The organism is Methylobacterium sp. WSM2598, assembly GCF_000379105.1.
Taxonomy (GTDB): domain Bacteria; phylum Pseudomonadota; class Alphaproteobacteria; order Rhizobiales; family Beijerinckiaceae; genus Methylobacterium.
In genome coordinates this window covers 5,784,106-5,839,902 of sequence record NZ_KB900609.1, presented here as the reverse complement: position 1 = coordinate 5,839,902, position 55,797 = coordinate 5,784,106, and the positions used below count along the sequence as shown (strand labels likewise).

Here is a 55,797-nt window from a genome sequence, read left to right as displayed (position 1 = left end):
CGGTGAACAGGCCGGCGAAGACGTTGGTGGTCTCGAGCGCGTTGCGGTTCTCGAAGATGTACCAGCCGAGCCCGCCCGAGCCCGAGGAGACGCCGAAGACCAGTTCGGCCGCGATCAGGGTGCGCCACGCGAAGGCCCAGCCGACCTTCAGGCCGGTGAGGATCGACGGGAAGGCCGCCGGGATCAGGATCGCGCGCACCAGCGAGAGGTTGCGCAGCCCGTAATTCAGCCCGACCATGCGCAGGGTGTTCGACACCGAGCGGAAGCCCGCATGGGTGTTGAGCGCGATCGCCCACAGCACCGAGTGGACGAGGACGAAGACCACGCTCCCCTGCCCCAGGCCGAACCAGATCAGCGCCAGCGGCAGGAGCGCGATCGCCGGCAGCGGGTTGAACATCGCGGTCAGCGTCTCGAGCAGGTCGGTGCCGATGCGCGAGCCGATGGCGATCGTGGTGAGGAGGGCGGCGAGCCCGATCCCGATCCCGTAGCCGATCGCCAGGGTTTCGAGCGAGATCAGCGCCTTGCGGGGGATCTCGCCGCTCAGGATCGCGCTCCCGAAGGCCTCGACCGTGGCCCCGAAGGTCGGGAACAGGAGCGGGTTGTCGAGCCAGCGGCCGTAGACTTCCCAGAGGATGGCCAGGGCGGCGAGGACCGCGCATTTGCGCAGCCAGCCCTGGCGGTAGAGGAGTTCGGGCAGCGACAGGCGCTGCTCGACCGCGACGGCGCCGGAGGCGGAGGTCTCGCGGACGATGTCCGGCCGCTGATCGAGGCCGAGGGTGCTGACTGTGCTCATGGCGTCTCTCCCGGGCGGTCCGTCGTTCAGGCGAACAGCATGTCGTTGATGCGCGCTTCGAGGGCCCCCTGCGCGGCGGTGCCGAGCTCGGCCGGCGCGAGGCTGTTGAGTTCGGCCTTCACCTGCCCCGGATGGGGCGAGAGCAGCAGGATGCGGGTGCCGACCTTGATCGCCTCCTCGATCGAGTGGGTGACGAACAGCACGGTGAAGCGGGTATCCTCCCACAGGCGCAGCAGCTCGTCCTGCATCTTGCGGCGGGTGAGCGCGTCGAGGGCCGCGAAGGGCTCGTCCATCAGCAGGATGTCGGGCTCCATCGCCATGCCGCGGGCGATGGCGACCCGCTGCTTCATGCCCCCTGACAGCATGTGCGGGTAGGAATCGGCGAATTTCGCCAGGCCGACCTTCTCGATATAGGCCATCGCGCGGTCGTTCGCCTCCGCCCCGGCGGCGCGGCCGCTCGCGGTGAGCGCGAAGGCGACGTTCTGCCGGACGGTCTTCCAGGGCAGGAGCTGGTCGAATTCCTGGAACACCATCATCCGGTCGGGGCCGGGCTCGGTGACCTTTCGGCCCTTGAGCCGGATCTCGCCCTCGACGGGGGTCAGGTAGCCGCCGATCGCCTTGAGCAGGGTCGACTTCCCGCAGCCGGACGGGCCGAGCAGGATGTAGCGGTCGCCGGGCAGCACCTCGAAATCGACCCGGTAGGTCGCCGTGACGAGATGATCGGTCGTCTTGTACTGAAGCGTGACGCCCTGGACCGTGAGCAGCGGCTCCGGAACGAGGCTGGGGCGTACGTTCATCACGGTCCCTCCCTGGATGTTCGAGGGCCCGCTTGGCCGGGCCTTGAGGGATGCTGTAGGCTCGCAACCTGACGCCAACCTGACAGAAGAGGGGCGGGAGGGAGCGCCGGCCGGATGCGGATCCTGCTCGTCGAGGACACGCGGGACCTGGGCGAGGCCATCGCGACGCGGCTGCGGGCGCTCGGCCACGCGGTCGATTGGGAGCGGGACGGCGCGGACGGCGACGCGGCCCTGCAGGTGCAGGCCTACGACCTCGTCATCCTGGACGTGAACCTGCCCGGCCTCGACGGTTTCTCGGTGCTCAGGCGCCTGCGCGCCCGGCGCGGGCGCAGCCCCGTCCTGGTGCTGACCGCCCGCTCCGAGGTGGACGACCGGGTCGGCGCCCTCGATCTCGGGGCGGACGACTACCTCGTGAAGCCCTTCGACTTCCGCGAGCTGGAGGCGCGGGTGCGGGCGCTGCTGCGGCGCCATTCGGGCCACGCCGACAACGCCATCGCGGTGGGCAACCTCGTCCTCGACCGGGCGGCCCGCAGCGCCCGGGTCGCCGGCCAGCCCCTCGACCTCACCCGCCGGGAATGGACCCTGATGGAGATCCTGGCGGCCCGGCCCGGCCGGATCTTCGGCAAGGCGGAACTGCTCGAGCGGGTGACGAGCTTCGAGGAGGATGCGAGCGAGAACGCCGTCGAGCAGATCGTCGCCCGGCTGCGCCGCAAGCTCGCCCAGGCCGGCGCCGAGCCCGAGATCCGCACCCTGCGCGGGCTCGGCTACCAGGTCGTGTGGCCGCAGACGTGATCGCCCGCACCCCGTCCCTGTTCCTGCGCCTCGTCGGGGTGCTCGGGCTGGTGCTGGCCGTCGGGGCGGCCCTGCTGCTCGCCGCCGCCTGGACCTCGGCGCGGCTCGCCGCCGACGAGGCCTACGACCGGCTGCTCGTCGGCGCCGCCCTGCAGATCGCCGAGACCATCGCCAGCGACGGGCGCGAGGTCAGCGTCGATCCGCCCTTCTCGGCCTTCGAGACCCTCGGCCTCGCCCCCCGCGACCGGATCTTCTACAAGGTGCTCGACCCGTCCGACCGCCTGCTCACCGGCAATGCCGACCTCGCCGTGACGGTCGATCGCGGCCGGCTCGGCGAGGGGCCGATCCTGCTCGACGGGACCCATCGCGGCGAGCCCGTCCGGGTCGTGGTGGCGGGCCGCTACGTGCCGGACGCCGCGCGGGCGGGCTTCGCCGCCGTGGTGGTGGCCCAGACCCGCGAGGCGCGCTCGGCGCTCGCCGCCGAACTGACCGCCAAGGCGAGCCTCCTCGTCGTCGCCATGAGCGCGCTCGCGCTCGGTGCCGTGATCGTGGCGGTGCGGGCGGCGCTGCGGCCGCTCGCGGCGATCGAGGGCGTGCTGGCGGGGCGCGGCCCCAACGACCTCGACCCGCTCGACGTGGCGGTGCCGCGCGAGATCCACCTCCTCGTCGGCTCGATCAACCACTTCATGGGCCGGCTCTCCGGCCACATGGCGATCATGCGCCGCTTCATCGCCGACGCCGCCCACCAGATCCGCACGCCCCTCGCGGCCCTGTCCGCGCAGGTCGACCTGCTCTCGGCCGAGGACGACCCGAAGCGCCGCCGGGCCCAGGTCTCCCGCGTCCAGGCGCGCACGGCCGAGCTCGGGCGGCTGACGAACCAGCTCCTCAACCACGCCATGGTGATCCACCGGGCCCGGGCCGTGCCCCTCGCGCCGGTCGATCTCGCGGGGATCGCGCGCCAGACCCTGATCGACGCGATCCCGCTCTCGGGCGGGCGCCTGGTCGATATCGGCTACGATGGCCCGGACGAGGCGCTCCCGATCCGCGGCGACCCGATCGCCCTGCGCGAGGCGCTCGCGAACCTGATCCACAACGCCCTCAAGCACGGCGCCCCCCACCGCCTGACCGTGCGCACCCGGCGCGAGCCGGGCCGGGTCTCGGTCGAGGTGGTGGACGACGGGGCCGGCATCCCGGCCGCCGAGTGGGGGCGGGTGCGCGAGCCCTTCCAGGCCGCGACGGGAGGCGGGATCGGCTCGGGCCTCGGCCTCGCCATCGCGGCCGAGGTCGCGGCGGCCCATGGCGGCGAGATGCGCTTCGAATCGCGCTCCGACGAGGGATTCGCCGTGGTCCTGAGCTTTCCCGCCGCCGAGGAGGCGCCGCGGTGAGGCGCTCCCGCGGGCTCCCCGCCGGTCTCTCCGCTGCTCTCTCGGCCGCTTTCCTGGGCCTCGCCCCGGCCGCCGGCCACGAGGTGACGCGCTTTCCCGCCCCGGAATGGCCGCGCGTCGAGCTGACCATCCGCGCCGCCGCCGACCTCGACGTGATGGAGCCGCTGATCCGCGACTTCCAGGCGCTCTCCCCGGACGTGACGGTGATCTACGTCGAGTACGAGACGGCGGAGCTCTACGGCGAGGCCGCGGCGGCCTGCGGCGCGGGCCGCGCCTCGGGCTTCTCCGCCGACCTCGTGATCTCCTCCTCGGTCGATCACCTGGTGAAGCTCGCCAATGACGGCTGCGCCCGGGCCTACCGCTCCGCCGAGACGGCGCGCCTGCCGCCCTACGCGGTGTGGCGCGACGAGGTCTTCGGCTTCACGACCGAGCCCGCGGTGATCGCCTACCGGGTGGACCTCGTCCCGCCCGAGGACGTGCCCCGCAGCCGCCTCGAACTCGTCGACCTCCTGCGCGACAAGGCCGCCGCCTATGCGGGGCGGATCGGCTCCTACGACATCGCCGCCTCCGGGATCGGCTACCTGTTCGCGACCTACGACGCCCGCAGCGCCGCCACCTACGGCCGCCTCGTCGAGGCCTTCGGGCGGGCGCATCTCCGGGTCGCCTGCTGCACCAGCACCCTCATCGCGGATCTCGAGGCCGGCCGCCTCGCCATCGGCTACAACCTGCTCGGCTCCTACGTCTACGCGGCGATGCGCCGGGGGGCGAAGCTCGGGCTCGTGGTGCCGCGCGACTACGCGCTGGTGCTGGTCCGCGGCGCGCTGATCCCGGTGAGCGCGGTCCACGCCGCCGAGGGCTTCGCCTTCCTCGACTACCTGCTCTCGGCGCGCGGGCAGCGCCTCAGCCGAGAGAAGGCCTTCTTCTTCGGGCTCGACGGTCCGTTGCCGCCGGGCGTCGACGGCCCGCCGAGCCTCGCCGCGACGGGGGCCTTCCGGCCGATCGCGCTCGGCCCGGCCCTGCTCGCCGTGCAGGACCGGGCGCGTCGCGCCCGGTTCCTGGCGGAGTGGCGCCACTCGATCGGCCTCGACCGGGCGGCGCCCGCGCGCGGAGGACCCTGAGCATCATTCGCCGCAATGGTCACCGGTTTGGCGGCAAAAATGATTCGAAAACAAGAGTCCAAGCAGAATTGCGCCATGCAATTCTGCTTCGTTGTTCGGGTGGGCGCTCCCGATCAGGCCGCCTGAATCCGGCGGAGGGTCGCCTTCGTCTCCTGCATGCCGGAGACGGGGTCGAAGCCGAAGGTCGTGACCGTGTTGACGCTCTCGCCCAGCACCACCGGATCCGTGTCGCGCGGGTAGTAGCCCCGCATGTCCCTGCCCTGGTACCAGCCCGAGAAGTGGAACGGCATGAAGGCCACGCCCTTCGCCACCCGGTCGGTCACCAGCGCCTTCACCTTGGTCCTGGCGCCGTTCTCCGGGCCGTAGACCCAGACGAACTGCCCGTCCCTGATGCCGCGCTCGGCCGCGTCCTGCGTGTTCACCTCCACGAACACGTCCTGCTGCAACTCGGCGAGCCAGGGGTTCGAGCGCGTCTCCTCGCCGCCGCCCTCGTACTCGACGAGGCGGCCCGACGACAGGATGATCGGGAAGTCCCTGGCGATGGCCCGGTCCACGGCCGCCTTCTGGACCGAGAAGCCGAGGTTCGGCACGCGGAACTGGCGCTCGTCGGGCCGGGTCGGGTACTTGGCGACGAGGTCGGGCCGGGGCGAGTCGATCGGCTCCCGGTGCACCGGCACCGGGTCGGGCAGGAGGATTCCTGGCCGACCCAGACCCCGTTCACCACCTCGACCGTCACCGTGCAGCCGACCGAACAATGCGTGCAGATGTTCTTGCGGATCGTCACCTCGGGCCCGCTCACCGCCGAGCCGGCGGCCCGGGCGGCCCGGGCGGCGCGCAGGGCGCCGGGCCGCAGCGCGCCGAGGGCGGCGAGCCCGCCCGCGGTCAGCCCGGAGCGGCGCAGGAAGGCGCGCGGTCGAGGCGGGCGGCCTCGTCCCGGGGCGCCGCCGTTCCCCCGCCCCCGCCGGTGTCCCTGCGCGTGGTCAGCATGCGGCCTGCTCCCGGTGGTGCCCCGCCCGGCCGAGCGTCCCTGTGCCGAGCGTTCCTGCACCAACCATCCCGGTTCGGGCCGCGGGCGCGTTCACCGGCGTTGAGCGGGGCGGGAGAATTCCGCGCCGCGCCCGGATCCCCGCCGGCTCAGCGGCCGCTCCCCGAACCGGCGCCGGCCCCGGTCCCGCCGGGCGGCACGGCGGCCGCGCCCGTGGTGCCCGTCGACAGGCTGCTGTGGCCCGCGCCCGGGGCTCATGCGCGTCTCCCTCCGTCGCTCCGGTCCGGGGCGGGCGTGATCGGCGCGCGATCCGGTGCCGCCGCGTCTCAGGCGGAATCCGATGGAATGCGTCGCCACGCGGATGTCGGCCTCGCTCACGCGCCGCGCGGGCGTGTCAGACGCGGTCCGGACGTGATCGTCCCGACAGCGTCTCACCTCCGGAAGGTGGCGGTGAGTTCGGCCTCGCTGAGGATGTTCTCCCGGGCCACGTCCCAGACCTGCGCCGCCGAGGGCTGCCCGTCGAGGCCGAGATGCGCGATGCCGAGCGCCAGCAGCCGGAAGCGGTAGGTGTGGGGCGGGTCGCCGGGCGGCGGCGCCGGGCCGTCGTAATGGGCGTTGCGGAAACCGTTGACCGCGTGGGGCAGGCCCTCGACCGCCGCGCCCGAACTGCCGCCCTCGGGCAGGTGGCGCCGCTCGTGCGGGATGTCGTAGATCACCCAGTGCCGGAAGGACGGGGCCGGCGCGTCCGGATCCTCCAGGATCAGGACGAAGCTGCGCGTGTCCGGCGGCGGATTGCTCCAGGCGAGCGGCGGCGACAGGTTCTCGCCGTGCCGGGCGTAGCGGGACGGGAGCAGCGCCCCGTTCGCGAAGGCCGGGCTCGTCAGGGTGAAGGCCATCGGGTCCTCCTCTGCATGCGGTCCTGAGCAGGCTTCACAAATGCGGCCGCCGGTCCTGCGACGAAAACCTTGGGCCTATCGACGATCTAGAGCGTCCTCCGACGAAGTGGATACCGGAACGTCGAAGAAAACGCGGCAAAATCAATGACCTAGAGTAGGATCCGAGTGCAGCGTGATCGGGCGCTGCGCGTCGCGGACGACGCGCCGGGCTGCCAAAGCAGGCCCGCTCAGAGGCCGCTCGGGTAGGTCTCGCTCTCGCCCCGCCGGGGCGGGGCGCGGTCGAGCGGCGTCACGGCCGCCGTCTCCTCGAACCACAGGACGGCGTCGAACTGGTCGGGCAGCACGGCCTCGAAATAGTGGCTCTGCAACTCCGTGCGGGGCCGGTAGACGACGCCGATCGCCCGCTCGCGCCGGGGCGCCGCCCAGGCCTCGCGCAGGGCGGCGGCCCTCGGCTCGCGCAGGTCCAGGACGGCGCGGGGGAGGCCCGCCGCCCGGAACAGCGCCTCGTGGCTGTCCTCGCGCACCGGCCGCACGGTCATCACTTCCATGGGCTCGTCCCAGTCGTGGGCGGCCGCCACGGTCCCGCGATCGGTGGCGAAGCCGACCAGCACCGCGTCCTCGCCGTAGGCGGTCTTGGCGAGTTCGCCGATGTTGAACTCGCCCTCCCAGCCCATCGCGGTCGCGCCCGCATGGCCGATATGCGAGTTGTGCGCCCAGACCACCGCCTTGGCGTGCCGCCCCATCAGGTGCTGGAGCGTGTCGAACATGTGACGGTCGCGGATGTTCCACGACTCGACCGAGCCGCGATACATGATGCGGTAATACTGCTCGGCCGCCCGCACGATGCGGGCGTTCTGGGCCGCGTCCAGGTAGGAATCCGGGTCGTCGGCCGCGTAGGCGGCGCGCTTCTCCTGCAGGTCCCGCAGGATCGCGGCGACCGCGTCCTCGCAGGGATGCTTGGCGCCGAACATCACCTCGCGCCCGTAGCGCTCGGGCTTGGCGTGCCAGGGCGAGAGGCAGCCGTAGCGCTCGCGGGCCTGCCGGGCGGCGGCGGGGTCGACCCGGTCGAGGTAGTCGAGCACCGCCGCCATCGAGGCCCCGAGGCTGTAGACGTCGAGGCCGCGCACGCGCACCTGATCCCCCGGCGGGCGCCCGGCATTGACGCTGCGCAGGCCCTCCGCGAGGGCGAGGACCTCGCGGTTGCGCCACATCCAGGTCGGGAAGCGCGCGAAGCCGCCGTCCGGGAACGGCGTCTCGGCCGCGCCGCGCAGGTAGCGGTCGATCCCGGCCGCGTCCGGCCAGTCGGCCTCGAACGCGATGATGCGGAAGCCGTGCTCCGCCACCAGCCGCAGCGTCAGGGCGGCGCGCGCCTCGTAGAACTCGCGCGTGCCGTGCGTGGCCTCGCCGAGCAGCACCACCCGCGCCGCCGCGAAGCGGTCCGCGAGGGCACCGAACCCGGGCTCGCTCGGCGGCGGCAGCGGCACCAGACGCTCCCGCAGGAGCCTGACAAGGTCCGCCTCGGCGGCTGGATCGGCCATGCTTTAACCTCCGGTTGTATCGCGTGGCCGCGCGGGCTCAGGCGAGGAAGCGCCGGAACGCCTCCGCGACGAGCGGGCTCGGCACCGCGTGGCCGCCGCTGAACGGCCGATAGGCGACGTCGTAGCCGTCCCGCGCCAGCGCGCCCGCCACCCGGTCGCCGCAGCGCGCGAAGGGCAGGACCGGGTCCTCCCGCCCGTGCGAGAGGAAGATCCGCGGCGTTCCCTCCCGGCGCGCGGGAGCGCAGAAGCCCGGCGAGAAGGCGAGGACGTCCCCGAACAGGGATCCGTTCGCGAGGCCGAGGGAGAGGGCGTAGGAGGCCCCGTCCGAGAAGCCCGCGACGGCGATGCGGGCGGGGTCGACGGCCTGGCGCGCGAAGAGCCGCCCGAGGGCCGCGTCCAGGAAGGCCACGTCCGGCCCGTAGCCGCGCTGGATCAGGTCCCAGGTCGCCCCCCGCGAATCCGGGACGAGGACCACGACCGCGTGCTGCTCCGCGCAGGACGCGACCATCGGCAGGACGTCCGCGGATGAGGCGCCCGCCCCGTGCAGCATGACGAGGAGCGGCGGTCGCCGCCCCGGCGGCGCGACGCCCGGCACCTGGACGAGCCCGTCGCGGGTGCCGCCGAGGCCGATCGCATTCGTCCCGGCCGGGAGCCCGGGTCCCGCCGCCGCGTCGGGCCTCGCCATCAGGATGCCCTGCGCATGGGCGGCCGCCTCGGGCATGGTCGCGCTCCCGCTCGTCCCGCTGCCGCGATCCCGGCGCACGCGCCCGATCGCATGTCATCAAAGCAAGATCGGCGGCCGCTGTTCCTGGATTTTTGGCGTGAAGGGTGATCCGGACCGCGATTGATCTGCGTGAATTGCCGGCGGAACGGCCGCAACGGCGCGGCGCGTGGAGGATGGACTGTGGCTCTGCTGATCCGGAACAGGAGGCCGGGTGACCCGTTGGTCAGGGCGGGTGCCGCGGGCCGCGACGGCCGGGGACCCGGCCCGCTCCTTCCCTCAGGCGAGAGTGTCATGACGCAGACGAAACCGGAGCCGCGGCCCAACCTGAAGAGCTTCGACGCCTACGCGGACCGCAACGGCCAGGATTTCGGCCAGGACAGCCCGCTCGACGTGGCGAACCCGGAGGACCTGCAGCGGCGCATGAACGAGGAGCCCGACTGGGAGGCGGAGGTGGTCCGCATCGCCTCCGACCGGGCGCGCCTCGACGCGGTGTCGGGCGGCAGCGTCGGGACGGTCGAGGCGACCGAGGCGGAGACGCCGCCGGAAAATCTGAGGAAGCTCTCCGACCCCAGCTCGCGCGGCTGAGGCGGAAGCGGCCCTCGGCGCCCGGGCGCCGAGGGCCTCTCGCGTGGTGGAGGGCCGAGGCGCGGCCTCAGCGGCGGCGCCCGAGGCCGCTCGCCTTGGCGAGCTCGGAGCGCTGCGCCGCGTAGTTCGCCGCCACCATCGGGTAGTCGGGCGGGAGGCCCCACTTGTCCCGGTACTGCTCGGGCGTGAGCCCCCGCGTGCTCAGGTGACGCTTCAGGGACTTGTAGGGCCGGCCGTCCTCCAGCGAGATGATCGCGTCCGGCGTCACCGTCTTCTTGATCGGGATCGGCGGGACCGGCCGCTCGGGCTCGGGAGCCGGCGGCTGCCCGAGCCGCCCGAGCTGGTCGTAGACGGCCTGGATCAGGGCCGGCAGTTCGGCCACCGGGACACTGTTGTGGGAGACGTAGGCCGCGATGATATCCGCCGCCATCGTAATCGGATCGAGCTCGGTTGCGTACTCGTCACTCATCGAACGTACCGGGGGTTGCAAACCTCGGCTGTCTGTGACCGGGCCACCGGTGTGTCAACTGGATTTCACCAGATAACGGCTAAACGTTGCTCGGGCGATGATCGCGGCGGGTGCGGTTCATTCAGACGAGAGGTGGTGCGGGCGGGCGCTCGCCGGGTCCGCGGGGTCGTGCGCCGATGCGGAGGCCGATGCGGAGGATGGGGGCTGCGCGCGACCGGCCACCAGCGGCCACTCGGCCATGCGGGCGATCGGAATGCGGACTTCGAGCAGCAGGTCGTCGTCGAGGAGCCCCGGGGCGAGGGCGATCTGCGCCTCCGGGAAGGTGGCGAGGATGGCGGCCACCGCCGCGTCGATCTCGGCGTCGCGGTCGGGGCCGAACTCGATCAGCACGTGCTTCAGCAGACGGATCATCGCGCCTCTGTCGCATGCCGGGCGCGCCGCCCGCCAGTGCGGCGCGGGCACGCTCGCGCCCGGCTCGGAGGCCGATCATGAACCGTCCGATCCCGTCTCGGGCGTGCCGCGGGCCGGCACGGGCTTTGCGCGCGCCGCACCCGACCGGGTCAGCGCCCGCGGTCGAGGAGCGGCCAGGCGAGGAGGAGCAGCGCCGAGACCGGGAGCGCCACCGTCGCGGGGGCCAGCATCAGGAGCCCCAGCGCCAGGATGGTCAGCAGAGCGGCGGCGAGGCGCATCTGGGCGGACCTCCCCCTGGCGGCGCGCAGGACCAACGCGCCGGGCGCCCGGGCGCTCCGCCCGGCCGCCCCGGGGCGGGCGGCGTCATCCGACATCCGACGGATTGCTTCGCCATCTCCCATTTCGGCCATGCGGATGTCGGCTTCCCTCAGGCGCCGCGCTCAGGCGCCGCGCAGGCGCGTGATCCGGGATCCGCTGCGATCACGCGGATCCCGGATCACTCGAGCGTGGGCCGCAGCACCTGCGCCTCGCGCTTGGTGGCGAGGATCAGGCTCGACTCGTCGGGCCGGTACCGGTAGCCGATGCCGAAGCCGAGCGGACGCGGCGGCTGCCGCCGGAACAGCTCGGCCAAGCGCGGCTGGTAGCGGCCGGCGAACAGGCCGATCGGGCCGGTGTAGCGGCCGTAGGGCCGCAGCTCCCACTCGGGCCCGAACATCGCCGCCGGCACGCCGGTATCGTCCTGCAGCAGCGTCGAGGTCTGCCGCAGCAGGAAGCGGCGCACCTCCGAGAAATGGCCGTCGTGCATCAGGTAGGAGGCGCTCTTCACGAGCCCGTCGCCGATCCCGAGCCGCTCGCAGAAGGGCGCGAGCCCGCTCTTGGGGAAGCCGTCATTGTCCAGGTTGGCGCTGAAATAGTAGAGCGTCTGGTCGGGCCCGCCGGGGCGCGCGAAGGTGATGCGGACCCCAGGCGTCCCCGCCCCGGCGGCGGCCGCTCCCGCATTCAGGGTTCCCTGCGGGTCGAGGTGCACGAACTCGACGCCGCGGATCGTCTTCCCGGCGCGGGCGAGGAAGACGTAGAGCACCGGCAGCGTCCCGGTCGCGGGGCTCGCCCGCAGGTCGTCGCGCATGCTGAGCGTGCGGAAGAAGCTGAAGTTCAGCACGGTGTGCAGCGAGGTCCTCAGGCTGCGCGTCACCGAAGCGAGGCTGCCGCGCGGCAGCTTCGCCGGGTCGGGCACGCTGCCGACCGGCTCGAGCCCGGCCAGCACGTAGGTCGAGGCGTCCGGGAAGAAGCTGTCCGCGTAGAGGAAGTCCGGCCCGCTGAACAGGTAGTAGACGGTGCCGCGGCGGGCCGTGAGGTTGGCCTGCGACCACGCCCGGATCTTCCCGAGCTGGCGCGTCTCGACCGTCCGGAAGGCGGCCGTGAAGGCGCCCGCGTGCTGCTTCCAGGCCGGGTCGGTTTCCAGCCGGGCGAGCATCGCGCCGGGCGGGGCCGGCATCCCGGCGAGGAAGCGCGCGGTCGCGTCCGGGCTCGGCGCCTCCGCGGCGGCGACGCCGAGGGGCAGGACCAGCAGGCTTGCGAGGAGGATCTGTCTCATTGCGAGAGCGCCTTGCGTGCGTCGCCCTGCGGCTGCGCGGCGGCGAGCCCGAAGAGCAGGAGGCCGGCGAGCATCATCAGCAGGCCCGCGAGGGATTCGAGCGGCCGGACCGCGAGCAGGTGGATGATCATGAACAGGGTCACGCCGAGGAAGATCGCCGGCGTGACCGGGTAGCCCCAGGCCCGGTAGGGCCGCGTCAGGTCGGGCCGCACGATCCGCAGCCGCACCAGCCCGAGCACGGTGAGGAAGGAGCAGAGCAGCAGGCAGACCTGGACGAAGTCGAGGACGGCCTCGAAGCTCCGGGTCAGGAGGAGCAGGCTGGCGATGCCCGCCTGCAGCACGATCGCCGCCCGGGGCACGCCGCCGGCGGAGCGCCGCGCCAGCGGCGCGAGGGGCGCGAAATCCTCCCCCATGGCGACGGTGACCCGCGGCCCGATCCAGGTCATGGCGCCGATGGTCGGGATCAGGCCGGCGCAGATCAGCGCCCCGACGACCCGCCCGCCCTCCTCCCCGAAGATGTGCCGGCCCGCGATCAGCGCGACGTCGATCTGTCCCGCGAGCTCCGCGACCGGCGTCGTGGAGAGGAAGACGGCGTTGAGCGCGACGTAGAGCAGGATCACCGTCCCGGTGCCGAGGAGGAGCGCCCGCGGCAGGCTGCGCTGCGGCTCCCGGATCTCGCCCACGATGTAGGTGGCGGCGTTCCAGCCCGAATAGGCGTACATCACGAAGACGAGGCTGACCGCGAAGGACGCGCTCAGCACCTCGGCGGGATCGAGCTGGCTCGGCGCGAAGCTGATCGGCTGCCCGCCGCCCCGCGCGAAGCCGGCCAGGATGAAGGCCAGGATGAGCGCGAGCTTGAGGAGCGTGAAGCCGACCTGGAAGGCCGTGCTGTGCCGCGCCCCGCGCAGGTGCACCGCCGCGACCGCCCAGACGACGCCGAGGCCGAGGAGGAGCGGCGGGGCCTCGGGCAGGATCGCGCGGGCGTACTGGCCGAAGGCCATGGCCGCGAGCGCGACCGGTGCCGAGAAGCCGACCGTCGCCGACAGCCAGCCCGCCTGGAACCCCAGGGCCGGGCCGTAGCAGCGGGTGAGGAAATTGTACTCCCCGCTCGAGCGCGGGAACATCGCGGCGAGTTCGGCGTAGCAGAACGCCCCGCACAGGGCGACGGCGCCCCCGATCACCCAGAGGAGGAGAAGGCCGAAGCCGGACGAGATGTCCTTGACCTGAAAGCCCAGGCTGGTGAACACGCCGACGCCGACCATGTCGGCGACCACGATGCTCGTGGCGGCCAGGGTGGTGATCGTCGCGGCCGGCCGGGATGCTGTGGGAGGCTCAGTCATGACTGGTGTCCACGCCGGCCTCGAAAAAGCCACAGCCGCTATTCTTAAAGGATGAGCAGTTTACAAGCCGTATCCGCGCGCGGTTTTCGAATGAACACGGCCGCGTGCGGAGGAGAAGAGCGGGTCCGGTAAGACATCATTAACCATGTTCCGGCCATCGTCCGGCGGTCGGTGACGCGTCCGGGCGGGGCGGGACGGCGAGCGATGGGCGGGCAGATGGGCAGCGGGACCGGTCGGCGCCTCCCCGGCGAAGCGGGGCCTGAGACCCTCGTCGGGGCCTGGCTCCGGGCGGGCCACCGCGCCACCTCCCTGCGCGGCGCCGTCGCGGTGTGCGGCCCGGTGCCGTGGCCGGACGCGCCGGGCGACGCCGTCCCGTCGCCCGGCGCGGGCCTCCTGCCCTTCCGCCGCCCCACGACCCCGGCGGCCCGCTGGCGGCGCCGGAACCGCCACGTCGCCGCCGCGGCGCTGCTCGCCTTCCTGGGCGAGACGGCGGCCTGCCGGTCCCTCGTCGAGCCGCCGGCCGCGCCCGCCCCGCTCGCCGCCGCGCCCGCGCCCCCTGAGCGCTCCGCGGTCCTGGAGCGCTCCGCGACCCGGGAGCGCGCCGCGGTCGAGTCCCCCTCCGCGCCGGAGGAGCGCCCCGCCCGCGCGGGCGAGGTCGCGACGCCCGCGCCCGCGCGCCGGCCCGGCTTCGCCGGCACGACCGAACTCGTCGCCTTCGCGACGGCTCCGTTCCCGTACGACGGCGCGGTGCCCGAGCGCGGTCCCTTCCTCGACGTGGTCCGGGACGGGGCGCGCGGCCACCGCACCGCCCGCGGCCAGGTGCTGTGGGAGAGCGAGACCTTCAACGACAGCCGGGTGCTGATACATGTTCCGGCGGGGTTCGACCCGAACCGGCCGGCGGTGCTCGTCCTGTACTATCACGGGCACGGGGCGATCCTGGGCCGCGACGTGCTGCTGCGCCAGCGCCTGCCCGCGCAGGTGACGGGCGCGGGCGTCAACGCGGTCCTGCTGGCCCCGCAATTCGCGGTCGATGCCCGCGATTCGAGCGCGGGACGGTTCTGGGAGCCGGGAGGTTTCGGCCGCTTCCTCGACGAGGCCGCCTCGCGGCTGGCGGAGCGGACGGGCGCCCCGCGCGGGCTCTTCGCCACGATGCCGGTCGTGCTCGTCGCCTATAGCGGCGGCTTCGCCCCGGCGGCCTGGAGCCTCAGGGACGCGGCCGGCGCGCGCCGCGTGCGCGGCGTCGTCCTCCTCGACGCCCTCTACGGCGAGACCGACACCTACGCGGCCTTCGCGGCGCGCGGCGGCGGCCGTTTCCTGGTCAGCGCCTACACGCGGTTCACGGAGGCGCGCAACGCCGAGCTGGAGCGCGGCCTCGCCCGGCGCGGGGTGAGTGTCGGCCGGCAACTCCCCGAGACCCTCGCGGGCGGGGCGACCTTCCTTCCCGCCGGCCCCGACGTGACCCACGCCGATTTCGTCACGCAGGCCTGGGCCGAGGACCCGGTCGCCGACATCCTGCGCCGCCTGCCCCTCGACCGGCCGAGCGACGCCTCCCTCGCGGCCCTCGGGCGCTGAGGCAGGGGCCTCCCCGCAGCAGGTTGTATTCTCTCTCTCGCGCACGCAGGGCGCGTGGCTCGCCGCGCGCCCGCGCGCTATGCTGGGCCGGAGGGACGGACAGAGGCCGGACGTGCGGGTTCTGAGACGGATGGCGCGGCGCTTGGTCGGGCGGGCGGGAGGTCCGCGGGCCGCGCAGGCGGACGAGGCCGAGGCGATCCGGCGCTCGGGCCTCCTCGACGTCAATTACTACCTGATGGAGGGACAGGACGTCCTGGCGGCCGGCCTCGACCCGGTGGTTCATTTCTGCGAATTCGGCTGGCGGGAGGGCCGCCGCCCCAACCTCTGCTTCGACCCGGCCTGGTACCGGGCGCGCTACCTCGCGCGGGCGCCGCGGGCGGGTTCCCTCGCCAATCCCCTCGCCCATTACCTCGCCGGGGGCGAGGCGGCGGGCTGCCGGCCGATCGCGTATTTCGACCCGGCCTGGTACCGGCGGACCTACGGCGTCCCGGCCGGCACGACCGCCCTCGCCCATTACCTCGCGCATCGCCGCTCCCAGCGCGTCGCGCCGAACCCGCATTTCGACCTCGCCTACTACCTCGCGCGGCACGGGCGGGAGATCGGCCCGAACCGCGATCCCTTCGCGCATCTCCTGCGCTGCGGGGCGACCCGCGACCTCGACCCGTCGCCGCATTTCGACTCCGCCGCCTACCGGCGGGCCGCCATGCCGGCGGCCGCGGCCGGCCCCGCGGACCTCACCGCGCACGAACTCCGCGTTCCCCTGGTGCACTTCCTCGACGCCTCGGCCCGCCCCTGACGGGCGTGGGCCCCGTCAGGCGAGCCGGTCGAGGCGCAGGCGCTGGCGGTCGTCGGTCAGGGCGCGGCGGGCCAGGAGGGCGGTCGCGAGGGCCGCGAGGCCGCTCGCGCCGGCGAGCAGGAACAGCAGCAGGATCTGGTACTTCACCGCCTCGACCGGGTCCATGCCGGCCAGGATCTGCCCGGTCATGATCCCGGGCAGCGTGATGATGCCGGCGGCCGACATCTGGTTGATGACCGGCAGGAGCCCGCGGCGCACGGCCGTGCGGACGGGGCCCGCGACGGCCTCGGCGAAGGGCACGCCGAGCCCGAGCTGGGCCTCGATCGCCGCCCGCTCCCGCCGGACCCCGCCGAGCAGGCTGTCGAGCGTGAGGCTGGCGGCGTTCAGCACCGAGCCGAGCACGATGCCGGCGAGCGGGATCGCGTAGCGGGGATCGTACCAGGGTGTCGGGCGGATCGCCGTCGCGAGGGCGAGGCCGCAGGTCGCCGCCGTGGCGAGGAGCACGCCGCCGAGGCCGATGCCCTCGGTGACGAGGCCGCGGAAGCGCTGCTCGGGCCGCGCCGCCACCTCGCGCGCCGCCACGAGGCTCATCGCCAGCACCAGCACCAGGGTCGCGCGCGGGTCGTCGAGGGCGAAGACGAGGCGCAGCAGGTAGCCGACGCCGATCAGCTGGACGACCATCCGGGCCGCCGCCAGGGCGATCTGGCGGTGGAGGTCCAGGCGCAGGGCGAGCGAGAGGCCCGCATCCAGCACCACCAGGGCGGCCGCGAGGGCGAGGTCGGCGGCGCCGAGGCTGATCGGCGTCACGCCACCGCCTCGAGCCGCCGGCCCGCCATCCGCAGGCGCCGCGCGGCGAGCCGTCCGCTCTGCGCCGGGTCGTGCGAGACCATCAGGACGATCGTCCCCGCTGCCGCCCGCTCGCGCAGCACGGCCTCGACGGACGCGGTCGCGACCGGATCGAGGGGGCCGGTCGGCTCGTCGAGCAGCAGGGCCGGCGGGGTCAGGACCAGGGCGCGGATCAGCGCGAGGCGCTGGCGCTCGCCCGTCGAGAGGGTGGCGACCGGGCCGTCGAGGCAGCCGGCCGGAAGGCCGAGCCGCGCGGCGAGGGAGGCGGCCGCGCCGCGCCGCCCGGGCGCGAAATGCGCGGCCCCGGTCTCGCCCCACCAGCCGGATTCGGCCGCCACGTAGGGAACGAGCCGGCGCCATTCCGGGGCCGGCATCGCCGCGCGGCAGCGCCCGTCGAGCCGCACGCGCCCGCAATTCACGTCGAGATCGGCGATCATGCGCAGGAACAGGCTCTTGCCGGCACCCGAGGGGCCCGCGATGGTCACGATCTCCCCGGGCGCGACGGACAGGTCGAACGGGCCGGCGAGCGGGCTGCGCAGCGCCTCCACCTGCAGGCCGCGCGGGCCCTCGCGCTCCCTGCCCGGCCCGGGCGCCGGGGCGTCCGTCCGCCCCCGTGCTGCGATGCTCAATCCCGGCCTCCTCCGCCCGCCGCGCCGGCCCCGTTTAGCGCGGCGCGGGCGCCGTGCCAGCGCCGGACGTCACGGCCGCCGCCGCGGCGGGCCGCCGGCCGCCCACGCGCCGGCCGGCCTCCTCATCCACCACAGCTACGATTCGTCGCGCGTTGCCGCTCTGTTCCCGTGCGTTGATGCAGCGCCGCGGCCACGGCGCGGCAGCGACGCGAAGGGGTGTGGATGAGCGGGAACGGCGTGATCGGGGCCGCGGAGCGGGAATCGGTGCTGGAGCGTCAGCGGACCCTGAAGATGGCGAGGTCGGCCCACGCCTACGTGCGGGGCAACACCCTGAAATTCTACGAGTGGCTGGGTACCCTCGCGCGCGGCACCCTGCCCGAGGGGCCGCCGGTCTGGATCTGCGGCGACTGCCACCTGGGCAATCTCGGTCCGCTGGCCGATGCGGAGGGCCAGGTCGAGATCCAGATCCGCGACCTCGACCAGACGGTCATCGGCAACCCGACCCACGATCTCGTGCGGCTCGGCCTGTCCCTCGCCAGCGCCGCCCGCGGCTCGAACCTGCCGGGCGTCGTCACGGCGCGGATGCTCGACGAGATGGTCCGCGGCTACGCGCTCGGCCTCGCCGGCCCCGCGGCGCGGGAGGGCGCGCAGGAGGCCGCCCAGGAGGCCGCGCAGGAGCCCGAGGTGGTCAGGGTGGTCCGCCGCCGCGCCCTCGGGCGGCGCTGGAAGCACCTCGCCCGCGAGCGGCTGAAGGAGGTCGAGCCGGCGATCCCCCTCGGCCGCAAGTTCTGGGCCCTGGAGCCGACCGAGCGCGAGGCCATCGAGGCGCTCTTCCGCAGCGAGGGCGTGCGCGACCTCGTCCTGGCGCTCAACCGGCGCAGCCCGCAAGCGGAGGTGCGCCTGATCGACGCCGCCTACTGGATGAAGGGCTGCAGCTCGCTCGGCTTCCTGCGCTACGCGGCGCTGGTGCGCATCGCCGAGCCCGAGGGGCGCAGCCTCGCCCTGGTCGACCTGAAGGAGGCCGTGCGGGCCGCCGCGCCGCCGGCGCCCGGCGTTCGGATGCCCGAGGATCCCGCCGAGCGGGTCGTGGCGGGCGCGCGGGCCCTGTCGCCGGCCCTCGGCGAGCGCATGCTGCCGGCCCGGCTCCTCGGCCGCCCGGTCGTGCTGCGCGAACTTCTGCCCCAGGATCTCAAGCTCGACGTGGACCAGTTCAGCCGCGAGGAGGCCGTCGCGGCGGCCCATTACCTCGCCCGCGTGGTCGGCCGGGCGCATGGCGGGCAGATGCCCGAGGCCGACCGCGCGGCGTGGCGGGAGGAGGTGCTGCGCGACCGGCGGCAGGCCGATGGCGCGCCGTCCTGGCTGTGGTCGAGCGTCGTCGAGCTCGCGGGGCGCCACGAGGTCGGCTACCTGGAGCATTGCCGGCGCTATGCCGAGGCCGCCTGACCGCGGCGCCCCGCATCGGCCGGCCCTCGGCGGCCCGTCCCGAGGGGCTCCATATCCGGGGCGAGGGCCCGGCAGGCGGCCGCGAAGCCGCCCGAGCTGACGACCCGGATCTCGGCCGCGCGGGCGGCCCCGCCCGCCAGCATCGCGGCCGAGAGCGCGAGGGCGCGGCACAGGAGGGTGCGACGGATCACGGGCCTTCTCCTTCGAGGCGGGAGGACGTCGCGGGAGCGAGGCGCCCGAACCGCGCGCCCGTCGAGCCGAGCCGTCCTGCGGCCCCTCCGTCAGGCCTGGAACTCGGGATCCACCGGGATCTGCATCGCGGTGACGAGGGCGTTGGTCTCGGACGCCATGCCGATCACGGCGAGCAACTCGCCGTGCTGCGCCTCGCTCATGCCCTTGGCGCGCGCCGCGGCGGTGTGCGAGTGGATGCAGTAGCTGCAGCCGTTCGCGGTCGACACCGCGATGTAGATCAGCTCCTTGGTCAGCGGGTCGAGGGCGCCGTCCGCCGCCATCACCTGCTTGAGGCTCCTCCAGGTGCGCTCCAGCACCGCGGGCTGGTTGGCCAGGCCGCGCCAGAAGTTGTTGATGAAGGGAGAGCCGCGCGTCGCCCGGATGTCGTCGAACACCGCCTTGACGCGCGGATCGGCCTCGGCCTCGCCGTCGCTCCACAATCTCACGGTCGCCATGCCCTCGCGCTCCTCGCTGGTCGGGGTTCGGGCTCAACGCTGCCGGAACAGGGGGAGCGCGTCCACCGAGGCGTCGGGCGCGCTCCCGGCGCCCGGCGCCTGCCCCAACTCCTGCGCCTGCCCCAACTCCGGTGCCTGGGCGCGCAGCCAGCGCGCGAGGGCCGCCACGACGTGGTCCTGCTCGGCCGGTGTGAGCGGGCGGCCGGGCGGGATGCGGTGCCACTTCGCCAGGCAGCCCCGGCAGCAGGTTGCCGTGGCGTGCTGGGCGACGAAGACGGGGTGGCCCCGGAACGGCGTCTGCTTGCCGTCCCGGTCCGGTCGGGCCGGCGCGAGGCGCCGCGCCACGAAGTCCCGCGCATGGGCGGTCATCCCGGCCCACCCGATCCGGCGAAGGACGTCCCGCTCGGCCGCTCCCAGGCCGAAGCGCCGCCGGAAGGCCGAGTGCGGGAGCCGGTCGAACACCTCGTCGAGCGACCGCATCGCTGAGCCCTCCCCACTTCCTCGCAATCGGATGCCCGCCCGGGAGCGGCGGCGCAAGCCGGAGGCGGCGCCGGCCCGGCCTTATCTCTCCCGGTTCTCTCTTGCTTCGAACAGCCTTTTCCGACGTATAATGGCCCAGGAGGGCGGGCCATGACCAGACATACTCAGATTACGCGTGCCAATCGTTGCCGCGATACGACCCGCGAGAGGCTGTGGCGCAACCTGATGGTGCGTGAGGTAGACCTTCGATGCTTGGCGCGGTCGATGGAAGCGCTGTCGAGATCCTATGCATTGCTGAATCAGCCGCTCTCTTCCGCCTGGGCCGGTGCGCCGAGGCCGCGCCTGCCGCGCCCGTGAGGGTGGCCACCGGGGCCGCGCCGGGCGGCCCCGGCGGCCATCAGGCCGTCCCGAGCAGGTCGAGGATCCGGCGGCGGGCCTCGACCAGGGCGGGATCATCGCGGTGGCGCGGGCAGGGATGGTCGTGGGCGAGATCCGCCCGGATGCGTGCCGGCCGGTCCGAGAACACCAGAACGCGACCGGCGAGCATCGGCACCTCCTCGACGTCGTGGGTGACCAGGAGGGCGGCGAAGCCCTTCTCCTGCCAGAGCCGCAGCAATTCGGCCTGCATAATCAGGCGGGTCAGCGAGTCGAGTTTGCCCAGGGGCTCGTCAAGGAGCAGCAGCGGCGGCTCGTTCACGAGGGCGCGGGCGAGCGCCACGCGCTGGGCCATGCCGCCCGAGAGCTGATGCGGGAAGGCGTCCGCGAAGGGCGACAGCCCGACCAGCGCCAGGGCGGCGGCGGCGCGGTCGCGGGCCAGGACGCCGCTTGCCTCCGGCCCGACCGCCACGTTCCCGGCGACGCTGCGCCAGGGATAGAGGGCTGGGTCCTGGAACACCACGCCCCGCGACGGGTGAGGCCCCTCCAGGGGGGCGCCGTTCACCGCCCGGGTCGCCTCGGGGACGTGGAGCGCGCGCGACCGCTCGGTCCGCGCGTCAAGGTCGCGGCGCCGCCGCGTTGCGGGCCGACACCGTATCGGTTGCGTATCGACACTCGCGGGAACTTTCCGTTGCCCGGCTCGCGCCCTCGGCGCAGCTCGATCGACTGCCTGTAAATTTTTTATCAGCGGGAAATAGTCAGCGTCAACGAGACGAATATATTCTTGTAACGAGAGATCTTGGTAATTTCATCCTCGCGGCGCGGGCCGGGGAGGAGGCCGACCCGCGCGCCGGCCTCAATGGGCCATCAGGACCGGGATCTCCGCCCGCGCCACCACGTGCCTTGTCACGCCGCCGAGCAGGAGCTGGCGCACGCGGCTATGCGTGAAGGCCCCCATCGCGAGCAGGGTCGCGCCGCGCCGCGCGGCCTCCGCCAGGATCCCCTCCCCCTCGGTCTCGCCGGGCGCGAGGCGCACCCGGGCCGAGTCGGCCTGGATGCCGTGCCAGTGCAGATAGGCGCCGAGGTCGGCGAGCCGGGTCTCGCCGCTGCGGGCCGTCTCGGCCTCGATCACCGTGACGCGGTCCGCCTCGTGCAGGAGGGCGATCGACTGCGCGACGAGGTGCGTCGCCTCCAGGCTGCCGTTCCAGGCGATCACCACGTGGCGCAGCAGGTCGTCCGGCACGGCCTCGCCGACCATCAGGACCGGCCGCCCGACCGCGAACAGGGCCGTGTCGAAGGCGGCCTCGGTGAAGGGCGTCCCGGCCCGCGGCCGCCCCACCACGACGAGGTCGTGGATGCGCCCGAGCATGGTCAGGGCGTGGTCCGCGTCGCCCTCGACCTCCGTCCAGCGCAGGAAGGTGGCGTCGAGGCGCTCGGGCGCGTCGGCGAGCGGGATCCCCTCCCGGCCGCACCAGGCGGCGACGCGCTCGCGCGCCTGCGCGGCGGCGAGGCGCTGCCCCTCCTTGATCGCCGAGACGGTCAGGGAGGAGGCGGGCAGCCCGGCGAGCGGGGCCAGGACCTGCTCCACCGTCGGGGCGAGATAGGCCACGGTGACGTGGGCGCGAAGCCGCCGCGCGAGCCGCCCCGCGGCGTCGAGCGCGGGCGATGGGTCGAGGTCGGCCGCGAGCGGCACCAGAATGCAGCGCATCACCATGGTTCGTCTCCTCCGATCCCCGGAGGATGCGCCCGTCCGCCGCCGCTGCCTTGCGCCGGATCAATCTCCGCGTGTGGACGCGCCGCTTTCAGCCGCGCGCCGCCGCGTCCGCGGCGAGGCGGAAGCGGCGCAGGGCGAGCACCAGGAAGAGGCCGCCCATCAGCGCGATCAGCACGAGCCGCGGCCAGACCACGCCGAACCCCGCCCCGCGGTAGAGGATCGCCTGCGCGAAGGCGACGTAGTGCACCGTCGGCGAGGCCTGCAGGATCCGGGCGAGCCAGGCCGGCATGCTCTCCAGCGGCGTGTTGCTGCCCGACAGCATGGCGAGCGGCAGGTAGACGAGGAGGTAGAGCAGGCCGAGCTGCGGCATCGAGCGGGCGAGCGTGCCGAGGAACAGGCCCACCGCCGTCGCGAAGAACAGGTAGACCGCGGTGCCGGTGAGGAAGAGCGGCACGGAGCCGGCGATGGGCACGTGCAGCAGCCGGCGCACCACGATCTCGACCGAGGCCGCCACCGCCACGAGGATGACCGCGCCGTTGGCCCAGACCTTCGCCATCGCGATCTCGAAGGGCCGCACGGGCATCACCAGCAGGTGGTCGAGGGTGCCGTGCTCGCGCTCGCGCACGATCGCCGCGCCCGCCAGGATGATGGCCAGCATGGTGACGTTGTTGATGATACCCATCACGCTGGTGAACCAGGGCGTCTCGGTGTTGGGATTGTAGGCGACCCGCGACGCGAGGGTGACCGGCGCGGGCCCGGCCCGCCCGGCCCGGGCGAGGAAGCCCGAGATCTCCTCGAGGATGATCTGCTGCGCGTAGGAGGCGCCGAGCCCGGCCTGCACCATGGCGGTGGCGTCGATGTCGAGCTGGAGGGCGGCGGGGCGCCGGTCGAGGAGGTCGCGCTCGAAATTCGGCGGGATGTCGAGGACCAGGGCGTAGCGCCCGGCATTCATCGCCGGGACGATGTCGCGCTCCGCCAGCGGCTGCGGCCGGCGGAAGACCGGCGGCAGGAAGGCGCCGGCGATGCGGCGCGAGAGGGCGGAGCGGTCCTCGTCGACGATCCCCACCGAGGCGTTGCGGACCTCCTGCGAGCTGCTCTGCGCCTGCATCAGGATCGCGAGCGAGAAGCTGTAGATCACGAGGCCGAGCATCACGGTGTCGCGCAGGACGCTGCGCAGCTCCTTGGTGCCGAGCCAGAAGATGGTGAGGGCGGAGCGCATCGGGCCCATGCCTCAGCGCTCCTGCCGGGGCAGCATCAGGAGCGCGAGCCCGGTCAGCGCCGGCACGAACAGCGCGAGGGCGACGAGGTTCGGGGCGAGGTCCGCCAGGCCGAGACCCTTGGTGAAGGTGCCGACGCTCAGCGGCAGGTAGTAGGTCATCGGGAAGAGGCCGCCGATCACCCGCGCCCCGCCCGCCAGGGAGGAGACCGGGACCAGCATGCCGGCGAACATCGTCGCCGGCACCACGGTCAGGATCGCGGTGCCGAACAGGGCCGCGATCTGCGTGCGCGCGAAGGTCGAGACCAGCATCCCGTACGCGGTCGTCGCCGTCACGTAGAGCAGGGTCCCGGCCGCCAGCGTCGCGAGGCTGCCCTTGAGCGGCACGCGGAACACGAGCTCCGCCATGGCGAGCATCAGCCCGAAATTCAGCATGGCCAGCGCCACGTAGGGCAGCTGCTTGCCGACCAGGAATTCGAGGCGCGTCACCGGCGTGACGAACAGGTTGGTGATCGAGCCGAGCTCCCGCTCCCGCACCACGGCGAGCGCCATCAGGATCGCCGGGATCAGGGCGAGCTGGAGCGCGATCTGGGCCGGCACCATCGCGTAGACGCTATTGAAGCTCTGGTTGTACTTGAAGCGCAGCGCGACCTCGGCCGGGGGGCCGGGGCGCGGGGGCACCCGCAGCAGCCTGTCCTCCAGCGCGCTCTCGTTCAGCGCCGAGAGGTAGCCCCGGATCGTCTGGGCGACGAAGGGCCGCGCGCCGTCGATCCAGGCGCCGACCTCGGTCGAGCGGCCATGGGCGAGGTCGCGGCCGAAATGCGGGGGGATCTCCAGCGCCGCCGCGATCTCGCCGCTGGCGAGCCGGCGCGCGAGTTCGGCGTCGTCGGCGAGCGGCGCCCGCTCCTCGAAGTACGGCGACCCGCGCAGGGCCGACAGGTAGGCGCGGCTGGCGTGGCTGTGGTCGCGGTCGAGCACCGCGAAGGTGAGGCTGTTCACGTCGGTCGAGATGCCGAAGCCGAAGACCAGCATCAGGAAGCTCGTGCCCAGGATCGCGAAGCCGAGGCGGACGCGGTCGCGCAGGAGTTCGAGCGTCTCGCGGATCGCGCAGGCCCGCAGGCGGCGCAGGCTGAAGGCCCGCGCCGGCCCGGCCCGGGGCGCCTCCCGGGGGGCGATCCAGGCGGGCGGGCCCGCGGCGGCGCCGCGCTCGGCGGCGGCCTCCTCCAGGCAGGCGATGAAGGCCTCCTCCAGGCTCGCCGCGCCCCGCGCCCGGATCAGGCCCGCGGGCGTGTCGGTCGCCAGCACCCGGCCGGCATCCATCAGGGCGATGCGGTCGCAGCGCTCCGCCTCGTTCATGAAATGGGTCGAGACGAAGATCGTGACGCCGCGGCGGCGCGCGAGGTCGGTGAGGAGGTCCCAGAACTGGTCGCGGGCGATCGGGTCGACGCCGGAGGTCGGCTCGTCGAGGATCAGCAGGTCCGGCGCGTGCACGATGGCGACCGCCAGGGACAGCCGCTGGCGCAGGCCGAGGGGCAGGTCCTCGGCCGCGTGGTCGGCATGGTCGGCGAGGCCGCATTCCGCGATCAGCTCGGCGACCCGGGCCCGCGCGGCCGCCGCCGGCAGGCCGAACAGGCGCGCGTGCAGGTCGAGGTTCTGCCGGACGGTGAGTTCGGCGTAGAGCGAGAAGGCCTGCGACATGTAGCCGACCCGCTTGCGGGTCGCGAGGTCGCCCGGATCGAGCGGCCGGCCGAACAGCAGCGCCTCGCCCTCGCTCGGCGGCAGCAGCCCGGTCAGCATCTTCATGGTCGTGGTCTTGCCGCAGCCGTTCGAGCCGAGGAAGCCGAAGATCTCCCCGCGCCCGATGCTGAAGTTCACCCGGTCGACCGCCGTGAAGGCGCCGAAGTGGCAGGTCAGGCCCCGCGCCGTGATGATCGGCTCGCCCGCACCCTGCGGCCGCGGCGGCGCGGGGGCGCGGGGCGCGGGCGGCGCCCCGTCCGAGATCAGCGCCACGAAGGCCGCCTCGATGTCGTGCGTGCCGGTCGCCCGCTTCAGCGCGGCGGCCGAGCCCGTGGCGACGATCCGGCCCGCATTCATCGCCACGAGCCAGTCGAACCGCTCCGCCTCCTGCATGTAGGCGGTCGCCACCAGCACCGAGAGGCCGGGGCGGCTCTCGCGGATCCGGTCGATCAGGATCCAGAACTGGCGGCGGGAGAGCGGGTCGACGCCGGTCGTGGGCTCGTCGAGGATCAGCAGGTCGGGCTCGTGGATCAGCGCGCAGCACAGCCCGAGCTTCTGCTTCATCCCGCCCGACAGCTTGCCGGCCGGGCGGTCCGCGAAGGGCGCGAGCCCGGTCGCGGCGAGGAGCGCGCCGATGCGCGCCTCCCGCTCCGGCCCGGCCTGCCCGAACAGGCGCGCGAAGGTCAGGATGTTCTCGCGGATGCTGAGGTCCGGATAGAGGTTCCGCCCGAGCCCCTGGGGCATGTAGGCGACGCGCGGGCAGATCGCCGCCCGGTGGGCGGGATCGGCGATGTCGCCGCCGAGCACGCGGGCCCGGCCCTGCTGGATCCGCCGCGCCCCGGCCAGGATCGCGAGCAGCGAGGACTTGCCGACGCCGTCCGGGCCGATCAGCCCGACGACGCACCCCGCCGGGAGCGACAGCGTGACCGCGTCGAGGGCGCGGCGCTTGCCGTAACGGTGCGAGAGCCCCTCGACGCGGGCGACGGGGCCGGCATCCGGTGCGGCCCGCGTCATCGGGCGCTCGCCAGCGGCAGGCTCGGCGGCGCGCTCGGGGCGAGGCGCGCCGGCCAGGCGGCGGCGGCGTCGGTGCGCACGTAGCCGATCCCGGGCAGCCCCGCCCGCACCAGGGCCTCGCGGCCCTTCAGGCGCTCCGGATCGACGCGCAGGCGGATGCGGAACATCAGCTTGTCGCGCTCGTCGCGGGTCTCGACGGTCTTGGGCGTGAACTGCGCGCGGCTCGCCACGAACACCACCTTGGCCGGGATGACGTGGTCCGGATAGGCGTCGAGGACGATGCGTCCCTCGGCCCCGAGCGTCACCCGCCCGGCCTCGGCGGTCGGCAGGTACAGGTCCATGTAGACGTAGCCGGCATCCAGCATGGTGAGGACCTTGCCGCCCGCGGCGAGCACCTCGCCGACATTGGCGATCCGGTACTGGATCGGCCCGTCGCGGGGGGCGGTCAGGGAATTGTCCGCGATGTTGACCCGGTAGAAGTCGACGCTGTGGCGGGCGGCATCGAGGGCGTGGCGGGTCGCCCCGACCCGGGCCGCGGCGGCGTCGCGCGCCGCGACGGCGCCCGCGGCCGCTTCCCGGGCGGCCGCCAGGGCGTGCTCGGCCGCGCCGATCCGGGCGCGGGCCGCGGCCTCCGCCGCGAGGGCAACGTCCACGACCTGCTGGCGGGTATCGAGGGTCTCGTGGGTGGCGAAGCCCTTGCCCACGAGGGTGCTGGTGCGCGCCAGTTCCTGCTTGGCGAGCCGCAGCCGGCTCTGCTCCTGCTGCAGGTTGGCATTCGCCTCGTCGAGGGCGCGCTGGGCCCTGGCGACCGTCGCCTCGCTGCTGCGGATGGCGGTCTCCTGCTGGGCGAGGGTCCTGTCGGCCTCCTCGACCGCCTGGGCGGCCTGGCCGGCCATCGCCTCGGCCTGGCCCATCTGCGCCTGCAGGTCCCGCGTGTCCATGACGGCCACGACCTGACCGGCCCGGACGAGGTCGCCCTCGTCGGCGAGGACCTGGGCGAGGCGCCCGGCGAACTTCGTGCTGATGTCGATCTCGTCGGCTTCGAGGCGGCCGTTCCCCTGCGCGAAACCCGCGGGAAGCCAGGGCTGGTGGGCGCGCCACCACGCGTAGCCCCCGCCGCCCGCCCCGAGCAGGAGCGCGGCGAGGACGGCGAAGCGCAGGGCTCGCCGGGCGGCGGGGATGCGCGGGACGGGGCGGGGCGCGGCCGCGGGCGGCGGCGGCACGGGCACGAGGGATCGGGCGGCGGATGTTGGCCCGTCCGGCCGCACCGAGACCTCGGGCGACGCCTCGGCAGGGGGGGAGGTGGTCACGATCGCTCCTCTCGCGGTGGTCCGGGGAAGCGGTGCCTCCGGCAGGGTCGAGGATCGGGCCGGCGCGGCGCCCGAGCCGGTTCGGGCGGCGCGGCCGCCGAGTCCCGACCCCTCGCGCGGATGGCCCGACCGAGCGCCGGATCACCATGCCCGCAGGATAGGGACCGCTGCGGCGCACGGGATTGATCTGGATCAGGGGGTGTGCCCCGCGCGCGGCAACGTCCGGCTGGACGCGCCCGCTTGCGCTGGATCAATGCCCGCGCGAGCGGGCGCGCCATGGTCGCTGCTTCGAGGTGCGGGATTGCTCGAATGCGCAGGTTCACGGTCGATTTTCGCAAGGTCGTCTCGGACGACACCGGGCACGAGCGCTGCGTCCTGCAATGGACCTGCGTCGTCCGCGGCTTCTCGGAGGCCCAGGCCATCCGGGAGGCCAAGCTGATGCTGTGCCACAGCCTGGGCGTGGCGGATTGGCGGGTCCGGGCCGACAGCTGTCAGGCGCGCGAGATCGCCGACAAGGTGGCGTGATCCGCAATCCGACGGATTGCGTCGCGATGCGGATGTCGGCATCTCACGCGCCGCGCGGGCTGGTCATACGACATCCGAGGGATTGCTTCGCCATCTGCCATTTCGGCCATGCGGATGTCGGCTTCGCTCACGCGCCGCGCGGGCTTGGGATCCGCTGTCCGGACGATCACCGGACAGCGGATGAGACGGGTTCAGGCCGGATCCGCCGCGCCGGGAGCGGCCGCGCGCCGCAGGATCCAGTCGAGGATCCCGGGCCAGAGCCGCGCATGGGCCGCGGGCCCGACCAGGGGCCCGAGATGCTGCAGCATCGGGCCGGGCTCGCCCTCGTAGGTCAGCAGCTCGGCGGGCGGGCCGGCGACCGCGGCGAGGCCGCGGCGCAGGGACTCGGGCGGGACGATGAGGCCGGAGGGATTGAGCACGGCCAGGATCGGCGCCCTCACTCCGGCGAGCCCGACCCTGTGCGCGCCGACCCGCAGCGTGCCGGCCAGGAACCGGTCCTCCCGGTACAGCTGGGCCAGCACGTCCTCGAAGAACGGCCCGGGCAGCGCGAACTCGTCGAGGGCCCAGCGGGCCACGCGGGCATGCACCGCGAGCGCGAGCGGATCGCCGAGGCAGGCGGCGAGATCGAGGGCCGGCTGGAGGCGGAACACCTCCGGTGCGGCCTGCAGGCTGAGCGCGGTGATGACCGATCCGGGCACCGGGTCGCCGAGGGTCGCGCGCAACCCGGCCAGGTCGGGGATCTCGCGCGCGGCCCGGGCGAGTGGCCCGCCGGCCTCCCCGAAGGCGAGCGGCGCGTCGAGGAGGACGAGTCCGGCCACCGCGCCGGGGTGACGCGCCGCGCAGATCGCCGCGAGGGTGCCGCCCAGCGAGTGGCCGGCGAGGATGGGCGCGGCCCCGCCCGTCTCGGCCGCGATCGCGGCCAGCGCCTCGCTCGGGATGCGGTCGGCGTAGTCGGCGAGGCCCCAGCGATCCTCCGGCACGGCCGGATCGCGCCACGCGACGAGGTAGACGCGCAGGCCGCGCGCGAGGCAGCGCCGCACCACGCTCACCGGCGGCATCAGGTCCCAGATGTAGGGCCGCTTGAAGGGCGCGGGACAGATCAGCAGGACGGGCCCGTCTTCCCGCTCGCGCGCGTGGTAGGCCCGCAGCTGCGCGCCGGGCAGGTCCGCGACGCTCCGCCAGGGCGTTTCCTGCGGCCCGTAGCCGAGCGCGTCGGCCATCCGCCCAGTCTGGCGGCGCATCTCGTCCAGCCACGCCGTCACGCGCGCCCGAGGCTCCCGCGCGGCGCGCCGAGGGGATCCTGGGGCCGCGGGCCGCGCATCGGGGACAACGGCGGCGCCGGCGCGGAGTTGCGCCCCCGCCGGGCGCGCCGCAACCGGGCTTTCGCCGCCGTCGCCCGCGGCACGGCGCGCTCCCGTCAGGCCGCGTCCATCACGGCCTCGCCGGACAGCCCCTCCGCCTGCAAGTGCCACATCTGCGCGAACAGGCCGCCCGCCTGGCGCAGGTCCCGCACCGTCCCGTCCTCGACGATGCGGCCCTCGTTGACCACCAGGATCCGGTCGAAGGCGGTCAGCGTCGACAGGCGGTGGGCCACCGCGATCACCGTGTGGCCGCGCATCAGCCGCACGAGCGCGGCCTGGATCGCCATCTCGGTCTCGGTGTCGAGGGCCGAGGTGGCCTCGTCGAGGAGCAGGATCGGGGCGCGCTTGAGCAGGGCGCGGGCGATGCCGATGCGCTGGCGCTGCCCGCCGGAGAGGCGCGCGCCCCGCTCGCCCACGATCGTGTCGTAGCCCTCGGGCAGGCGGCGCACGAAGCCGTCGCAGGACGCCGCCCGGGCCGCCGCGCACACCGCCTCGTCGGTCGCCTCCGGCCGCGCGAAGCGGATGTTGTCCATCACCGAGCGGTGCAAGAGCCCGATCTCCTGCGGGACGACCGCGAGCGCCGCGCGCAGCGAATCCTGGCTCACCCCCGCGATCGGCTGGCCGTCGATGCGGATCTCGCCCTCGTCCACGTCGTGGAGCCGCTGGAGCAGCTGCACGAGGGTCGACTTGCCCGCCCCCGAGGGCCCGACGATGCCGACCTTCTGGCCCGCCGGGATGCTGAGGCTGACCTCCCGCAGCGCGGGCCGGCCCGGCCCGTACGCGAAGGTGACGTTCGCGAGCGTGATCGCCCCGCCGCGCGACCGCAGGGCGGGCGCGGCGGGCGCGTCCCGCACGGTGCAGGGCTTGGCGATCACCGCGAGCGTCTCCTCGATGAAGCCGAAATGCTGGGCGAGGTCGACCAGCGAGAGCGCCATGTCCTTCGAGGAGTGCAGGATCCGCAGGGTCAGGCTCGCCACCAGCACGACGCTGCCCGCGCTCGCGCCGCCGCGGCTCCACAGGACGAGGGTCCAGGACAGGATGCCGGCCGCCAGGACCCAGAGCGCGACGTCGTGGATGAGGCGCGCCTTCTCCAGGTAGAGCCAGCTGCGGCGCTGGGCCGCCGCCTTGCGCCGGAAACCGGCCTCCAGCCGCGCCCGCTCGCGGCTCCGGGCCGAGAAGGCCTTCACGGTCCACATCTGCGTGATGGTGTCGACGAGGTCGCCGGCGATCGTCGCCGCCTCGCCCGAATAGGCGCGGTGAAGCAGCCGGCCCCGGGCGCCGAACCAGATCAGCCCGCCCGTGACGACCAGGATCAGGGCGACGAGCGCCAGGGTGAGGAATCCGTCGAGGCTCGCGAACACGACGACGGCGCCCGCCACGTCGACGACCGGCGGGACGATGCGCCAGACCAGGGTGTTGACGAGGGCGCCGACATTGCCGGCCGTCGCGGTGATGCGCTGGCCGAGCGACCCGGCGAGGTTCTCGGCGAAGTAGCGCATCGCCTGGCCGCCGAGGTGGTCGAACAGCTCGGCGCGCAGGTCGACCCCGACGCCCACCGTGGTGCGGCAGGTCAGCCAGCCGGTCAGGCGGGCGAGCGCCGCCTCCAGGGCGATCAGCACCAGGAACAGGGCGAGCGCCGCGAGGGCGGCCCGCCCGAGTTCCGGCGGTCCGGCGAGGGCGTCGACCAGGAGCTTCAGCCCGACCTGCTGCCCGACCCCGCAGGACGCGCAGGCGACGACGAGCAGGAACAGCAGGCCGAAATGCCAGCGCCGCGCGCGCAGGTGGCGCAGGATGAAGCGCCCGCCGCTCTGCAGATGCGCCGGCCCGGCCCCCTCCTCCGCAATCCCCGCCGCTCCCGCTTCAGGCCGCATCGGTCTCCTCCTGCGCGGAGCCGGCGAAGCGGGCCCGCTGCTCGCGGATCTCGCGGGCGAGCGGGCCGTCCGTCCGGCGCGCGCCCGCCTCGTCGGGGGCCGAGAGGAGCCCCACCGCGCAGGGCCGCTCGTTCTCCCAGCCCGGATAGTCGAGGATCGGGTAGAGGCAGATCCCGAGCACCGGCACGCCCGCGGCGCGCGCCGCCCGCACCTCGCCGCAGACGTAGTGGAGCCAGGCCGGCCGCGCGCTGCCCTCCGCCCCCGTCTCGGCGACCAGGAGCGGCCGGCCGTAGCGCGCATGCGCCTCGGCGAGGAGGGCCCGGAAGGGCCGGTAGGCGTGGTGGCCGAGCGGGACGGTGCCGCCGCCATGGACCCACTGGTTGTCCGGGTAGAAGTTGAGGCCCACCACGTCGAGCGCGTCCGGACCGCCGCCGAGGTCGGGGGCGAGCCGGCCGCTCGCCATGTCGAGCGCCTCGTACTGCACCTCCCAGTAGGCGGCCGCCGCCGCCGCGCTGCCCGCCTCGGGGCCGCCGACCACGTGGATCGCCGGCTCGGCGTGCAGGAACCGGGCCTCCGGCTCGACCTCGCGCACCGCCCGGGTCGCCGCCAGGGAAGCGCGCACGAGCTGGCGCTTCAGCGCCGCCCCGCAGCCGGTCGCGCAGGGCCCGATCCGGCCGACCTCGCCGCCGGCCCAGGCCCAGTAGGAGATCTCGTTCACCGGGCACAGGAACGGGGGCGCGCCGGAGACCGCCCGCACCTGCCGCGCCGCCGCGGCCGCGAAGGCGGCGAAGCGGCTCACGAAGGCCTCCGACCAGATGTCGAGATCGTCGGGCCAGCCGTAATGGCAGAGGTCCCAGATCACCCGCATCCCGGCCTCGCGCGCCGCCTCCAGCAGCGGCAGGGCGCTCGACCAGTCATAGCGCCCGGGCTCCGCCTCGATGCGGTGCCAGCGCAGGCCGTCGCGGGCGGCCAGGAGGCCGTGCCGCGCCAGGGCGCGGTAATCGGCGAGCGCGTGCCGGTCGTGCCCGGTCGCCGCCAGGAGGTCGAGGCGCCGCCCGTCGGCGCGGCGATGCGTGGAGCACTCGAAGCCGCCCAGGAACACGCTCCCGAAGGGCGAACCGGGCGCGGCCGCCCTCGTCGGTGGGCAGGTCATGGGCGGGCAGATCATGGGCCCGCCGGCCCCGCGGGGACGGGCACGGGCGCCGCGGTCCGGCCGGTGCGCCCGCTGCCGCCATCCCCCCGTTCAAGCATCGCCCGACGCCCCGCACCGGGCCCGATCGCCCGCGACCCTGTCAAATCGGTGCGCCGCCGCACCGTTCCGCGATGCTGACCGGAAAGATCTGATCCCGCAGATACGGCTCAAAATAAACATAAATCGACCTTGGCTAAGAGACTTCTTCGGCTGCGCCGAAGCCAGCACATCCACATTCAACTGCGTTAATCGGTCCGGGAAAAATAGATCTGGCCGCTCGCAGAACCGAGCCTTCGGCTTTGGCGTTGAGGGTCGGCCTGCGGGACCAGCATGAAGGGCACGACGTGAACGATATGCACCTGACCAGCAGCATCACGGGGGCTGCGCCGGGGCTCTTGGACGACCAGCCTGTGGAACCCCCTTTGCTGCCGCCGGAGGGCGCGGCGCGCGGCCTGCTGGTGTGCTTCTCCCACCTGCGCTGGGCCTTCGTCTGGCAGCGGCCGCAGCACCTGCTCAGCCGCGCCGCCCGGCACTTCGACGTGCTCTTCGTCGAGGAGCCGGTCTTCGAGCCCGGCGGCAGCGACCGGCTCCGGGTCGAGGCGGTCGCCCCGGGCATCGACGTCGCCGTGCCGGTCGTCGACCCCGCCCGCGCCTGCGCGGCCGACCCGATCCAGACCCAGCTCATCGGCGACCACCTGCGCCGGCGCGAGGCCGCCGCCCGGGTGTTCTGGTACTACACCCCCGCCGCGATCAGCGTCTCCGCCGAGCTGCCGCGCGACCTCACCGTCTACGACAACATGGACGAGCTCTCCGCCTTCCGCGGCGCCTCGCCCGACCTGATCGCCCAGGAGGCCGAGCTCCTGTCCCGGGCCGACCTCGTCTTCACGGGCGGGCGCAGCCTCTACGAGGCCAAGCGCGGGGCGCATCCCAGCGTCCACTGCTTCCCCTCCTCGGTCGACGCGGCCCATTTCCGCCAAGCCCGCGACGCCGCCCGGCCCGACCCCGGCGACCAGGCCGCGATCCCGCATCCCCGCATCGGCTTCTTCGGCGTCATCGACGAGCGCCTCGACCGCGACCTCCTCGGCGCGCTCGCGGATCTGCGGCCGGACTGGCAGGTCGTGATGATCGGGCCGGTGGTGAAGATCGACCCGGAGAGCCTGCCGCGGCGGGCCAACATCCACTGGCTCGGCTCCAAACCCTACGCGGCCCTGCCCGACTACCTGCGCCACTGGGATCTCGGGCTGATGCCCTTCGCGCGCAACGAGGCGACGCGGTTCATCAGCCCGACCAAGACGCCGGAATTCCTGGCCGCGGGCCTGCGCGTGGTCTCGACGCCGATCCTGGACGTGCTGCGCGACTACGGCGAGGCCGGTCTCGTGGCGATCGCCGACTCGCCGCGCAGCGTGGCGCTCTCGATCGAGGCGCTGCTGGCCCAGCCGCGGCAGGCGTGGCTGGAGCGGGTGGACCGGCACCTGGCGGGCGGTTCGTGGGATCGCACCTACGAAGCCATGCATGCGCTGATGCGGGCGGGCCTGCGGCGGCGCGAGGCCGCCTCCCCCGCCCTTCTGCACTCGGCCGCCTCCCCGGCCTGACGCCTCCTCCCGCCCAGGGGTCAAGACACATGTACGATTGGCTGATCGTGGGCGCGGGCTTCGCCGGCAGCGTGCTCGCGGAGCGGCTCGCGAGCCGGCGCGGCGAGCGCGTCCTCATCATCGACCGGCGCAACCACGTCGGCGGCAACGCCTACGACCGCCTGGACGAGGCGGGCGTGCTGATCCACCAGTACGGGCCGCACATCTTCCACACCAACGCGGAGGCGGTCGTCGCCTACCTGTCGCAGTTCACCGCCTGGCGGCCCTACGAGCACCGGGTGCTGGCGCAGGTGGACGGCATGCTGGTGCCGATCCCGATCAACCTCGACACGGTCAACCGCCTCTACGGCCTCTCGCTCACCTCGGAGGAGCTGGAGGCGTGGTTCGCGGCGCGGGCCGAGCCGGTGACGGAGATCCGGACCTCGGAGGACGTGGTGGTCTCGGCCGTGGGCCGCGATCTCTACGAGAAGTTCTTCCGCGGCTACACGCGCAAGCAATGGGGGCTGGACCCGTCCGAACTGGACCGGCAGGTGACCGCGCGGGTGCCCACGCGCACGAACCGGGACGACCGCTACTTCACCGACACGTTCCAGGCCATGCCGGCCCAGGGCTACACGCGGATGTTCGAGCGGCTCCTCGCTCATCCGAACATCCACGTCATGACGAACGCGGATTACCGCAGCGTGCGGGACGTGATCCCGCACCGGCGGGTGATCTATACCGGCCCGATCGACGAGTATTTCGATTTCCGCTTCGGCCGGCTTCCCTACCGCTCCCTGCGCTTCGTGCACGTGACCCGGGACGCGGATTGCCACCAGCCGGTGGCGGTGGTGAACTACCCGCAGGGCGAGGCCTACACGCGCATCACCGAGTACAAGCACCTCACCGGGCAGGAGCACCCGCGGACCTCGCTCACCTACGAGTATCCGTGCGCGGAGGGCGACCCCTACTACCCGGTGCCGCGGGCCGAGAACCAGGCCCTGTTCAAGCGCTACGAGCGATTGGCGCGGGCGGAGGCGGACGTCTGGTTCGTGGGGCGGCTCGCGACCTACCGCTACTACAACATGGACCAGATCGTCGGCCAGGCGCTCGCCACCTTCCGCCGCCTCGACGAGGCCCTGGGCGGACCCGCCCAGCGGATTCAGCCGGCCCCCCGCGCGACGCCGCGCCGGCCCGCGGCCGCGCTCCCGCCCGCCGAGTAGGCGCGCGGGCCGCGCGCCGCGCCGCGCGGAGCCGCCCGGCGAGGAACAAGCCCGCGCTCCCGCGAGATGACGGCCGCATGACCGACGACCGCGCTCTCGATCCCGACTGCTCCCTCGCGGACGGGCCGTCGCCCTCCCCCCGACCCGACCCCGCGCCGGCCCGAACGGCCGGCGCCCGCGGCGGCCGGCTGCCCTGGATCCGCGTCGCCGGACCGGGCATTCCCTATTTCGAGACCGAGACCGGCGCCGCCTGGACGCCGGTCGGCCAGAACGACGCGATCAGCTGGCACGAGCTCGAAGGCCTGTTCGGCCGCCGCGACCTCGCCGCCGCCGAGGCCCACCTGCGGCACTTGGCGGATCACGGCGTCACCTGCCTGCGCCTGATGCTCGAATACGCGCAGGTGCGCCACCGCTACATCGAGCGCCCGGTCGGCCGCTTCGTCCCGGCCATGGTCCGCCTCTGGGACGACCTCTTCGCCCTGTGCGAGACCGTCGGCCTGCGCATCCTGCTCACGCCCTTCGACACGTTCTGGATGTGGCTGCACTGGCACCGCCATCCCTACAACCGGCGCCACGGGGGCCCGCTCGCGGAGCCGTCGCGGTTCCTGCTCGACCCGCAGGTGCGGGAGGCGATCAAGAACCGGCTCGCCTTCGCGGTCGCGCGCTGGGGCGGCTCGGGCGCGCTCTTCGCCTGGGACCTCTGGAACGAGATCCACCCGGCCCATGCGGAGGGTTCGGCGGAGGGGTTCGCGCCCTTCATCGCGGATCTGAGCCGGCACGTGCGCGCCCTGGAGACGAGGCTCTACGGGCGCGCGCATCCGCAGACCGTGTCGCTGTTCGGACCCGAGCTGGGCTGGCGGCCCCATCTGGGGCTGGAGGAGCCGATCTTCCGCCACCCCGACCTCGATTTCGCGACGCTGCACATCTACGCCGAGGGCACGATCGACGATCCGCGCAACACCGTCGAGCCGGCGATCGCGATGGGGCGGATCGTGCGCGAGGGCCTGGCGCAGATCCGCGACGGCCGGCCCTTCCTCGACAGCGAGCACGGCCCGATCCACAGCTTCAAGGACCGGCGCCTCACCCTGCCGGAGCCGTTCGACGACGAGTATTTCCGCCACATGCAATGGGCGCACCTGGCGAGCGGCGGGGCCGGCGGCGGGATGCGCTGGCCGAACCGCCACCCGCACAGCCTGACGGCCGGGATGCGCGCGGCCCAGCGCGGCCTTTCCGGCTTCCTGCCCCTGATCGACTGGCGCCGCTTCCGGCGCCGCAACCTGAGCGGGGACCTCGGCGATCCCGGGCCGGGCGCGGCCCTCTTCGCCTGCGGCGACGCGGAGCAGGCCGTGATCTGGTGCCTGCGCGCCGATTCCCTGGCGCCGGACGGCCGCTTGCGCCGGGACGCGGCGCCCCTCGGCATCCGCCTCTCGCTGCCGGGCCTGCGAGCCGGGCGCTACGCCCTCACCGCCTGGGACACGCGGGCCGGCCGGCCGTGCGGCCGCCGGGAGGTGACGGCGCGCGACGGGGTGGCGACCGAGATCGAGCCGCCGCCCTTCGTCACCGACGTGGCGCTCGCCGTGCGGCGGGTCTGATCCGGGTCTCGCCTGACCGATGGGGTTGGCCGTGCCGGACGGGCGGCGGACGACCCCCGCTCCGGCCGCCAGCGGGGCCCGCCTCACGGGCGCGCGTCGAGGAGCCCGATCATGCGGTTGAAGCGCTCGCCCGCCACGAAGACCGTGTCCATGATGGCGGGGTCGAGCTCGTCGGGCGAGAGGGCGCCGTCGTCGGCGAGGCCGATCCCGGGCCGCGGCGGGCGGGCCGCGCGCAGGCGGTCGGCCAGGAACATCGCCAGCGCCCGGTAGAAGCGCGCGGCGAAGCCGGTATCGGCGTCGAGCCGGCGCTGCAGCACCTCCCGGTCGAGGAAGAGCGCCGCGCCCGGACCGCGGGCCGTGATCGTCGCCGAGGCCGGCGCGGAATCGACCAGCGACACCTCGCCCACCACCTCGCCGACGCCGAGCCGCGCGATCTCGCCGTGCCCCTCCGCGGTGACGGCCAGCACGCCGTCGAGGATCAGGATCAGGGATCGGGTGCGGTCGCCCTCGGCGATCAGCACCTCGCCGTCGCGCAGCGCGCGCCGGGTCGCGGTCCGGGCGATCCAGGCGACGTCCTCGTCGGTGAGAATCCCGAACAGGTAGAGGACCTTGCGCATCGCGGGCTGTCCTACAGGAGCTGGCGCCGGGCGAAGTCGGCGAACAGGCCGGGCGCGGCGGCGAGGTCGTCGAAGGTGCCGGACTGGACGATGCGCCCCTCGGCCAGCACGACGATCCGGTCGGCCTCCCGCACCGTGCTCAGCCGGTGGGCGATCACGATCCGGGTGACGTTGAGGGCGCCGAGCGAGGCGCTCACCACCGCCTGCGAGCGGTTGTCGAGGGCGCTCGTCGCCTCGTCGAAGAGCAGGATCCGCGGCCGCCGCGCGATGGCGCGGGCGATCAGCAGGCGCTGGCGCTGGCCTCCCGAGAGCGTGTTCACCCCCTCGGCCACCACCGTGTGCATGCCCATCGGCATCGCCCGGATGTCCCCCTCCAGCCCCGCCATCCGGGCCGCCTCCCAGGCCTGCTCCAGGGGGAGCTGCACGCCGCCGCAGATATTCTCGTAGAGGCTGCCGGTGGTGAGCCGGCCGTTCTGGAGCACGACCCCGAGCTGGCGGCGCACGGCGCTGACGTCGAGGGTGTCGAGCGCCTTGCCGTCGTAGAAGACGGCGCCGGATTCCGGCGCCTCGAAGCCGAGCAGCAGGCGCAGGAGCGAGGATTTGCCGCTGCCGGAGGGCCCGACGATCGCCACGTACTCGCCGGCCGCGATCCGCAGCGACACCGCGTCGAGCACGGGCGGGCCGGAGGCGCCGTAGCGGAAGGTCAGGCGCGAGACCTCGATCGCGCCCGAGAGGTCGCCCGGGGGCTTGCGGTCGTCGGCGATCTCCGCCTCCGCGGCGAGGAGCGGCCGCATCCGCGTGAGGTGCGGGATCGCCACCAGCGCCTCGCTCAGGCCCGCCGCGAAGGCCCCGATCGCCCCCATCGTCTGGCCGAAGGCGGCGAAGAAGCCGAGGAAGGCGCCGAGATTCTGGGTCAGCGTGCTGCCGAGGGTCGAGGCCGCGGCGAAGATCGCGAGCGTCGCGAGCGTCGGGAGGGCGGTCTCCGCGATGCTGAGCCCGTTGGCGATCCGCTGGGCCGCCAGGAAGTGGCCCTTCTGCTCCGTGAACAGCCGCGACCACACCGCGAGCGCCCGCACGGTGGCGCCGGCCACCCGCAGCTTGCCGATCCCGGCGAAGAGCTGGAGCACGAAGCCCTGAACCCGGCCCTGGCCGTTGAAGGCGCGGCTCTCGTGGTAGAGGCGCAACCCGCTCGCCGCCAGGATCAGGACCCCGCGCAGGAGCGCGAGCGCGACCGCGATCAGCGCCAGCACGGGGTCGTAGACCAGCATCAGGGCGATGCTGAACAGGCCGAACATCCCGGCGAGCAGGCTGCGCAGGGTGCGCCCGGTGAGGAGGCGGCGCACCGCGTCGATCCCCATCGCCCGGTCGACGAGGTCGCCCACGGTGTGGTCGCGGAACAGGGCGGCGCGCAGGCGCAGCAGCCGGTCGATCATCGCGGCCTGCAGCGTCCAGTCGATCAGCCCCTCCAGGCGCAGCATCGCGAGGCTCTCGGCGGCCTGCACGGCGGCCGCCGCCAGCGCCGTGACCGCGAGCGCGATCGCGCAGACCGTGATCTGGTCGAGTTCGCTGCGCGGGATCGCGGAATTGACGAGCGCCTGGGTGATCAGCGGCACGACCAGGGTGAGGAGCCCCATCAGCACCGCCGGCACCGCGACCGAGGCGAGGTTGCCCCTGGCCCGCCGGGCCGCGAAGGCGAGGAGGTCGCGGAAGCTCAGGGCGCGGCCGGGCAGCGTCGGGTAGAAGCCCGCCGCCTCCGGGCCGAGCTCGGCGGCGAGCGCCGCGTCGACCCGCCGCCGCTCCCCGGTGGCGGGATCCACCATCAGGTAGGCGCGGCGCTCGCGCAGGAGCGCCACGGGCGCGCCCGCCTCGCCCCGCCACGCCAGGAGCGGCCCGGCATCCTGCCGCCACCACTCCGCCCGCAGCAGGACGCGGCGGACCCGCAGCCGCGAGGCGCGGGCGATCTCGACCACGTCGCGGTAGTCCCGCGCGGTCCGCACCCGGCCGGCCGGGCGGGTGAGCGGCGCCGCCATGGTCCCGGCCACGAGGGCGCAGGCCGCCATCAGCGGGTCCTCGGGATCGACCGCGGCGGGCGGGGCGTCCCGGCGCACCACGATGCTCCCGAGGCGCCCGAACAGCTCGGCCGCGCGGGCGGCGTCGAGGTCGGCGCGGCGGGCGAGCCGCGCGGCGTCGCGGGTCGGCTGGCCGGCGGCCTCCCCGTGCAGGGCGGCGGCGGCGGCGCGGTGGAAGCGGTCGACGGCCAGGGCCAGGAGGTCGCCCTCCGGGGCCGCGCAGGGTGAGAGCCGGCAGCCCTCCGGCCCGGCCTGGGCCCAGAGGCCGGCCCCGAGGGGGGCCGGCGGGTCGCCCGGCCGGTAGGCGGGGGCCTGGCCGGCGATCGCCGCGCTCCCCTCCTCGACGACGACCCAGCGCAGGGACCGGGCCGGCCCCCGCCGCCGCTCCCCGGGCTCCAGCGCCTCGCCGGAAGCGGCCTCCCGGATGTCCCAGGCCGGGTGCGGACCCGCGACCAGCGCCGCGAGGCCCAGGACCCAGCCCTCGCAGAGGGGCCCGATCTCGGCCTGCGCCGCCTCGCGCACCGCGGTGCCGGGCGTGCCGACCGCGGTGATCTCCAGGCGCTCGCCGCCCGCGCCCGCGTCGGCGGGGACCGGCAGGATGATCCCGCCGCTCTCGATTCGCAGCAGGTGCCGGCGCGGGCCCGCGACGGCGCCGTCGCGGCTGCGCAGCGCGAACAGGTCGGCGTGCCCGCTCGCCACGACGAGCGGCGCGCCGAGGGAGGCGAGGCGCTCCGGCCGGCGCCCGTCGAGGGGTTGGGCAGGCGCCTCGGCGGGAACTGGCGCCGCGGCGGGGAGCGGCGCCTCGGCGGGAACTGGCGCCGCGGGGAGCGGCGCTTGGGCGGGAACTGGCGCCGCGGGGAGCGGCGCTTGGGCGCCGGCCGGCCCGACCAGGGCGAGCCCGCCCTTCGCAAGCGGCTCGCTCACGACTGGGCCAGGAGCGCCGCGTAGGCGCCCTCCCGGGCGAGGAGTTCCTCGTGCCGGCCGCGCTCGGCGATGCGCCCGCGCTCCAGCACGATGATCTCGTCGCAGTCGCGGATCGTGCTGAGCCGGTGCGCGATGATGATGCAGGTGCAGCCGCGCCGCCTCAGGTTGTCGTCGATGATCTTCTCCGTCACCGGATCGAGGGCGGCCGTGGCCTCGTCGAGGACGAGGACGGAGGGGTTCTGCACCAGGGCGCGGGCGATCTCGATGCGCTGGCGCTGGCCGCCGCTGAAATTCGCGCCGCCCTCCAGCACGTGGCCGTCGTAATTGCCGGGCCGCGTCGCGACCTCGCCGTGGACCGCCGCGTCCTTGAGGGCCAGCGAGAGGTCGGGCTCGGGCACGGTCGGGTCCCAGAGGGTGAGGTTGTCCCGCACGCTGCCCTCGAACAGGACGATGTCCTGGTCGACGTAGGCGACCGACTGGGCGAAGACCTCCGGCGGGATGTCGGCGAGGCGCCGCCCGTCGAGGCGCACCTCCCCCGACCAGGGCCGGTTGAGCCCGCAGATCAGCCGCCCGAGGGTCGACTTGCCGCTCCCCGAGAGGCCGACCAGGGCGACGCGGCTGCCCGGCTCGATGGTGATCGAGACATCCTGCAGCAGGGGCGGCTCCAGGATCGCGTAGCCGAAGGACACGCCGACCAGTTCGACCCGCCCGACGAGCCGCGGCGGCGGCGGCGGCAGGGCGGGATCCGGCTCCGGCCGCTCGACCGGGTAGTTGTAGACGTCGTCGAGGCGCTCCAGCCCGCCCTTGATGATCTGGATGCTGCCGATCTGGCCGACCAGGGCCGTGATCGGCTCGGAGAAGCTCGCCATCAGCGACTGGAAGGCGATGAGGCCGCCGAGGGTCAGCGAACCCTCGGTGACCCGCAGGCCGCCGATGCCCAGGATCGCCGCCGTGGTGAGGCCGGAGAGCAGGGTCGGCACCGTGTCGAGCCAGGCCGAGGTGGCGCCGAGCTCCTGCTCGGCGTTGAGGGCGCGGGCCTGGATGCCGGCCCAGTGCCCGAAGGCCTCGTCCTCCAGCCCGCTCGCCTTGAGGGTCTCGATGGTGCGCACCGCCCCGATCGTGCTGCCCAGGAGCTTGCCGCGCTCCATGGCGAGGCTGCGGCTGAGATCCTCGCGGCGCCGCCCGATCAGGTGGAGGGCGAGCACGTTGAGCAGGGACAGCGCCACGCCGATCACCGCCAGGAGCAGGTCGTAGACCGCCATCGCGGCGGCGAAGAAGACCAGGGAGGTCAGGGAGAGCGCGTTGCTGACGAGGCCGCCCGAGAGCAGGCGCGCGATCTGCTCGTTGGTGGAGACCCGGTTGGCGATGTCGCCGGCGTGGCGCTGGGCGAAGAACTCCATCGGCAGCGCGAGGACGTGCCAGAGGAAGCGGCTGGTCATCACCACGGCGAGCTTCGTCTGCAGCCGCGTCATCAGCGACAGCTGCAGGGCGGTGACGCCGGCCCGGAACAGGGCGGTGAGGCCCATCCCGATCAGCAGCGGCGTCAGCCAGCCCGGGGTGTTCTGGATCAGGATCTCGTCGATGAAGATCTTGGTGAAGCCCGGGATCAGGATGCCCGGGACGATCAGCGCGAGGCTCACCGCGACGAGCAGGCCGACCGCCGCGCGGGAGGCGCCGAGTTCGCGCAGGAGCAGCCGGAAGCCCTGCGGCTTGCGGCCGATCCGGCGGAACTCCTCGGTCGGCTCCATGGCGAGGGCGACGCCCGTGAAGGCGAGGTCGAGTTCCTGCATGGTGACGCGGCGGCGCCCCATGGCCGGGTCGTTGATGAAGGCGTGCTCCCCGCGGATCCCCTCCAGCACCACGAAGTGGTTGAAGTTCCAGTGGATGATGCAAGGCATCGGCAGGTCGTGCAGGGTCGTCGGCTCCTTGCGGAAGCCCTTGGCGGCGAGCCCGAAGCCCCGCGCCGCCTTGACGATGTTGCTGGCCTTGCTGCCGTCGCGGGAGACCCCGCAGGCCACCCGCAGCTGCTCCAGGGGCACGAAGGCGCCGTGATGGGCGAGCACCATGGCGAGCGCCGCGGCCCCGCACTCCACCGCCTCCATCTGAAGCACGGTCGGGGTGGCGGGCGGGCGGCCCCGGCCGGGCCAGGGCAGCAGGCGGCGCAGGGCGGCGGCGCTCATCCGGCTTTACCCGGCGAGGCCGGTGAGGCGCTTGAGCATCGGCACGACGAGGTCGAGCGGGCGGTGCTGGCGCGTGGTGATCTCGGCCCGCACCAGCGTGCCGCTGGTCAGGCGCAGGTCCGGGCCCCGCCCCACCGCCCAGGCGTAGCCGCTCGCCGTCGCGGGGTCGGGCTGCAGCCGCACCAGGGCCGCGTAGGGCGCGCCCTCCTGCGAGAAGCGGCTCACCAGGCGGTCGTTGTGCAGCACCGCCGCCATGCCCTGTGGGGTGATCGGGAAGTCGGAGATCGACACCACGCTGCCGACCAGGGTGCCGTATTCCTCGCGCTTGACGGTGCTGGGCTCGAGCCGGGTCTCCATGCCGGGCTTCACGGTCTTGCCCTTGTCGGCCGGGATGTAGACCACCGCCTCCAGCGCCTTGCCCTCGCTCTCGACCGCGATCACCGGCATGCCGACCGTGAGGACGGAGCCCGGCGAGACCTTGACCTCCAGGACCCGCCCGTCGATCGGGCTGAGCACCTGGGTGTTGCGGCCGAGCTCCCCGGCGAGCTGCTCCATCTGGCGGCGGGTATCGTTGAGGCGGAACTGCGAGTCCTGCAATTCGCGCTCGCGCTGGGTCTCCAGATCGGTCTTCTGGGTGCGCAGCTTCAGCACCTCGTTCTGCGCGTCCTCGCGCCGCTGGCGCGCCTCCGTCAGCTCGCGGCGCCGGTCCTCGACCACCCGGCGCGTGGTGATGCCCTTGCCGAGCAGCGTCTCCAGGTTCCTTACCTCGGTCGACAGATACTCGATGCGCTGATCGGTGGCGTGGACGATCTGGTCGAAGGCCTCCTCCAACTTGGCGAAGTTGCGGGCCTTGGCGGCGAGTTCGTCCTTGACCTTGGCCCGCAGGGTGGCGTGCTCGCGCTCGCGCTCGCGATGGACCTCGACGGCGGCGCGGTGGCGCTCCTCGATGTCGGTCTGGGCGATGCGGGCCACCGGCTGGCCCTGGACGACCCGGTCGCCGGCCGCCACCTCGATCGCCGCGAGCCGGCCCGAGGCGGCCGAGACCGCGTCGACCACGCGCCCGCCGACGCTCACCAGGATGCCCTCGCCGGCCGCGCGCGTCGGCACGCGCCCGACCACGCTCCAGGTCAGGGCCGAGACGAGCAGCAGCGCCACCGTGCCGGCGAGGATCCAGTCGGCGGGCTTGGTGATGCGGACGAGGTGGTCGAGCTGCTCGGGCGAGGCGGCGCGCTCGAGCGCGATCGGCCGGAATGCCCGCTGCGGGGATGAACTCATGGCGAGGGACTCACGGCGAGGGGCTCACGGCAAGGAACTCACGGCAATGGACTCACGGCGCCTCGCCCGGACCGGGTCGCTCCCGGCCGCAGAGACGGCCCGCAATCGCCGTTGCGGCGCCGCGCGGAATCTCCTCCGGATGGCCGGTACACGCGCGGCCGAGTGTAGTAGAATTTCGCCCCGTGACCACCCTGAACCTTGCCGGACCCGGTCCGGACTGGGACAGAGTGCCCGGGAGGAGTCCGCGATGCGGAGTGCACTTGGCGCAGATCGGCGGCGGGCCCGACCCGCCCGGCCGCCGCGGCCCGCCGCGCTGGCGGCCCTCCTGCTCCTCGCGCTCCCGCCCGGCGCGGTCGCGCGGGTGCTCTCGGACGGGGACCTCGCCAGCGTCGCGCGGATCAAGCCCCTGTTCACCGCCGTGCTCAGCGACGTCGCGCGCTCGGCCCAGAGCCCGGACCTGTCCGCCCCGGACGGGGATTGCCTGCGCTCGACCCTGCGCTCGCTCATGCAGATCTCCGACGAGCTGAAGGGATACGAATCGCTCATCACCATCGAGGGCGAGATCACGGATTTCGGCGACGACGAATCGCTGCGCAGCGTGCTGCGCTTCGCCGTCGAGAACGCGCTCAAGATCCTCGACACCGAGCGCCGCCGGCTCGGAGAGTTGTCCGATACCTGCTCGCGTTCCCCGCTCGCGGCCGGGAAGACACGCCAAGCGCTCCAGTTCATCGACAGCACGCAGGCGATCCTGCGCGCGGTACAGCCCAGGCTGTGACCGGGCGGCACTGATCCCAGGTTGCGGGACTTTACTTTCTACCAAGATTTCAGTTAGTCTCCACAAGTCGGCTTCGGCACCATCGCGGCGGAGCAACCCCTGTGACATTCTCGGAACAGGTTCTTCTGGTGGTGCCGCCGGTTCTCTATCCCGGCATTCCGACCCTCGGGCCGAGCGTTCTTGTGCCGGCTCTGCGACGGGCTGGCCTCTCCGCGCGGGTTCACTACGCAAATCTGGCATTCGCGGCTCGGTTCGGGTTCGATCTCTGCGCCCGCATCGCCGGCTCGCGCACGCTGATCGGCGAGGCGATCTTCCTCGGGGCAGCCTTCCCGGAGAAGGCGGAGGCGCTGGAGCGCATCCTCGCCCTGCTGCGGCAGGACGCGGAGGCCGACGCCAAGCTGCGCCAGCTCGTGCGCCCGGCCGCGCCGGAGGACGAGGAGGTGGCCCGCGTCGTCGCGGCCATTCCGGACTTCATCGCCGAGACGGCGCGGCGGCTCGTGGCCGGCGCGCCGCGCATCGTCGGCTTCTCGACCATGGTGCAGCAGACCATGGCGAGCATCGCCCTCGCCCGCGAGGTCAAGCGGCTGCGGCCCGACATCGTGACGGTGCTGGGGGGCGCCAACGCGGCGGAGCCGATCGGCAGCGCGCTGATCGAGCTGACGGGCGTGTTCGACGCCGTGTTCTCGGGCGAGTCGGACATCGAGTTCCCGCGCTTCTGCCGCAGGCTCGTGGACGAGGGCACCCTGCCCGCGACCCGGATCATCCGCGGGCGCGGCATTCCCCGCCTCGACGACGTGCCGGCCCCCGATTACGACGATTACTTCGCCGAACTCGCACCCCTGAAGGCGACCGACCCGGTCGCCGCGACGGCGCCGCACTTCCTGATCTTCGAATCCTCGCGCGGCTGCTGGTGGGGCGACAAGAAGACCTGCACCTTCTGCGGCTACAACTTCCCCGGCACGCAGTACCGCGCCAAGTCCCCGGAGCGGGTCGTGAGCGAGCTCGAGGGACTGATCGGGCGCTACGGGGTCGGAAAGTTCTACGCCAGCGACAACATCATGGCGAAGGACTTCCCGAAGGGCGTGCTCGACGCGCTCGCCGAGCGCGGCACGCCCTGCGCGCTCAGCTACGAGGTGAAGTCGCCGATCCGGCCCGAGGATCTCGACCGCTTCGTGCGCGCCGGCATCTTCGAGATCCAGCCCGGGATCGAGTCCTTCTCGACCCGGATCCTCAAGAGCATGGACAAGGGGGTGAGCGGGATCGACAACATCCGCGTCCTGCGCGACGCCACGACCCGCTCCCTGCGCGTGATCTGGAACATCCTGACCGCGATCCCGGGCGAGACGCGCGCGGATTACGAGGAGATGCTGCCGCTGCTGCCGCTCCTGGAGCACCTGCGGCCGCCGACCCGCTGGGGCCCGATCCGGATCTCCCGCTACTCGCCCTACCACAACGAGCCGGAGCGGTTCGGCATCACCGGCCTGCGGGCCTGGCAGGCCTATTACGAACTCTACGGGGATTACGCGGAGCGGATCGCCCTGCACTTCTTCGGCGAGTACCGCACCGAGTTCATGGACGCGCCCGACCTCGTGGCGGCCCTCGACCGGCAGGTCCAGGCCTGGACCGAGGCTTGGGCGGCCCCGGGCGGGCCGCCGCGGCTGAGCCTGCAGCGCCTCGGCGGCGGCTGGCTCCAGGTCACCGACACGCGGCGCTGCGCCAAGGTCGGCGCCTGCCTGCTCGCGCCGGACCTCGCCCGGGTGCTCGATTCGGTGCAGATGCCGGTCTCCGAGCCGCGGGTGCCGGAGGCGGATCGCGAGCGCCTCGGCCACCTCGTCTCGCTCGGCTTCGTGCTTCGCCACGAGCAGCGCTACGTCTCGCTGGTCACCGAGCCGGCGCTGGGCGAGGCCCTGATCGCCGAGCGGGAGCAGAGCCTCGCGCGGCGCGCGGCGGCCGAGTCGCCGGCCTCCCCCTTGCCGGCCTTCAGCCTCGGCGCGCTGCGCGTCGGCACGGAGCGGCCCGTCCTGGTGCCGGAGCACGGCGAGACCCTGCGCCTCTGACGCGAGGCTCGGTTCGGGGACCTGGTCGCTTGGCGACGGCCGGATCCCGCGTGACACGAAAGGCGGCCCGATGAACCGCGAGAAGGGACATCCGGTCCAGGCGACCGTGACCTGCATCCGGGGCACCTGCAATGCCGGGCACCGGGTCGGCGACGTGCTGCCCGTCAGCGCCCGCAACACGGCCGGGATGTGCGGCTACCTCTACCACGCCGCCCATCCGGCGATCCTGATGCTGCAATTCGGCGGCGCCGTGCCCTGGGGGCCGGCCGACCGGGTGGTGCTGAACTGTCCCGATCCCGTCAACCTCCTCACGGTGGAGCTGCGCCGCCTGCCGGAGGGCGTCCCGGGCGAGGCGCCCGCGGCGGAGGCGGCGCCCGCCTCGGCCGAGGCGGCGCCGGTCCGGCTCGGCCGGGTCGTGTGCCGGGTCGAGGGCTGATGGGCGCCGCCACCCGCTTCGAGGCCGCCGCCCGGACCCTGCGGGCGGTGGCGGCGGCGGCGGGGTTCCCGCCGGCCGCGCGCGAGGAGGCCGTGGCCTGCGCCCGGCTCCTCGCGGCCTCCTGGGCCGACGAGCCCCTCGCCGCGCCGCCGCCCTGGTCGGGGCTCGGGGCCGACGCGAGCGGCTTCGACGCCTCGCTGGTCCTCGACGGGACCCGGCGCGAGGTGCGCGTCACGGTCGAGGCGCAGGGGCGCCCGGCGACGCCCGCGCGCTATCTCGCGGCGGCGCGCGCCCTCTCGGAGCACCTGGCGGAACGCCACGGGGCGGACCTGTCGCGGCTGGCTTCGCTGCTGCCGCTCTTCGCGCGGCCCGACCCGCGGGCGGCGGGGGTGCTCTGGCACGGCGCCGTCCTGGCGCCGGGCCGGGCGCCCTGGTTCAAGGTCTACCTGCACCTGATGGCCCCGGGCCGGGCGCGCGCCCGCGCGACCGCGGAGGCCGCCCTCGACCGCCTCGGCCTCGCCCCGGCCTGGCCCGGCCTCGCCGCGCGGCTCGCGCCCGAGGACGAGCCGCTCTTCCTCAGCCTCGACCTCGTGCCCGGCCCGGAGGCGCGGGTGAAGCTCTACGTCCGGCACGGCTGGGCGGGGCCGGAGACGCTCGCCGCACCCCACGATCCCGCCTTCTCCGGCGAGGTCCTGGCCTTCGTGCGGGGGCTCGCCGGGGACGGCCCGATCCGGCGCGGCGCGCTCACCGCCTTCCACCTGCGCCCGGGCCGCGCCGAGCCCTCGCACGTGACCACGCATCTGCGCCTCTACCCGCACTGCGCCCGATCCGACGCGGTGCTCGCCGCGCGGCTGACGCGGGCGCTCGACCGCCTCGGCCTGCCCGCCGCCCCCTACCGCGCCGCCCTGGCGGCGCTCGCCCCCGGCGGGCTCGACGGGGAGGAGGGCCTGCACGGCTGGGCCTCCCTGCAGCGGCACGGGGCGCGGCCGGCGGTCAGCGTCTACGTCTCGCCCCGCCTCTACCTCGCGCGCTTCGGCCCGGTCGCCCTCGATCCGGAGCGGCTCTGGCCCTCGCCCGTGCCGGCGGCGGCCCTGCGGGAGGATGCATGCGCGTCGCCCTGATCTTCCCGCCCGCGACCGACCCGCGCGCGCCGCATCTCGGCCTGCCCTGCCTCGCGGCGGTGCTGCGGGAAGCCGGGATCCGGACCGACCTGATCGACGCCGATATCGGGGGCCTCACCGCGCTCCTGGGCGCCGAGAGCGTGGCCGCGTCCCTCGCCCGCCTCCGCCGCGGGGGGGCGCGGGACGGCGGCGCCGCGCGCCTCCTCGCCCGCGGCGAGGCCCTGGTCGAGGCGGTGCCGCGCGCCCTCGCGACCCTGCGCGACCCGGAGCGCTTCTACGACGTCCACGCCTTCCACGCCGCCCGCGAGACGATCCTCGACGCGCTCGACCTCGTCTCGGCGGCGGCGCCGCGCCCCGTCCGCTACGACCTCTGCCCGATCCGCTACGAGGTCGAGGGCGTCGACGAGCAGAGTCTCGGCGACCTGATCGCGGTCACGGCCGACCCGGACGCCAACCTGTTCGAGGCGCATTGGCGCAGCGACCTCTTCCCGGCCCTCGACGCGGATCGGCCCGACCTCGTCGGGATCTCGATCGTCAACCGCCAGCAGATCCTGCCCGGGCTCACCCTCGCCCGGCGGCTGCGCGCCCGGGGCCTGTTCGTGGTGCTGGGCGGCACCGTCTTCACCAAGTTCGTGAGCGAACTCCTCGCCCGGCCGGACTTCTTCGCCCATTTCGCCGACGGCGTGATCGCCTACGAGGGCGAGACCGCGATCCTCGAACTCGCCGCCCAGCTCGACGGGGCGCGCGACTTCGCCAAGGTCCCGAACTTCCTGCACGTGGCGGAGGGACGGGTGCGGATGGGGCCGACCCACGTCGAGGACGTGGATGCCCTGCCGACCCCGGACTTCGCCGGCCTGCCGCTCGCCGGCTACCTCGCCCCCGCGCCGGTCCTGCCGATCCTCGTCGGCAAGGGCTGCTACTTCAACGCCTGCAAGTTCTGCGACATACCCTTCATCAACCACGTCTCGCGCAAGCCCTACCGGATCCGCCGGCCCGAGCGGATCGCGCAGGACATCCTCACCCTCAACGCGCGCTTCGGCTGCCGCCACTTCGAGTTCACCGACGAGGCGCTGCCGCCGCGCCTCCTCGACGGCGTCGCCGACGCCCTCGGCGCCGAGGCCGCGTCCCGCGGCCTCTCCTTCACGGGCTACGCGCGGCTGGAGCCGGGCTTCACCGCGCCCCTGTGCGCCAAGCTCGCCCGCATGGGCTTCCGCAAGCTCTTCTTCGGCCTCGAATCCGGCGACCAGGCCACCCTCGACCACATGCGCAAGGGCATCCGCCTGGAGAATGTCCGCCCGGTGCTCGGCCATTGCCGGGAGGCCGGGATCCACTTCCACGTCTTCTCGATCATCGGCTTCCCGGAGGAGACGGAGGCGAGCGCGCGCCGCACCCTCGGCTTCTTCGAGGACCATGCCGACCTGATCGACCATCCCGGCAACAGCTTCGACCTCCACCCGTTCGGCCTCGAATTGCGCACGCGCTACTTCGCGGAGGCCGAGGCGCTCGGGCTCGGGCTGCCGCGGGAGGCCCTCGCCAAGGATTTCGTCATCGGCCTGCGCGGCGGCTGGGACAACAGCCGCGGCCTGTCGGAGGCGCGGGTGATCGACCTCGTGGAGCGCTACAACACGGTGCTGCGGCGCCTCTTCGCGCGCTTCCACAACGCCCCGATGCACCTCTGGCCGGGCTTCGAGGAATACGCCCTGCTCTACGCGAGCCGCTACCCGGAGGGCGCCTTCCCCTACCGCACCGCGCTGCCCGAGGCGGGCGTGCCCTTCCGGCTCACCTGGAATCCCGCCGCCGCCCTGCTGCGCCGCGACGGGCGGGTGCAGGTCGCCTCGCGCTGGAAGGCCGTCGAACTCGACGAGCGCGCCTTCCGGGCCCTCGGGGCCGAGCGGGTGCGGACCATGCAGGATCTGATCCGGGACTGCGTCGCGGCGGGCCTCGTCCGCCCGGACGACGCCCCGGAGGAGCGCCTGCGCGGCGCCCTCCACGACCTGATCGGGCACCGGCTCCTCCAGCTCGTGCTGGCGCAGCCGGGGCCGGCCGAGTCCCGCGCCGACCGGCGGCATGCGAGCGAGTTGTGCGCCATGGAACCGCAAGCGCCCGAAGCGGAACTCGCGGGCTCGACTTGGTGAACCTCGACTCCTCTGTTGCGTACTAGTTGAGTAAGGAGTATTATTGTTTCGTAGTGCCCAGCAAAATCGGGAGAGGCCGGATGTCCGAGCAAAATCAACAGCCGAACGGCTTGGTGATCACCGATGGAGGTGGTAATTATTACTATCTTCGGCCCGAGATTCTGGCCCAGACGAAGATGCCCGACGAAGACGTGCAGAAGTTGAAGTCGGGTCTCGCGGCGTCGTCGGCCGGCAAGGACGAGGAATTGAGCGGCGCGGCGCTGGAAGCGGTGGCGGGCGGCGCCGGCATCGGCGGCGGCATTCAGCTGCCGGGCGTGGTGCAGATCCCGAGCTTCAATATCGGCTCGCTCACGGCATCCTTGACGCACAGCAAGCCGGGTCTTCCCGATCTCGGCAAGGTGATGTCCTCGACCGTGATGTGCCCCTGGTGAGCCGGTTCCGGCGCGGGACGGCCGCCCCGCGCCGGATCGCCCGTGACTCCCCGCGTCCTTATCGGTCCCCATGGCAAGGGTCGCTCTCATCTATCCCCCCGGGGGTGACCCGCGCGCCCCGCGCCTGCCGCTGCCCGCGCTGGCGGCGGCCCTGCGCCCGGCCGGGGTGGCGGTCGACCTGTTCGACCTCGACCTCGAGGGCGTGCTGGCCCTGCTGCGGCCCGAGCGCCTGCGGCGCGCCGCCGCCGCGCTCGCCGCCCGCCCGCGCCCCGAGCCCGATTCCGCCCTCGGCCGCCTCGCCGCCCTGGCGCCGGACCTGCCCGACACGATCGAGGACGCGCTCGCGACGATCCGCGACCCGGTGCGCTTCGCCGATCCCTGGCGGCTCAACGCGGCCCGCGAGCGGATCTACGACGCCCTCGACCTCGTCTCCGCGGCCGCGCCCCGGCGCCTGCGCTACCAGACCGAGGTGCTGCGCTACGAGGTCGAGGGGGTCGATCCGAGCCGCCTGTCCGACCTCCTCGCGGTGACCGCCGACCCGGCCGCCAACCTGTTCGAGGAGCATTGGAGCGAGGAGGTCTTCCCCCGGCTGGAGGCGGGCGGGGCCTACGACCTCGTCGGCATCTCCCTGACCCTGCGCTGGCAGCTCATCCCCGGCCTGTCGCTGGCGCGGCGGCTGAGGGCCCGCGGGCACCGGGTGGTGCTCGGCGGCACCGCCATCGCCAAGGTCGGCGAGGCCCTCGCCGGCTGCCCGGCCTTCTTCGCGGCCTTCGCGGAGGCCGTCGTGACCCGCGAGGGCGAGGCGGCGATGCTGGCCCTCCTCGACGCGCTCGCCGGCGACGGGGATCTCGGGCGCGTGCCGAACCTGCTCTACCGCGCGGGCGACAGGGTCGTCGCCACGCCGACGCGGGTCGAGGACTACGCCGCCAACCCGACGCCCGACTTCGACGGCCTGCCCCTCGACCGCTACCTCAGCCCGCACCTCGTCCTGCCGGTGATGCTGGGCAAGGGCTGCTACCACGACGAGTGCAGCTTCTGCGACATACCCTTCATCAACCGGATCTCGCCCAAGCGCTACCGGCTGCGGCGGCCCGAGACGGTGGCGGAGGACATCGACCACCTGGCCGAGCGGCACGGCTGCCGCCACTTCCTCCTCGCCGACGAGGCCCTGCCCCCCCGCGTGCTCGGGCGCGTCGCCGAGGCGCTGGAGGCGCGCGGGCGCACCGACTGCGTCTTCTCGGGCTACGCGCGGCTGGAGCCGGGCTTCACCCGCGACCTCTGCGACCGGCTCGCCCGGGTCGGGATGCGGCGGCTCTATTTCGGCCTCGAATCCGCCGACCAGGACACCCTCGACCGGATGCGCAAGGGCATCCGGGTCGAGCACGCGGCGCCGGTCCTGCGCCATTGCCGCGAGGCCGGGATCCGCTTCCACGTCTTCTCGATGGTCGGCTTCCCGGGCGAGACCGAGGCCAGCGCCCGGCGCACCCTCGCCTTCTTCGAGGAGAATGCCGAGTTGTTCGACGATCCGGGCTGCACCCTCGACGTGCACGAGCTGGAGATCCTGACCGACACCCCCTACTTCGCCGACCCGGACGCCTACGGCATCCGCTTCCTCGTCCCCACGGAGGGCCGCGACTTCCTGTTCGGCGTCGGCACCGCCTGGGAGAGCACGCCCGGGCTCACCCGGCCGCAGATCGCCGCCCTGCTCGACGAGGCCGGAGCGCGGCTGGGGCCCCTCCTCGCCCGCTGCCACGCCTGGCCCCCGGTGCTGTGGCCGGCCCCGGAGGAATGGGCGCTCTGCGCGGCGGGCGCGTGGTTCGGCCGCGACCTGCCCGACCGGCTCGACCTGCCCGGCCCCGCCGACCCGCGCCGCCTGCGCCTCGCCTGGAACCCGGCCGCCTGGGTGCGCCGGGAGGGCGGCCTCTGCCGGATCGCCTCGCGCCGCGGCGCCCTCGTCCTCGACGCGGAGTGGTTCCGCCGCCTCGGCGAGACGCCGGGCTTTCGCACCAGCGCCGAGATCCTGCGCGATCTCGCCGGGCCCGGTGCCTCGCCCGACGACCTGCGCCGCACCCGCGACACCCTCACCGCCCTGCTGCGCCAGCGCCTGCTCGAACTCCATCCGGAGCCCGAGCCGGCCACCGAAGCCCAGATTCCCCGGCCGCGGCTCCCGGAGGCCGCCTGTGCCTGACGCCCTCGCCCCCGATCGCCCCGGCGCCGCCGGCTGGTTCGGCCCTCGCCCGGCCGAGCCGCTCACCGCCTGCGGGGAGACCGTCGCCGTCGTGCGCAAGAAGGCCCTGCTGCGGCTCCTCGCCCGGCGGGAGGCCGCGCGGCTCGGGCTCCGCGCCACGCCCGAGCAGGTCCGGGAGACGGAGAGCCAGTTCCGGCTGTGCTTCGGGCTCGCCGCGGCGGAGGATCTCGCGGGCTGGCTCGCCGAGAGCGGCCTCGATCCGGCCGGCTTCGCCGAGGCGATGCGGGACTTCACCCTGGTGCGCCTGCTGGAGGAGAGCCTCGCCCCCGAGATCGACCGCCTCGCCGCCGCGCAGGTCGGGGTCGGCACCGCCCGCCTGCGTCCGGGGGCCTGACCCGATGGCGCGCGCGGGTCGCTCCTGGCTGCAGGTGAATGTCGGCCTGTCCCGCGAGCGCGGCTCGGCGCTGCCGGCCGCCCGCGCCCTCCTCGGGGAGATCGGCGACGCCCTGCCCGGGTGGCGCAGGACGCGCCTCCTCTCGGCCTTCCTGTTCCAGCGCAAGCCGCCGGACCTGCGCCTGCGCTTCCGGGGCGACCGCGACCGGCTGCTCGCGGAGCTGCGCCCGATCCTCGCGCGGCACGTGGCCGAGGGCAGGGTCACGCGGCACTTCGTCAGCGTCTACGAGCCGGAGGCGCGGCTGTTCGGCGGGGCGCAGGCCATGGAGGCCGTGCACGGGTTCTGGGAGGCCGACAGCCGGCTCTGGATCGCCGTCGACCGGCTCATCGCCGAGAAGGCCCTGACCATCCCCTACCCGTCGCTGCTGACCGCGATCCTCAACGAGACGGCGTGGTGCAGCCTCGGCGACGGCGCCGAGGTCTGGGACACGTGGTGCAACCTCCTCGTCCTGCTGCGGGCGCCGGCCGAGGGCGCGCCCGCCGGGGACGCGCCGCCGCTCCCGGCCTCCCCGCCGATCCATCTCGACGGGCTCCGGACCAGCGCCGGCCCGGCGGAGGCGGCGATCCTCGACGCCTACGGAGAGGCGGCCGGGCAGCTCGCGGCCGGGCTGCTGCGGAGCTGGGAGCGCGGGCGCCTCGCCTGCGGCTTGCGGGCCCTCCTGGCGACGGCCGCCCTCTTCACCCTCAACCGGCACGGCTTCGGCCAGGCCCGCGCGGTGCCGGTGGTGCGCGCCATGGCGGCCTCCTGGGACGGCCGCAGCCTCCTGCGCGGCGCCCTGCCCGAGCCGCATCCGGGCGCCTTCCACCCGGCCCCGCGCCCGGATCGCGGGGCGATCCGGCACCCGGATCGCGGGGCGATCCGGCAGGGTGCCGGATGAGCGCGGTGCGGGGGCTCGGCCCGGCGATCCTGCGCGTCGCGGGCTGGCCGATCGAGACCCTGGCGCCGCTGCGCGCGGCGGCCCTGACGAACCGGGTCGATGCCTGGATCGCGCGGGACGAGGCGCTCCTGCGCGAGGGGGCGGCCCTGGCCGGCGAGGTGCGGGCGGCGTTGCGGGGCGCGGAGGATCCGGCGCGGCGCGGGGCGCTCCTCGACCTGGCGCGGGCCCTGCGGCGCTCGGCGCGCCCCCTGCCGGCCGCGGCGGTCGGGCGGCTCTGGGGCGATCCCTCGCTCGGCGAGGCCGTTCGGGGAGCCGCCGCGTCCCGCCTCGCCCACGCGGCCGAGCGGGCCCGCATCGACGCGGCGCACGCGGCGGAACTCGCCCGCGCGGGGGCGGCCCTCGAGGCCGTCGCCCGCGAGGAGCGCTTTCGGCGCGCCCTCTGCCTCGCCAGTCCCTCGGTCTTCCGCCGCCTGACGGATCCGCCGGGCGACGCGCGCGGCCGGCGCCGGCTCACCGCGAGCCTGCACCGCTACCTGATGCGGGCGGTCGGCCGCGCGACGCCGAACGGCCTCTGGGCCGGCATCGTCCTCGAGGACGCGGGCGGGGGAGAGGACGTGGGCGGGGGCGAGGACGCGCGATGGTGCGCGCGGGGGCCGCTCGCGGTCGCGCCCGCCCCGGCAGTCACCCGCGTCGCCCCGGTGCTGCACCTGTTCGCGCGGGTCCTGGAGGCGCGCGCCCGCGCCCGACCCTGGATCGACGCGACCGCCTGGCGCCTCAACCCGACGCTGCGGCGCGCGGGGGCCGCGTGGCTTTTCGGCACGGTCGCGGAGGGGATCTGGGTCACCCGGCAGGTCGCCGACCACGCGCCGCTCGGCCACCTCCGCGCCGCCCTGGCGCCCGGGGAGGCGGCGGCGCCCGACGCGATCGCCGACGCGCTGCGCCGCCGCGATCCGGCGCTCCCGGACGAGACCGCGCGGGCCTGGGTCGAGGCCTGGATCGGCGCCGGGATCCTGTCCCCGTCGACCGCCCTGCCGGGCTTCTACGCGGATCCCTGGCAGGCCCTCGACGGGATCGTCGCCGCCCTGCCCGCGGGCGAGGCCGAGAGCTGGCGCGCGGTCCGCGCCGCCCTCGCGCGGATCGCGGCGGAGATCGAGGCGGGGATCGAGACCCTCTCGGCCGAGGCCCTGCGGGCGCGGCTCGACGCGGCCCGGGCGCCGGTGGCCGCCCTGCTGGCCGGCTACGGCCTGGCGCTGCCGGACGGGGCGGACGTGCTCGCGCTCGACCGCACGGCGCCGTTCCGCTTCGCCCTGTCGCGGGACCTCGCCGCCGCGATCGAGGCGCGGATCCGCGCGGCCTGGGCCTTCGACCGCTTCGGCCTCGGCGCCGTCGAGGCGGAGATCGAGACGGAGCGCCTCTTCGGCCCGATCGCCCCGGGCTGCACGGTTCCCCTCGGGGATTTCCTCGCGCCGGAGGCGGAGGCGGAGGCGGGACTCGGGCGCCGCGCCCGCACCTGGGAGGAGCGCGCGGCGGCCCCGCCCGGCAGCGACCTCGCCCGGCGCGCCCGCGAGGCCTTCGGGCGCTGGGAGCGCGTCCTCGCGCCCGATCCCGCGGCGCGCCGCCTCGCCCTGCCGGAGCCGGAGCCTGAGCCGGGCCCGGGCGGGGAGCCCCTTCCCGCGGG

At 74.3% G+C, this 55,797-nt stretch carries 47 protein-coding genes and 2 pseudogenes (2 of these 49 cut by a window edge); 21 read left to right on the top strand and 28 right to left on the bottom strand.

The genetic code is table 11. The features are described from left to right. Both MET2598_RS0127310 and MET2598_RS0127305 read right to left on the bottom strand, forming a co-directional pair. Positions 1 to 793: the 5' portion of an ABC transporter permease gene (locus tag MET2598_RS0127310; protein WP_018263036.1), read on the bottom strand. 86 nt of this gene lie to the left of the window's left edge; the window shows 793 of its 879 coding nt (coding positions 1–793); the start codon lies at positions 791 to 793; its stop codon lies beyond the left edge, outside the window. Positions 794 to 819: 26 nt separating this feature from the next. Next, a complete protein-coding gene (locus MET2598_RS0127305) occupies positions 820 to 1,590 on the bottom strand; it encodes an ABC transporter ATP-binding protein (RefSeq protein ID WP_018263035.1) in 771 nt (256 codons plus the stop codon). 114 nt (positions 1,591 to 1,704) lie between these two features. On the opposite strand from MET2598_RS0127305, the gene MET2598_RS0127300 reads away from it, so the two are divergent. Genes MET2598_RS0127300 through MET2598_RS0127290 form a run of 3 tightly spaced genes read left to right on the top strand, consistent with a single transcriptional unit; the run spans position 1,705 to position 4,885 of the window. Next, a complete protein-coding gene (locus tag MET2598_RS0127300; protein WP_012330063.1) occupies positions 1,705 to 2,382 on the top strand; it encodes a response regulator transcription factor in 678 nt (225 codons plus the stop codon). Continuing rightward, positions 2,367 to 3,767 carry a sensor histidine kinase gene (locus MET2598_RS0127295; RefSeq protein WP_018263034.1) on the top strand — a complete coding sequence of 467 codons (1,401 nt, stop codon included), beginning with the start codon at positions 2,367 to 2,369 and terminating at the stop codon, positions 3,765 to 3,767. Before MET2598_RS0127300 ends, MET2598_RS0127295 begins: the two co-directional genes overlap by 16 nt. Further along, entirely contained in the window at positions 3,764 to 4,885 is a 1,122-nt protein-coding gene (locus MET2598_RS0127290; protein WP_018263033.1) for an ABC transporter substrate-binding protein, read from the top strand. The genes MET2598_RS0127295 and MET2598_RS0127290 overlap by 4 nt, the downstream gene beginning before the upstream one ends. Before the next feature lie 113 nt (positions 4,886 to 4,998). Here MET2598_RS0127290 and MET2598_RS0127285 read toward each other — a convergent pair. The 4 genes and pseudogenes from MET2598_RS0127285 to MET2598_RS0127270 form a co-directional block, all read right to left on the bottom strand. Further along, positions 4,999 to 5,574, bottom strand: a pseudogene (locus tag MET2598_RS0127285) (formate dehydrogenase subunit alpha); the annotation flags it as partial. Positions 5,575 to 6,301: 727 nt separating this feature from the next. Beyond that, positions 6,302 to 6,766, bottom strand: a complete 465-nt coding sequence (locus MET2598_RS0127280; RefSeq protein WP_012330066.1) for a YbhB/YbcL family Raf kinase inhibitor-like protein — start codon at positions 6,764 to 6,766, stop codon at positions 6,302 to 6,304. Between the two features lie 227 nt (positions 6,767 to 6,993). Continuing rightward, the gene (locus MET2598_RS0127275; protein WP_018263031.1) at positions 6,994 to 8,304 is read right to left on the bottom strand and encodes an erythromycin esterase family protein; all 1,311 of its coding nucleotides are present in this window, start codon (positions 8,302 to 8,304) and stop codon (positions 6,994 to 6,996) included. 37 nt (positions 8,305 to 8,341) lie between these two features. Further along, positions 8,342 to 9,025, bottom strand: coding sequence for an alpha/beta hydrolase (locus MET2598_RS0127270; protein ID WP_012330068.1), 684 nt, complete (start codon positions 9,023 to 9,025; stop codon positions 8,342 to 8,344). 294 nt (positions 9,026 to 9,319) lie between these two features. On the opposite strand from MET2598_RS0127270, the gene MET2598_RS0127265 reads away from it, so the two are divergent. After that, positions 9,320 to 9,613 (top strand): hypothetical protein, encoded by a 294-nt coding sequence (locus tag MET2598_RS0127265; protein WP_012330069.1) that lies wholly within the window; start codon positions 9,320 to 9,322, stop codon positions 9,611 to 9,613. Positions 9,614 to 9,680: 67 nt separating this feature from the next. Here MET2598_RS0127265 and MET2598_RS0127260 read toward each other — a convergent pair whose 3' ends face one another. From MET2598_RS0127260 to MET2598_RS0127240, 5 genes are all read right to left on the bottom strand, one after another. Next, positions 9,681 to 10,043, bottom strand: coding sequence for a MucR family transcriptional regulator (locus tag MET2598_RS0127260; RefSeq protein WP_018263030.1), 363 nt, complete (start codon positions 10,041 to 10,043; stop codon positions 9,681 to 9,683). A 156-nt stretch (positions 10,044 to 10,199) separates the two neighbouring features. After that, a complete protein-coding gene (locus MET2598_RS0127255; RefSeq protein ID WP_012330071.1) occupies positions 10,200 to 10,493 on the bottom strand; it encodes a hypothetical protein in 294 nt (97 codons plus the stop codon). A 149-nt stretch (positions 10,494 to 10,642) separates the two neighbouring features. Continuing rightward, positions 10,643 to 10,771 (bottom strand): hypothetical protein, encoded by a 129-nt coding sequence (locus MET2598_RS43470; protein WP_265576495.1) that lies wholly within the window; start codon positions 10,769 to 10,771, stop codon positions 10,643 to 10,645. A 218-nt stretch (positions 10,772 to 10,989) separates the two neighbouring features. Next, positions 10,990 to 12,087 (bottom strand): hypothetical protein, encoded by a 1,098-nt coding sequence (locus MET2598_RS0127245; protein WP_018263029.1) that lies wholly within the window; start codon positions 12,085 to 12,087, stop codon positions 10,990 to 10,992. After that, a complete protein-coding gene (locus MET2598_RS0127240; protein WP_018263028.1) occupies positions 12,084 to 13,427 on the bottom strand; it encodes an APC family permease in 1,344 nt (447 codons plus the stop codon). Before MET2598_RS0127240 ends, MET2598_RS0127245 begins: the two co-directional genes overlap by 4 nt. Before the next feature lie 204 nt (positions 13,428 to 13,631). Between MET2598_RS0127240 and MET2598_RS0127235 the strand changes: the two genes are divergently transcribed. After that, positions 13,632 to 14,999, top strand: coding sequence for a hypothetical protein (locus MET2598_RS0127235; protein ID WP_018263027.1), 1,368 nt, complete (start codon positions 13,632 to 13,634; stop codon positions 14,997 to 14,999). A 112-nt stretch (positions 15,000 to 15,111) separates the two neighbouring features. Further along, positions 15,112 to 15,795 (top strand): hypothetical protein, encoded by a 684-nt coding sequence (locus MET2598_RS0127230; RefSeq protein ID WP_198293035.1) that lies wholly within the window; start codon positions 15,112 to 15,114, stop codon positions 15,793 to 15,795. A gap of 15 nt (positions 15,796 to 15,810) precedes the next feature. Here MET2598_RS0127230 and MET2598_RS0127225 read toward each other — a convergent pair whose 3' ends face one another. Both MET2598_RS0127225 and MET2598_RS0127220 read right to left on the bottom strand, forming a co-directional pair. Then, complete coding sequence (locus tag MET2598_RS0127225; protein WP_012330076.1) at positions 15,811 to 16,602, bottom strand: ABC transporter permease; 792 nt, start codon at positions 16,600 to 16,602, stop codon at positions 15,811 to 15,813. Then, entirely contained in the window at positions 16,599 to 17,270 is a 672-nt protein-coding gene (locus MET2598_RS0127220) for an ABC transporter ATP-binding protein (RefSeq protein ID WP_018263025.1), read from the bottom strand. The genes MET2598_RS0127225 and MET2598_RS0127220 overlap by 4 nt, the downstream gene beginning before the upstream one ends. A gap of 222 nt (positions 17,271 to 17,492) precedes the next feature. On the opposite strand from MET2598_RS0127220, the gene MET2598_RS0127210 reads away from it, so the two are divergent. Further along, positions 17,493 to 18,713 (top strand): DUF2252 family protein, encoded by a 1,221-nt coding sequence (locus MET2598_RS0127210; protein ID WP_018263023.1) that lies wholly within the window; start codon positions 17,493 to 17,495, stop codon positions 18,711 to 18,713. Here MET2598_RS0127210 and MET2598_RS0127205 read toward each other — a convergent pair. The 8 genes and pseudogenes from MET2598_RS0127205 to MET2598_RS0127170 form a co-directional block, all read right to left on the bottom strand. After that, complete coding sequence (locus tag MET2598_RS0127205) at positions 18,695 to 18,904, bottom strand: hypothetical protein (RefSeq protein ID WP_018263022.1); 210 nt, start codon at positions 18,902 to 18,904, stop codon at positions 18,695 to 18,697. The genes MET2598_RS0127210 and MET2598_RS0127205 overlap by 19 nt on opposite strands. Before the next feature lie 90 nt (positions 18,905 to 18,994). After that, positions 18,995 to 19,399: a carboxymuconolactone decarboxylase family protein gene (locus tag MET2598_RS0127200; RefSeq protein ID WP_018263021.1), complete on the bottom strand. Its 405-nt coding sequence runs from the start codon at positions 19,397 to 19,399 to the stop codon at positions 18,995 to 18,997. A gap of 33 nt (positions 19,400 to 19,432) precedes the next feature. Next, positions 19,433 to 19,879, bottom strand: coding sequence for a DUF4186 domain-containing protein (locus MET2598_RS0127195; protein ID WP_012330081.1), 447 nt, complete (start codon positions 19,877 to 19,879; stop codon positions 19,433 to 19,435). A gap of 397 nt (positions 19,880 to 20,276) precedes the next feature. After that, positions 20,277 to 20,846: pseudogene (locus tag MET2598_RS37465) on the bottom strand (ABC transporter ATP-binding protein); the annotation flags it as partial. A 264-nt stretch (positions 20,847 to 21,110) separates the two neighbouring features. Then, positions 21,111 to 21,968 carry a universal stress protein gene (locus tag MET2598_RS0127185; protein ID WP_012330082.1) on the bottom strand — a complete coding sequence of 286 codons (858 nt, stop codon included), beginning with the start codon at positions 21,966 to 21,968 and terminating at the stop codon, positions 21,111 to 21,113. A gap of 88 nt (positions 21,969 to 22,056) precedes the next feature. Continuing rightward, positions 22,057 to 23,196: an ABC transporter permease gene (locus MET2598_RS0127180; protein WP_018263019.1), complete on the bottom strand. Its 1,140-nt coding sequence runs from the start codon at positions 23,194 to 23,196 to the stop codon at positions 22,057 to 22,059. Between the two features lie 3 nt (positions 23,197 to 23,199). Continuing rightward, the gene (gene rbbA / locus MET2598_RS0127175; RefSeq protein ID WP_018263018.1) at positions 23,200 to 25,935 is read right to left on the bottom strand and encodes a ribosome-associated ATPase/putative transporter RbbA; all 2,736 of its coding nucleotides are present in this window, start codon (positions 25,933 to 25,935) and stop codon (positions 23,200 to 23,202) included. Then, entirely contained in the window at positions 25,932 to 27,245 is a 1,314-nt protein-coding gene (locus MET2598_RS0127170; RefSeq protein WP_026190968.1) for an HlyD family secretion protein, read from the bottom strand. Before MET2598_RS0127170 ends, rbbA begins: the two co-directional genes overlap by 4 nt. A 309-nt stretch (positions 27,246 to 27,554) precedes the next feature. On the opposite strand from MET2598_RS0127170, the gene MET2598_RS0127165 reads away from it, so the two are divergent. Then, the gene (locus MET2598_RS0127165; RefSeq protein ID WP_012330086.1) at positions 27,555 to 27,770 is read left to right on the top strand and encodes a hypothetical protein; all 216 of its coding nucleotides are present in this window, start codon (positions 27,555 to 27,557) and stop codon (positions 27,768 to 27,770) included. A gap of 191 nt (positions 27,771 to 27,961) precedes the next feature. Here MET2598_RS0127165 and MET2598_RS0127160 read toward each other — a convergent pair whose 3' ends face one another. The 3 genes from MET2598_RS0127160 to MET2598_RS0127150 all read right to left on the bottom strand — a co-directional run bounded on the left by MET2598_RS0127160 (position 27,962) and on the right by MET2598_RS0127150 (position 32,155). Beyond that, positions 27,962 to 29,032: an alpha/beta fold hydrolase gene (locus MET2598_RS0127160; RefSeq protein WP_026190967.1), complete on the bottom strand. Its 1,071-nt coding sequence runs from the start codon at positions 29,030 to 29,032 to the stop codon at positions 27,962 to 27,964. 155 nt (positions 29,033 to 29,187) lie between these two features. Then, positions 29,188 to 31,002, bottom strand: a complete 1,815-nt coding sequence (locus tag MET2598_RS0127155) for an ABC transporter ATP-binding protein (protein ID WP_018263015.1) — start codon at positions 31,000 to 31,002, stop codon at positions 29,188 to 29,190. Next, the gene (locus MET2598_RS0127150; RefSeq protein WP_018263014.1) at positions 30,992 to 32,155 is read right to left on the bottom strand and encodes a beta-glucosidase; all 1,164 of its coding nucleotides are present in this window, start codon (positions 32,153 to 32,155) and stop codon (positions 30,992 to 30,994) included. The genes MET2598_RS0127155 and MET2598_RS0127150 overlap by 11 nt, the downstream gene beginning before the upstream one ends. Before the next feature lie 392 nt (positions 32,156 to 32,547). Between MET2598_RS0127150 and MET2598_RS0127145 the strand changes: the two genes are divergently transcribed. From MET2598_RS0127145 to MET2598_RS0127135, 3 genes are all read left to right on the top strand, one after another. Continuing rightward, positions 32,548 to 33,786 carry a glycosyltransferase gene (locus MET2598_RS0127145; RefSeq protein WP_026190965.1) on the top strand — a complete coding sequence of 413 codons (1,239 nt, stop codon included), beginning with the start codon at positions 32,548 to 32,550 and terminating at the stop codon, positions 33,784 to 33,786. A gap of 29 nt (positions 33,787 to 33,815) precedes the next feature. Beyond that, on the top strand, positions 33,816 to 34,988 hold the full coding sequence (gene glf / locus MET2598_RS0127140; RefSeq protein WP_018263012.1) for a UDP-galactopyranose mutase: 1,173 nt from the start codon (positions 33,816 to 33,818) through the stop codon (positions 34,986 to 34,988). A 77-nt stretch (positions 34,989 to 35,065) separates the two neighbouring features. Then, positions 35,066 to 36,580, top strand: coding sequence for a hypothetical protein (locus tag MET2598_RS0127135; protein WP_018263011.1), 1,515 nt, complete (start codon positions 35,066 to 35,068; stop codon positions 36,578 to 36,580). An 83-nt stretch (positions 36,581 to 36,663) separates the two neighbouring features. Here the strand turns inward: MET2598_RS0127135 and MET2598_RS0127130 are convergent, their stop codons facing one another. From MET2598_RS0127130 to MET2598_RS0127115, 4 genes are read right to left on the bottom strand one after another with little or no spacing between them, the layout of a single operon-like run. Further along, positions 36,664 to 37,197: a cyclic nucleotide-binding domain-containing protein gene (locus tag MET2598_RS0127130; RefSeq protein WP_018263010.1), complete on the bottom strand. Its 534-nt coding sequence runs from the start codon at positions 37,195 to 37,197 to the stop codon at positions 36,664 to 36,666. 11 nt (positions 37,198 to 37,208) lie between these two features. Next, positions 37,209 to 40,190 (bottom strand): NHLP bacteriocin export ABC transporter permease/ATPase subunit, encoded by a 2,982-nt coding sequence (locus MET2598_RS0127125; protein ID WP_018263009.1) that lies wholly within the window; start codon positions 40,188 to 40,190, stop codon positions 37,209 to 37,211. Beyond that, entirely contained in the window at positions 40,187 to 42,370 is a 2,184-nt protein-coding gene (locus MET2598_RS0127120; protein WP_012330095.1) for an NHLP family bacteriocin export ABC transporter peptidase/permease/ATPase subunit, read from the bottom strand. Before MET2598_RS0127120 ends, MET2598_RS0127125 begins: the two co-directional genes overlap by 4 nt. A gap of 6 nt (positions 42,371 to 42,376) precedes the next feature. Continuing rightward, positions 42,377 to 43,645: an NHLP bacteriocin system secretion protein gene (locus MET2598_RS0127115; RefSeq protein ID WP_012330096.1), complete on the bottom strand. Its 1,269-nt coding sequence runs from the start codon at positions 43,643 to 43,645 to the stop codon at positions 42,377 to 42,379. 247 nt (positions 43,646 to 43,892) lie between these two features. On the opposite strand from MET2598_RS0127115, the gene MET2598_RS0127110 reads away from it, so the two are divergent. The 10 genes from MET2598_RS0127110 to MET2598_RS0127065 all read left to right on the top strand — a co-directional run. Next, positions 43,893 to 44,420 (top strand): hypothetical protein, encoded by a 528-nt coding sequence (locus MET2598_RS0127110; RefSeq protein WP_012330097.1) that lies wholly within the window; start codon positions 43,893 to 43,895, stop codon positions 44,418 to 44,420. Between the two features lie 101 nt (positions 44,421 to 44,521). Beyond that, on the top strand, positions 44,522 to 46,477 hold the full coding sequence (locus MET2598_RS0127105) for a RiPP maturation radical SAM C-methyltransferase (protein WP_012330098.1): 1,956 nt from the start codon (positions 44,522 to 44,524) through the stop codon (positions 46,475 to 46,477). A 70-nt stretch (positions 46,478 to 46,547) separates the two neighbouring features. Continuing rightward, complete coding sequence (locus tag MET2598_RS0127100; protein WP_012330099.1) at positions 46,548 to 46,913, top strand: TIGR04076 family protein; 366 nt, start codon at positions 46,548 to 46,550, stop codon at positions 46,911 to 46,913. Next, the gene (locus MET2598_RS0127095) at positions 46,913 to 48,034 is read left to right on the top strand and encodes a tryptophan dimethylallyltransferase family protein (protein WP_012330100.1); all 1,122 of its coding nucleotides are present in this window, start codon (positions 46,913 to 46,915) and stop codon (positions 48,032 to 48,034) included. Before MET2598_RS0127100 ends, MET2598_RS0127095 begins: the two co-directional genes overlap by 1 nt. Further along, on the top strand, positions 48,019 to 50,169 hold the full coding sequence (locus MET2598_RS0127090) for a B12-binding domain-containing radical SAM protein (protein ID WP_018263007.1): 2,151 nt from the start codon (positions 48,019 to 48,021) through the stop codon (positions 50,167 to 50,169). The genes MET2598_RS0127095 and MET2598_RS0127090 overlap by 16 nt, the downstream gene beginning before the upstream one ends. Positions 50,170 to 50,249: 80 nt before the next feature. Continuing rightward, complete coding sequence (locus MET2598_RS0127085) at positions 50,250 to 50,600, top strand: hypothetical protein (RefSeq protein ID WP_043700706.1); 351 nt, start codon at positions 50,250 to 50,252, stop codon at positions 50,598 to 50,600. A 70-nt stretch (positions 50,601 to 50,670) separates the two neighbouring features. Continuing rightward, entirely contained in the window at positions 50,671 to 52,788 is a 2,118-nt protein-coding gene (locus MET2598_RS0127080; RefSeq protein ID WP_018263005.1) for a B12-binding domain-containing radical SAM protein, read from the top strand. Next, the gene (locus MET2598_RS0127075; protein ID WP_018263004.1) at positions 52,781 to 53,182 is read left to right on the top strand and encodes a hypothetical protein; all 402 of its coding nucleotides are present in this window, start codon (positions 52,781 to 52,783) and stop codon (positions 53,180 to 53,182) included. The genes MET2598_RS0127080 and MET2598_RS0127075 overlap by 8 nt, the downstream gene beginning before the upstream one ends. A 4-nt stretch (positions 53,183 to 53,186) precedes the next feature. Continuing rightward, positions 53,187 to 54,119 carry a thiopeptide-type bacteriocin biosynthesis protein gene (locus MET2598_RS0127070; RefSeq protein WP_018263003.1) on the top strand — a complete coding sequence of 311 codons (933 nt, stop codon included), beginning with the start codon at positions 53,187 to 53,189 and terminating at the stop codon, positions 54,117 to 54,119. After that, positions 54,116 to 55,797 carry the 5' portion of a lantibiotic dehydratase gene (locus MET2598_RS0127065; RefSeq protein ID WP_018263002.1) on the top strand. It continues 901 nt past the right edge of the window, so the window shows 1,682 of its 2,583 coding nt (coding positions 1–1,682); its start codon is at positions 54,116 to 54,118; its stop codon lies beyond the right edge, outside the window. Before MET2598_RS0127070 ends, MET2598_RS0127065 begins: the two co-directional genes overlap by 4 nt.

Excerpts from the sequence above, each read along its gene's own strand:
- MET2598_RS0127305 (WP_018263035.1), bottom strand. The coding sequence starts at position 1,590 with ATGAACGTACGCCCCAGCCTCGTTCCGGAGCCGCTGCTCACGGTCCAG.
- MET2598_RS0127300 (WP_012330063.1), top strand. The coding sequence starts at position 1,705 with ATGCGGATCCTGCTCGTCGAGGACACGCGGGACCTGGGCGAGGCCATC.
- MET2598_RS0127280 (WP_012330066.1), bottom strand. The coding sequence starts at position 6,766 with ATGGCCTTCACCCTGACGAGCCCGGCCTTCGCGAACGGGGCGCTGCTC.
- MET2598_RS0127275 (WP_018263031.1), bottom strand. The coding sequence starts at position 8,304 with ATGGCCGATCCAGCCGCCGAGGCGGACCTTGTCAGGCTCCTGCGGGAG.
- MET2598_RS0127270 (WP_012330068.1), bottom strand. The coding sequence starts at position 9,025 with ATGCCCGAGGCGGCCGCCCATGCGCAGGGCATCCTGATGGCGAGGCCC.
- MET2598_RS0127265 (WP_012330069.1), top strand. The coding sequence starts at position 9,320 with ATGACGCAGACGAAACCGGAGCCGCGGCCCAACCTGAAGAGCTTCGAC.
- MET2598_RS0127260 (WP_018263030.1), bottom strand. The coding sequence starts at position 10,043 with ATGGCGGCGGATATCATCGCGGCCTACGTCTCCCACAACAGTGTCCCG.
- MET2598_RS0127255 (WP_012330071.1), bottom strand. The coding sequence starts at position 10,493 with ATGATCCGTCTGCTGAAGCACGTGCTGATCGAGTTCGGCCCCGACCGC.
- MET2598_RS43470 (WP_265576495.1), bottom strand. The coding sequence starts at position 10,771 with ATGCGCCTCGCCGCCGCTCTGCTGACCATCCTGGCGCTGGGGCTCCTG.
- MET2598_RS0127245 (WP_018263029.1), bottom strand. The coding sequence starts at position 12,087 with ATGAGACAGATCCTCCTCGCAAGCCTGCTGGTCCTGCCCCTCGGCGTC.
- MET2598_RS0127240 (WP_018263028.1), bottom strand. The coding sequence starts at position 13,427 with ATGACTGAGCCTCCCACAGCATCCCGGCCGGCCGCGACGATCACCACC.
- MET2598_RS0127235 (WP_018263027.1), top strand. The coding sequence starts at position 13,632 with ATGGGCGGGCAGATGGGCAGCGGGACCGGTCGGCGCCTCCCCGGCGAA.
- MET2598_RS0127210 (WP_018263023.1), top strand. The coding sequence starts at position 17,493 with ATGAGCGGGAACGGCGTGATCGGGGCCGCGGAGCGGGAATCGGTGCTG.
- MET2598_RS0127200 (WP_018263021.1), bottom strand. The coding sequence starts at position 19,399 with ATGGCGACCGTGAGATTGTGGAGCGACGGCGAGGCCGAGGCCGATCCG.
- MET2598_RS0127195 (WP_012330081.1), bottom strand. The coding sequence starts at position 19,879 with ATGCGGTCGCTCGACGAGGTGTTCGACCGGCTCCCGCACTCGGCCTTC.
- MET2598_RS0127185 (WP_012330082.1), bottom strand. The coding sequence starts at position 21,968 with ATGGTGATGCGCTGCATTCTGGTGCCGCTCGCGGCCGACCTCGACCCA.
- MET2598_RS0127180 (WP_018263019.1), bottom strand. The coding sequence starts at position 23,196 with ATGGGCCCGATGCGCTCCGCCCTCACCATCTTCTGGCTCGGCACCAAG.
- rbbA (WP_018263018.1), bottom strand. The coding sequence starts at position 25,935 with ATGACGCGGGCCGCACCGGATGCCGGCCCCGTCGCCCGCGTCGAGGGG.
- MET2598_RS0127165 (WP_012330086.1), top strand. The coding sequence starts at position 27,555 with ATGCGCAGGTTCACGGTCGATTTTCGCAAGGTCGTCTCGGACGACACC.
- MET2598_RS0127155 (WP_018263015.1), bottom strand. The coding sequence starts at position 31,002 with ATGCGGCCTGAAGCGGGAGCGGCGGGGATTGCGGAGGAGGGGGCCGGG.
- MET2598_RS0127150 (WP_018263014.1), bottom strand. The coding sequence starts at position 32,155 with ATGACCTGCCCACCGACGAGGGCGGCCGCGCCCGGTTCGCCCTTCGGG.
- MET2598_RS0127145 (WP_026190965.1), top strand. The coding sequence starts at position 32,548 with ATGCACCTGACCAGCAGCATCACGGGGGCTGCGCCGGGGCTCTTGGAC.
- glf (WP_018263012.1), top strand. The coding sequence starts at position 33,816 with ATGTACGATTGGCTGATCGTGGGCGCGGGCTTCGCCGGCAGCGTGCTC.
- MET2598_RS0127135 (WP_018263011.1), top strand. The coding sequence starts at position 35,066 with ATGACCGACGACCGCGCTCTCGATCCCGACTGCTCCCTCGCGGACGGG.
- MET2598_RS0127130 (WP_018263010.1), bottom strand. The coding sequence starts at position 37,197 with ATGCGCAAGGTCCTCTACCTGTTCGGGATTCTCACCGACGAGGACGTC.
- MET2598_RS0127120 (WP_012330095.1), bottom strand. The coding sequence starts at position 42,370 with ATGAGCGCCGCCGCCCTGCGCCGCCTGCTGCCCTGGCCCGGCCGGGGC.
- MET2598_RS0127115 (WP_012330096.1), bottom strand. The coding sequence starts at position 43,645 with ATGAGTTCATCCCCGCAGCGGGCATTCCGGCCGATCGCGCTCGAGCGC.
- MET2598_RS0127110 (WP_012330097.1), top strand. The coding sequence starts at position 43,893 with ATGCGGAGTGCACTTGGCGCAGATCGGCGGCGGGCCCGACCCGCCCGG.
- MET2598_RS0127100 (WP_012330099.1), top strand. The coding sequence starts at position 46,548 with ATGAACCGCGAGAAGGGACATCCGGTCCAGGCGACCGTGACCTGCATC.
- MET2598_RS0127095 (WP_012330100.1), top strand. The coding sequence starts at position 46,913 with ATGGGCGCCGCCACCCGCTTCGAGGCCGCCGCCCGGACCCTGCGGGCG.
- MET2598_RS0127090 (WP_018263007.1), top strand. The coding sequence starts at position 48,019 with ATGCGCGTCGCCCTGATCTTCCCGCCCGCGACCGACCCGCGCGCGCCG.
- MET2598_RS0127085 (WP_043700706.1), top strand. The coding sequence starts at position 50,250 with ATGTCCGAGCAAAATCAACAGCCGAACGGCTTGGTGATCACCGATGGA.
- MET2598_RS0127080 (WP_018263005.1), top strand. The coding sequence starts at position 50,671 with ATGGCAAGGGTCGCTCTCATCTATCCCCCCGGGGGTGACCCGCGCGCC.
- MET2598_RS0127070 (WP_018263003.1), top strand. The coding sequence starts at position 53,187 with ATGGCGCGCGCGGGTCGCTCCTGGCTGCAGGTGAATGTCGGCCTGTCC.